The 55,818-nt window shown below is 73.2% G+C and carries 53 protein-coding genes and 1 pseudogene (2 of these 54 running past the window's edge); 31 read left to right on the top strand and 23 right to left on the bottom strand.

What is annotated here, in order from left to right; translation table 11 throughout:
• From AB0950_RS26575 to AB0950_RS26585, 3 genes are all read left to right on the top strand, one after another.
• A protein-coding gene (locus AB0950_RS26575) for an SAM-dependent methyltransferase (RefSeq protein ID WP_360159713.1) crosses the window boundary here: on the top strand, positions 1-372 show its final stretch. It extends 441 nt beyond the left edge of the window; 372 of the gene's 813 nt are visible here — the last part of the coding sequence; its start codon lies off the left edge, out of view; the stop codon is at positions 370-372.
• Entirely contained in the window at positions 369-2,513 is a 2,145-nt protein-coding gene (locus AB0950_RS26580; RefSeq protein ID WP_366779557.1) for an EAL domain-containing protein, read from the top strand. Before AB0950_RS26575 ends, AB0950_RS26580 begins: the two co-directional genes overlap by 4 nt.
• A gap of 171 nt (positions 2,514-2,684) precedes the next feature.
• Positions 2,685-3,575, top strand: coding sequence for an NAD(P)H-binding protein (locus AB0950_RS26585; protein WP_360159717.1), 891 nt, complete (start codon positions 2,685-2,687; stop codon positions 3,573-3,575).
• 11 nt (positions 3,576-3,586) lie between these two features.
• Here the strand turns inward: AB0950_RS26585 and AB0950_RS26590 are convergent, their stop codons facing one another.
• Positions 3,587-4,471 (bottom strand): LysR substrate-binding domain-containing protein, encoded by an 885-nt coding sequence (locus AB0950_RS26590; RefSeq protein WP_360159719.1) that lies wholly within the window; start codon positions 4,469-4,471, stop codon positions 3,587-3,589.
• Between the two features lie 120 nt (positions 4,472-4,591).
• Between AB0950_RS26590 and AB0950_RS26595 the strand changes: the two genes are divergently transcribed.
• The 7 genes from AB0950_RS26595 (at position 4,592) to AB0950_RS26625 (ending at position 10,976) form a co-directional block, all read left to right on the top strand.
• On the top strand, positions 4,592-5,263 hold the full coding sequence (locus tag AB0950_RS26595) for a succinate dehydrogenase (RefSeq protein WP_360574569.1): 672 nt from the start codon (positions 4,592-4,594) through the stop codon (positions 5,261-5,263).
• Position 5,264: 1 nt separating this feature from the next.
• On the top strand, positions 5,265-7,214 hold the full coding sequence (locus AB0950_RS26600) for a fumarate reductase/succinate dehydrogenase flavoprotein subunit (RefSeq protein WP_366779558.1): 1,950 nt from the start codon (positions 5,265-5,267) through the stop codon (positions 7,212-7,214).
• Positions 7,211-7,960 (top strand): succinate dehydrogenase/fumarate reductase iron-sulfur subunit, encoded by a 750-nt coding sequence (locus AB0950_RS26605; protein ID WP_360159723.1) that lies wholly within the window; start codon positions 7,211-7,213, stop codon positions 7,958-7,960. Before AB0950_RS26600 ends, AB0950_RS26605 begins: the two co-directional genes overlap by 4 nt.
• 234 nt (positions 7,961-8,194) lie before the next feature.
• Complete coding sequence (locus AB0950_RS26610; RefSeq protein ID WP_366779559.1) at positions 8,195-8,965, top strand: GNAT family N-acyltransferase; 771 nt, start codon at positions 8,195-8,197, stop codon at positions 8,963-8,965.
• Positions 8,965-9,774, top strand: a complete 810-nt coding sequence (locus AB0950_RS26615) for a lysophospholipid acyltransferase family protein (RefSeq protein ID WP_360159727.1) — start codon at positions 8,965-8,967, stop codon at positions 9,772-9,774. The genes AB0950_RS26610 and AB0950_RS26615 overlap by 1 nt, the downstream gene beginning before the upstream one ends.
• Positions 9,775-9,857: 83 nt before the next feature.
• A complete protein-coding gene (locus tag AB0950_RS26620; protein WP_360159729.1) occupies positions 9,858-10,418 on the top strand; it encodes a hypothetical protein in 561 nt (186 codons plus the stop codon).
• Between the two features lie 27 nt (positions 10,419-10,445).
• Positions 10,446-10,976, top strand: coding sequence for a hypothetical protein (locus AB0950_RS26625; protein ID WP_366779560.1), 531 nt, complete (start codon positions 10,446-10,448; stop codon positions 10,974-10,976).
• Positions 10,977-11,014: 38 nt separating this feature from the next.
• Here the strand turns inward: AB0950_RS26625 and AB0950_RS26630 are convergent, their stop codons facing one another.
• The 3 genes and pseudogenes from AB0950_RS26630 to AB0950_RS26640 all read right to left on the bottom strand — a co-directional run bounded on the left by AB0950_RS26630 (position 11,015) and on the right by AB0950_RS26640 (position 14,652).
• Positions 11,015-13,345, bottom strand: a complete 2,331-nt coding sequence (locus AB0950_RS26630) for an excinuclease ABC subunit UvrA (RefSeq protein WP_360159733.1) — start codon at positions 13,343-13,345, stop codon at positions 11,015-11,017.
• Between the two features lie 29 nt (positions 13,346-13,374).
• A complete protein-coding gene (locus AB0950_RS26635; RefSeq protein ID WP_360159735.1) occupies positions 13,375-13,569 on the bottom strand; it encodes an antitoxin in 195 nt (64 codons plus the stop codon).
• Positions 13,570-13,645: 76 nt separating this feature from the next.
• Positions 13,646-14,652: pseudogene (locus AB0950_RS26640) on the bottom strand (LLM class flavin-dependent oxidoreductase).
• Positions 14,653-14,720: 68 nt separating this feature from the next.
• On the opposite strand from AB0950_RS26640, the gene AB0950_RS26645 reads away from it, so the two are divergent.
• Positions 14,721-15,212: a hypothetical protein gene (locus AB0950_RS26645; RefSeq protein WP_360159739.1), complete on the top strand. Its 492-nt coding sequence runs from the start codon at positions 14,721-14,723 to the stop codon at positions 15,210-15,212.
• 9 nt (positions 15,213-15,221) lie between these two features.
• Here AB0950_RS26645 and AB0950_RS26650 read toward each other — a convergent pair whose 3' ends face one another.
• Positions 15,222-15,437 (bottom strand): dodecin, encoded by a 216-nt coding sequence (locus AB0950_RS26650; RefSeq protein ID WP_360159741.1) that lies wholly within the window; start codon positions 15,435-15,437, stop codon positions 15,222-15,224.
• Positions 15,438-15,635: 198 nt separating this feature from the next.
• Between AB0950_RS26650 and AB0950_RS26655 the strand changes: the two genes are divergently transcribed.
• Complete coding sequence (locus AB0950_RS26655) at positions 15,636-16,889, top strand: extracellular solute-binding protein (RefSeq protein WP_360159743.1); 1,254 nt, start codon at positions 15,636-15,638, stop codon at positions 16,887-16,889.
• A gap of 1 nt (position 16,890) precedes the next feature.
• On the opposite strand, the gene egtD is transcribed toward AB0950_RS26655, so the two are convergent.
• Genes egtD through egtA form a run of 4 tightly spaced genes read right to left on the bottom strand, consistent with a single transcriptional unit; the run spans position 16,891 to position 21,330 of the window.
• Positions 16,891-17,850, bottom strand: coding sequence for an L-histidine N(alpha)-methyltransferase (egtD, locus tag AB0950_RS26660; RefSeq protein WP_360159745.1), 960 nt, complete (start codon positions 17,848-17,850; stop codon positions 16,891-16,893).
• Entirely contained in the window at positions 17,847-18,662 is an 816-nt protein-coding gene (gene egtC, locus AB0950_RS26665; protein ID WP_360159747.1) for an ergothioneine biosynthesis protein EgtC, read from the bottom strand. The genes egtD and egtC overlap by 4 nt, the downstream gene beginning before the upstream one ends.
• On the bottom strand, positions 18,662-19,999 hold the full coding sequence (egtB, locus tag AB0950_RS26670) for an ergothioneine biosynthesis protein EgtB (RefSeq protein ID WP_366779561.1): 1,338 nt from the start codon (positions 19,997-19,999) through the stop codon (positions 18,662-18,664). Before egtB ends, egtC begins: the two co-directional genes overlap by 1 nt.
• Complete coding sequence (egtA, locus tag AB0950_RS26675) at positions 19,996-21,330, bottom strand: ergothioneine biosynthesis glutamate--cysteine ligase EgtA (RefSeq protein WP_360574396.1); 1,335 nt, start codon at positions 21,328-21,330, stop codon at positions 19,996-19,998. Before egtA ends, egtB begins: the two co-directional genes overlap by 4 nt.
• Positions 21,331-21,608: 278 nt before the next feature.
• On the opposite strand from egtA, the gene AB0950_RS26680 reads away from it, so the two are divergent.
• On the top strand, positions 21,609-22,472 hold the full coding sequence (locus AB0950_RS26680) for a TIGR02452 family protein (protein WP_360159753.1): 864 nt from the start codon (positions 21,609-21,611) through the stop codon (positions 22,470-22,472).
• Here AB0950_RS26680 and AB0950_RS26685 read toward each other — a convergent pair.
• Complete coding sequence (locus AB0950_RS26685; RefSeq protein WP_360159755.1) at positions 22,457-22,903, bottom strand: type II toxin-antitoxin system PemK/MazF family toxin; 447 nt, start codon at positions 22,901-22,903, stop codon at positions 22,457-22,459. The two genes, AB0950_RS26680 and AB0950_RS26685, sit on opposite strands and share 16 nt — an antisense overlap.
• Before the next feature lie 115 nt (positions 22,904-23,018).
• The gene (locus AB0950_RS26690) at positions 23,019-23,429 is read right to left on the bottom strand and encodes a hypothetical protein (protein ID WP_360159757.1); all 411 of its coding nucleotides are present in this window, start codon (positions 23,427-23,429) and stop codon (positions 23,019-23,021) included.
• 132 nt (positions 23,430-23,561) lie between these two features.
• On the opposite strand from AB0950_RS26690, the gene AB0950_RS26695 reads away from it, so the two are divergent.
• On the top strand, positions 23,562-24,230 hold the full coding sequence (locus AB0950_RS26695; protein WP_360159759.1) for a helix-turn-helix domain-containing protein: 669 nt from the start codon (positions 23,562-23,564) through the stop codon (positions 24,228-24,230).
• Positions 24,231-24,352: 122 nt separating this feature from the next.
• On the top strand, positions 24,353-24,781 hold the full coding sequence (locus tag AB0950_RS26700; protein WP_360159761.1) for a hypothetical protein: 429 nt from the start codon (positions 24,353-24,355) through the stop codon (positions 24,779-24,781).
• A gap of 42 nt (positions 24,782-24,823) precedes the next feature.
• On the opposite strand, the gene AB0950_RS26705 is transcribed toward AB0950_RS26700, so the two are convergent.
• Together AB0950_RS26705 and AB0950_RS26710 are read right to left on the bottom strand one after the other, a co-directional pair.
• Positions 24,824-26,245: an amidase gene (locus AB0950_RS26705; RefSeq protein ID WP_366779562.1), complete on the bottom strand. Its 1,422-nt coding sequence runs from the start codon at positions 26,243-26,245 to the stop codon at positions 24,824-24,826.
• A gap of 34 nt (positions 26,246-26,279) precedes the next feature.
• The gene (locus tag AB0950_RS26710) at positions 26,280-27,605 is read right to left on the bottom strand and encodes an MFS transporter (protein ID WP_366779563.1); all 1,326 of its coding nucleotides are present in this window, start codon (positions 27,603-27,605) and stop codon (positions 26,280-26,282) included.
• A 56-nt stretch (positions 27,606-27,661) separates the two neighbouring features.
• Here AB0950_RS26710 and AB0950_RS26715 point away from each other — a divergent pair, with 56 nt between their 5' ends.
• Positions 27,662-28,657: a DUF5937 family protein gene (locus tag AB0950_RS26715; RefSeq protein ID WP_366779564.1), complete on the top strand. Its 996-nt coding sequence runs from the start codon at positions 27,662-27,664 to the stop codon at positions 28,655-28,657.
• A gap of 76 nt (positions 28,658-28,733) precedes the next feature.
• Here the strand turns inward: AB0950_RS26715 and AB0950_RS26720 are convergent, their stop codons facing one another.
• Complete coding sequence (locus AB0950_RS26720; protein ID WP_360159769.1) at positions 28,734-29,297, bottom strand: NAD(P)H-dependent oxidoreductase; 564 nt, start codon at positions 29,295-29,297, stop codon at positions 28,734-28,736.
• A gap of 99 nt (positions 29,298-29,396) precedes the next feature.
• Between AB0950_RS26720 and AB0950_RS26725 the strand changes: the two genes are divergently transcribed.
• Positions 29,397-30,077 (top strand): helix-turn-helix domain-containing protein, encoded by a 681-nt coding sequence (locus AB0950_RS26725; protein ID WP_360159771.1) that lies wholly within the window; start codon positions 29,397-29,399, stop codon positions 30,075-30,077.
• Between the two features lie 85 nt (positions 30,078-30,162).
• Here the strand turns inward: AB0950_RS26725 and AB0950_RS26730 are convergent, their stop codons facing one another.
• Both AB0950_RS26730 and AB0950_RS26735 read right to left on the bottom strand, forming a co-directional pair.
• Positions 30,163-31,308 carry an NAD(P)/FAD-dependent oxidoreductase gene (locus tag AB0950_RS26730; protein ID WP_366779566.1) on the bottom strand — a complete coding sequence of 382 codons (1,146 nt, stop codon included), beginning with the start codon at positions 31,306-31,308 and terminating at the stop codon, positions 30,163-30,165.
• The gene (locus AB0950_RS26735; protein ID WP_366779567.1) at positions 31,305-31,988 is read right to left on the bottom strand and encodes a TetR/AcrR family transcriptional regulator; all 684 of its coding nucleotides are present in this window, start codon (positions 31,986-31,988) and stop codon (positions 31,305-31,307) included. Before AB0950_RS26735 ends, AB0950_RS26730 begins: the two co-directional genes overlap by 4 nt.
• A 152-nt stretch (positions 31,989-32,140) precedes the next feature.
• Here AB0950_RS26735 and AB0950_RS26740 point away from each other — a divergent pair, with 152 nt between their 5' ends.
• Both AB0950_RS26740 and AB0950_RS26745 read left to right on the top strand, forming a co-directional pair.
• Positions 32,141-33,142, top strand: a complete 1,002-nt coding sequence (locus tag AB0950_RS26740; RefSeq protein WP_366779568.1) for a LacI family DNA-binding transcriptional regulator — start codon at positions 32,141-32,143, stop codon at positions 33,140-33,142.
• Between the two features lie 148 nt (positions 33,143-33,290).
• A complete protein-coding gene (locus AB0950_RS26745) occupies positions 33,291-34,727 on the top strand; it encodes an aldehyde dehydrogenase family protein (RefSeq protein ID WP_366779569.1) in 1,437 nt (478 codons plus the stop codon).
• 43 nt (positions 34,728-34,770) lie between these two features.
• Here AB0950_RS26745 and trxA read toward each other — a convergent pair whose 3' ends face one another.
• Positions 34,771-35,175 (bottom strand): thioredoxin, encoded by a 405-nt coding sequence (gene trxA, locus AB0950_RS26750; RefSeq protein ID WP_360159781.1) that lies wholly within the window; start codon positions 35,173-35,175, stop codon positions 34,771-34,773.
• A 140-nt stretch (positions 35,176-35,315) separates the two neighbouring features.
• Here trxA and AB0950_RS26755 point away from each other — a divergent pair, with 140 nt between their 5' ends.
• Positions 35,316-36,746 carry an NAD(P)/FAD-dependent oxidoreductase gene (locus AB0950_RS26755; protein ID WP_360159783.1) on the top strand — a complete coding sequence of 477 codons (1,431 nt, stop codon included), beginning with the start codon at positions 35,316-35,318 and terminating at the stop codon, positions 36,744-36,746.
• 79 nt (positions 36,747-36,825) lie between these two features.
• Here the strand turns inward: AB0950_RS26755 and AB0950_RS26760 are convergent, their stop codons facing one another.
• The 4 genes from AB0950_RS26760 to AB0950_RS26775 all read right to left on the bottom strand — a co-directional run bounded on the left by AB0950_RS26760 (position 36,826) and on the right by AB0950_RS26775 (position 39,515).
• On the bottom strand, positions 36,826-37,470 hold the full coding sequence (locus AB0950_RS26760) for a peptide deformylase (RefSeq protein WP_366779570.1): 645 nt from the start codon (positions 37,468-37,470) through the stop codon (positions 36,826-36,828).
• Between the two features lie 115 nt (positions 37,471-37,585).
• Positions 37,586-37,945, bottom strand: coding sequence for a tetratricopeptide repeat protein (locus AB0950_RS26765; RefSeq protein WP_360574418.1), 360 nt, complete (start codon positions 37,943-37,945; stop codon positions 37,586-37,588).
• A 99-nt stretch (positions 37,946-38,044) separates the two neighbouring features.
• The gene (locus AB0950_RS26770) at positions 38,045-38,458 is read right to left on the bottom strand and encodes a hypothetical protein (RefSeq protein ID WP_360574420.1); all 414 of its coding nucleotides are present in this window, start codon (positions 38,456-38,458) and stop codon (positions 38,045-38,047) included.
• 232 nt (positions 38,459-38,690) lie between these two features.
• Entirely contained in the window at positions 38,691-39,515 is an 825-nt protein-coding gene (locus AB0950_RS26775) for an alpha/beta fold hydrolase (RefSeq protein ID WP_360159791.1), read from the bottom strand.
• Between the two features lie 295 nt (positions 39,516-39,810).
• On the opposite strand from AB0950_RS26775, the gene AB0950_RS26780 reads away from it, so the two are divergent.
• From AB0950_RS26780 to AB0950_RS26805, 6 genes are all read left to right on the top strand, one after another.
• Positions 39,811-42,393: a Pls/PosA family non-ribosomal peptide synthetase gene (locus AB0950_RS26780; protein ID WP_366779571.1), complete on the top strand. Its 2,583-nt coding sequence runs from the start codon at positions 39,811-39,813 to the stop codon at positions 42,391-42,393.
• Between the two features lie 13 nt (positions 42,394-42,406).
• Positions 42,407-45,655 carry an amino acid adenylation domain-containing protein gene (locus tag AB0950_RS26785; RefSeq protein WP_366779572.1) on the top strand — a complete coding sequence of 1,083 codons (3,249 nt, stop codon included), beginning with the start codon at positions 42,407-42,409 and terminating at the stop codon, positions 45,653-45,655.
• Between the two features lie 41 nt (positions 45,656-45,696).
• The gene (locus AB0950_RS26790) at positions 45,697-46,701 is read left to right on the top strand and encodes a TauD/TfdA family dioxygenase (protein ID WP_366779573.1); all 1,005 of its coding nucleotides are present in this window, start codon (positions 45,697-45,699) and stop codon (positions 46,699-46,701) included.
• Complete coding sequence (sbnB, locus tag AB0950_RS26795; RefSeq protein WP_360574431.1) at positions 46,698-47,765, top strand: 2,3-diaminopropionate biosynthesis protein SbnB; 1,068 nt, start codon at positions 46,698-46,700, stop codon at positions 47,763-47,765. Before AB0950_RS26790 ends, sbnB begins: the two co-directional genes overlap by 4 nt.
• A gap of 35 nt (positions 47,766-47,800) precedes the next feature.
• Positions 47,801-48,772 (top strand): 2,3-diaminopropionate biosynthesis protein SbnA, encoded by a 972-nt coding sequence (gene sbnA, locus AB0950_RS26800; protein ID WP_360159801.1) that lies wholly within the window; start codon positions 47,801-47,803, stop codon positions 48,770-48,772.
• 125 nt (positions 48,773-48,897) lie between these two features.
• Positions 48,898-49,506: a DJ-1/PfpI family protein gene (locus tag AB0950_RS26805; RefSeq protein ID WP_360159803.1), complete on the top strand. Its 609-nt coding sequence runs from the start codon at positions 48,898-48,900 to the stop codon at positions 49,504-49,506.
• Positions 49,507-49,907: 401 nt separating this feature from the next.
• Here AB0950_RS26805 and AB0950_RS26810 read toward each other — a convergent pair whose 3' ends face one another.
• Both AB0950_RS26810 and AB0950_RS26815 read right to left on the bottom strand, forming a co-directional pair.
• The gene (locus tag AB0950_RS26810; protein WP_366779627.1) at positions 49,908-51,242 is read right to left on the bottom strand and encodes an MFS transporter; all 1,335 of its coding nucleotides are present in this window, start codon (positions 51,240-51,242) and stop codon (positions 49,908-49,910) included.
• Between the two features lie 233 nt (positions 51,243-51,475).
• The gene (locus AB0950_RS26815) at positions 51,476-52,297 is read right to left on the bottom strand and encodes a DeoR/GlpR family DNA-binding transcription regulator (protein ID WP_366779628.1); all 822 of its coding nucleotides are present in this window, start codon (positions 52,295-52,297) and stop codon (positions 51,476-51,478) included.
• 310 nt (positions 52,298-52,607) lie between these two features.
• On the opposite strand from AB0950_RS26815, the gene AB0950_RS26820 reads away from it, so the two are divergent.
• The 5 genes in view from AB0950_RS26820 to AB0950_RS26840 are tightly spaced (at most 26 nt apart) and all read left to right on the top strand, a layout consistent with a single transcriptional unit that may run on beyond the window.
• A complete protein-coding gene (locus tag AB0950_RS26820) occupies positions 52,608-53,324 on the top strand; it encodes an FGGY family carbohydrate kinase (protein WP_366779574.1) in 717 nt (238 codons plus the stop codon).
• A gap of 26 nt (positions 53,325-53,350) precedes the next feature.
• Positions 53,351-53,542, top strand: coding sequence for a hypothetical protein (locus AB0950_RS26825; RefSeq protein WP_366779575.1), 192 nt, complete (start codon positions 53,351-53,353; stop codon positions 53,540-53,542).
• On the top strand, positions 53,535-55,049 hold the full coding sequence (locus AB0950_RS26830; protein ID WP_366779576.1) for an FGGY family carbohydrate kinase: 1,515 nt from the start codon (positions 53,535-53,537) through the stop codon (positions 55,047-55,049). The genes AB0950_RS26825 and AB0950_RS26830 overlap by 8 nt, the downstream gene beginning before the upstream one ends.
• Positions 55,046-55,651, top strand: coding sequence for a histidine phosphatase family protein (locus AB0950_RS26835; RefSeq protein ID WP_360159808.1), 606 nt, complete (start codon positions 55,046-55,048; stop codon positions 55,649-55,651). Before AB0950_RS26830 ends, AB0950_RS26835 begins: the two co-directional genes overlap by 4 nt.
• A 25-nt stretch (positions 55,652-55,676) precedes the next feature.
• A protein-coding gene (locus tag AB0950_RS26840; RefSeq protein ID WP_360574437.1) for a 2-hydroxyacid dehydrogenase crosses the window boundary here: on the top strand, positions 55,677-55,818 show its 5' end (the start). 902 nt of this gene lie beyond the right edge of the window; only the first 142 of its 1,044 coding nucleotides appear in the window; the start codon lies at positions 55,677-55,679; its stop codon lies off the right edge, out of view.

Here is a 55,818-nt window from a genome sequence, read left to right on the forward strand (position 1 = left end):
GACCTGAACCGTCCGGTCGCCCTCCTCCTCGTTGCCATACTGCACTTCGTGGAAGACGCGGACGACCCCTACGGTGCGGTGGCCGGGCTGCGCGACGCGCTCGCGCCCGGCAGCCTGCTGATCCTCACCCATGCCTCGTACGAGGGAATCCCGCTGCCCGCCGAGCGGGCCGAGGGCGCGGTGGACGTATACAGGGGCATTCGCAATCCGCTCATCATGCGCTCGCGCGAGGAGATCGCGCGGTTCTTCGAGGGGTACGACATGGTGGAACCCGGACTGGTGCCGATGCCGCTCTGGCGGCCGGAGTCGGCGCCGGAGGACGAGGACCCGTTCGCCTTCTCCGGATTCGCCGGCGTGGGGCGTACGGCGTGAGCGCCGAGCCGGACGGGCCGGAGGACAGACTGCGCCGGTTCACGACGATCTGGAGCCGGGCGGTCTACCCGGTGACCTCGACGTCGCTGACCCGTGTGGAGTTCGAGGAGCAACTGCTTCCGCTCGCACGCCGGTTGAGCGAGCTGCTGCGGGCCCGCGTCTTCGACGGGGACGGCGCCAAGGCGATCGGCGCCGCCCTGGTCACCGCGCACTGCACCGACCCCGAGGCGCTCACCCGCACCCTGGACTGCGTCGACGCCTATCTGGTCCTGTACTGCGCGGGCGACGGCCCCCAGGACGAACCGCGCCTGCGCTGCTCGCGGTTGCAGCACGCGATGGCCGCCGGTTACGCCGAGGCGCTGCGCGCGCGCACGCTCGCCGAGCAGGAGTCCATCGCCCAGGCCGCGCTCAGGGCCCAGGGGGTGGTCGCACAGGCCCTGCACGCCAGCGAGGCCCGCTTCCGCGCGGTGTTCGAGGGCGCGGCCATAGGGATCGGCATCGCCGACCTCGACGGCAACGTGCTGCAGGTCAACAAGGCGCTGCTGCGCATGTTCGGGCTCTCCGACCAGACCCTGCGCGGCCGCCGCGTGCAGGACTGGGTGCACCCCGAGGACGCGCCGCAGACCTGGAAGCTCTACGACGAACTCGTCCGCGGCGAGCGCGAGCACTACCACCTCGAAAAGGCCTTCAACCGCCCCGACGGAACGGTCCTGTGGACCAACCTGACGGTCTCCCTGCTGCGCGACGCCGACGGCGATCCGCAGTACCAGCTCGCGCTCATGGAGGACACCACCGAGCGCCGGCTGCTCAACCTGCGGCTGCGCTACGAGGCCACCCATGACGCGCTCACCGGCCTGCCCAACCGCACCCTGTTCTTCGAGCGGCTGGAGAAGGCGCTGAACGCGGGCGACGGCCAGCGCTTCGGCCTGTGCTACCTCGACCTGGACGGCTTCAAGACCATCAACGACAGCCTCGGGCACGCGGCCGGCGACCGGCTGCTGGTGGAGGTCGCCGACCGGCTGCAGTCCTGCGCGACCGCGCCCGGCGAGATGGTCGCGCGGCTCGGCGGCGACGAGTTCGTGGCGCTGACCACCGGGCCGGGCACCGAGCGCAAGGTCGACGAACTCGCCGACCGCATCATGAACGCCCTCGTCACACCCGTCAGCATCGACGGCCGCGACCTGCTGGTGCGCGGCAGCCTCGGCATCGTCGAGGGCCCGGCGGGCGAGCGTACGGCCGCGGAGGTCCTGCGCAGCGCCGACATCACCATGTACCGGGCCAAATCGGCGGGCGGCAACCGCTCCGAACTCGCCGACCCCGAGGCAGACGCCCGCGCGATCACCCGGCACGGCCTGACCACGGCGCTGCCGACGGCCCTGGAGCGCGGCGAGTTCTTCATCGAGTACCAGCCGCTGGTCCACCTCGGCGACGGCAGTGTCCGGGGGGCGGAGGCCCTGGTCCGCTGGCTGCACCCGCAGCACGGCGTCCTCGGCCCCGACCGCTTCATCCCGCTCGCCGAGCACACCGGTCTGATCGTCCCGCTCGGCCGCTGGGTGCTGGAGGAGTCCATCCGGCAGGCCCGCGCCTGGCGAGAGCGGTACGGCGCGCAGAAGGCCGCGGGGCCCCTGCGCATCAACGTCAACCTGTCGCCGTGCCAGCTCAGCCATCCGGGCCTCGTGCAGGACACGGTCGACATCCTGGAGCGCGCGGGCGTCACCCCCGACGCCCTGTGCCTGGAGGTCACCGAGTCCGCGCTCATCGGCGCCGACGACGACCTGCTCAAACCGCTGCACCGGCTCGCCGAGATGGGCGTCGACATCGCCCTGGACGACTTCGGCACGGGCTACTCCAACCTGGCCAACCTGCGCCGCCTGCCGGTGCGGGTCCTCAAGCTGGACCGCTCCTTCACCCAGGGCATGCAGCGGTTCCCCGCCGACCCCGTCGACCTGAAGATCGTCGAGGGCATCGTGTCTCTCGCCCACAGCCTCGACCTCGCGGTCACCGTCGAGGGCGTGGAGACCGGCGCCCAGGCCGAACAGCTCCGCATACTGGGCTGCGACACGGCCCAGGGCTGGTACTACGCGAGACCGGGCCCACCGGAGCGGCTCCACGACCTGGCCCTGGCGGACGCGACGGGCTGACCCTCACTTCCCCGCGCGGACCGGTCACGCTCGCGTCTCTCGCCGCCTTCGGTATTGCCCTGAGGGTAAGAAGCGTGAGCCGGCCGGTCCTTCAGTTCCTCCGCGGCCCCGGGCAGGCTCGGGCACGCAGATCGCTGCGTGCCCAGACCGCCTGTTTCCCGTGGAGAGTCCATGATCCTCGTCACCACTCCGACCGGCCAGATCGGCGGCCGCGTGCTCGACCGCCTCCTCGACGCGCCGGACGCGGCCGGCCCGGTCCGTGTGATCGTCCGCGATCCCGGGCGTCTGTCCCCGGCGGTGCGCGCCCGCGTCGAGGCCGTTCCCGGCTCGCACGCGGACCCCGACGTCGTCGCCAAGGCCTGCGCCGGCGTCGACCGGGTGTTCTGGCTGGTGCCCCCGTCGCTCACCCTGAGCAGTCTCGAAGGCCACTTCGAGGACTTCACCCGGCCCCTCCTGGACGCCATCGCGACCCAGGGCGTCGAACGGGTCGTCGGCGTCTCCACCCTCGGCCGCGGGATCGCCGAGAACGCCGGGCAGATCTCCGCGACGCTGGCGATGGACGAGGCGATCCGGGCCACCGGCGTCCACCACCGGGCGCTGTGCCCGCCGTACCTCATGGAGAACCTGCTCCGGCAGGTCGCCGCGATCCGGGACAGCGGCACGCTCGCCATGGCGGCGCGCGGCGACCGGGTGCTGCGCACCTGCACCACCCGGGACATCGGCGACCAGGCGGCGCGGCTGCTGCTGGACGGCTCCTGGACCGGCCAGGCCGATGTGCCGATGGCCGGCCCGGACGACCTGACCCCCGAGACCATGGCACAGGTCGTCTCCGAGGTGCTGGACCGGCCCGTCCGCTTCCAGGAGGTCACCGCCGAGGAGCAGAAGGCGGCGCTGCTCGCGCACGGCGCCGGCGAGGCCGCGGCACAGGGCCTGACCGACATGGTGCGCGCCCTCGCCGCCCAGGGCTTCTACGGCGCCTCCGCCCCGCGCACCCCCGACACGGCGCCCACCGGGTTCCGTCAGTGGTGCGAGGAGGTGCTGAGGCCGGCCGTCCTCGGCTGACGGCGGGCCGCTCAGCGCTCCAGCAGCATCCGCTGGAGTTCCCGCGCGGCCCGGGGCGGAGCCACATCGCTGCGGTGGGCCAGGGCGATGGTCCGCTGCAGCCCCGGCCGGGCGAGCGGGGTGACCCTGAGACCCTGCCCGGACCGGGTGGCCACCATCCGGGGGACGACGGCCAGCCCCAGCCCCGCCCGCACGAACCCCAGCACCGCGTCCATCTCCCCGCCCTCCACGGCGAACTCCGGCTCGAACCCGGCGGAGCGGCACGCGGCGACGGTGAGTTCCCTGAGGTCGTAGCCGTGCCGGAACATCACCAGCCGCTCGCCCTCCAGGTCGGCGATGCGCACCGCCCGCTCGCCCCGGCCCGGCGCCGGCGCCTCGGGGGAGGAGACCACGACCAGTTCCTCCCGCAGCAGCTCCACCGTCGACAGCGCGGGCGCCGGGGTCGGCAGCGGCAGCACGATCAGCGCCAAATCCAGCGCACCCCGGGCCAGTTCCCGCACCAGGTCGTGCGAGCCGCCCTCCTCCACCAGCAGCCGGATGCCGGGATAGCGGTCGTGGAAGGCGCGCAGCACATCGGGCAGCAGGCCCGTGCACAGGCTCGGCGTCGCCCCCAGCCGCACCCGGCCCCGGCGCAGCTGCACCAGCTCCTGCACCTCCTGCCGCGCGGTGTCCGCGTCGGCCAGGATGCGCCGGGCCAGCGGCAGCAGCGCCTCGCCCGCGTCGGTGAGCGTGATGTTGCCCCGGGCACGCAGGAACAGATCCGCGCCCAGTTCCCGCTCCAGCGCCTTGATCTGCTGGGACAGCGACGGCTGGGCGACATGGACCACCTCGGCGGCCCGGGTGAAGTGCCGGGTCTCGGCCACGGCGACGAAGTACTGGAGCTGCTGGAACTGCATCCAGCGAGCATAGCCTGCGCCTATGGAAACGAGCCGGACCATGTCTTGGACCGATCGGTACCTTCGGCCCTAGCGTGCTGTTCCATGGCTCTGGCAACGCGGACGGACCGACGGCCGTCCATGGCGCGCACGATGTGGGACTCCTCCGTCGGCAAGAAGACGGTGATGGCCGTCAGCGGCGTGATCATGCTGCTGTACCTGGTCGCCCATGTGATCGGCAACCTGAAGATCTTCTTCGGCGCGGGCGAGTTCAACCACTACGCCCACTGGCTGCGCACCGTCGGCGAACCCTTCATGCACTACGAGTGGACGCTCTGGCTCATCCGGATCGTGCTGGTCGTCGCCGTGGCCGCCCACGCCACCTCCGCCTACCAGCTCAGCCGCCGCGACATCAGGGCCCGGCCCAGCAAGTACGTGCACACAAGGCCCCGGGCGAGCTACGCCACCCGCACCATGCGCTGGGGCGGGATCATCCTCGGCCTGTTCATCGTCTGGCACGTGCTGGACCTGACCACCGGCACCGTGCACCCGGGACACTTCCAGGCCGGGCACCCGTACCAGAACGTCGTCGACGACTTCTCCCACTGGTACAGCAACGTCATCTACATCGTCGCGATGCTCGCGCTCGGCCTGCACATCCGGCACGGCTTCTGGAGCGCCGCCCAGACCCTCGGCGTCGGCAGCCGCGCCCGCGACCGCGCCCTGAAGACCCTCGCGAACGTCCTCGCGCTGCTGCTCACGGCCGGCTTCATCGCCATACCCGTGGGCGTCATGACCGGAGTGGTGAGCTGACATGACCGAATACCTGAACTACGCGACGGGCGAGCCGGTCACCGACACCAAGGCGCCGTCGGGACCGATCCACGAGCGCTGGGACAAGCGCCGCTTCGAGGCCAAGCTGGTCAACCCCGCCAACCGGCGCAAGCACACCGTCATCGTCGTCGGCACCGGCCTCGCCGGCGGCTCCGCGGGCGCCACCCTGGCGGAACAGGGCTACCACGTCGTCCAGTTCTGCTACCAGGACTCCCCGCGCCGCGCCCACTCCATCGCCGCGCAAGGCGGCATCAACGCGGCGAAGAACTACCGCAACGACGGCGACTCGATCCACCGCCTCTTCTACGACACGGTCAAGGGCGGCGACTTCCGCGCCCGCGAGTCCAACGTCCACCGGCTCGCGCAGATCTCGGTGGAGATCATCGACCAGTGCGTGGCGCAGGGCGTGCCCTTCGCCCGCGAGTACGGCGGCCTGCTCGACACCCGCTCCTTCGGCGGCGTCCAGGTCTCCCGCACCTTCTACGCCCGCGGCCAGACGGGCCAGCAGCTTCTGCTCGGCGCCTACCAGGCGCTCAGCCGGCAGATCGCGGCGGGCAACGTGGAGATGCATCCGCGCACCGAGATGCTGGACCTGATCGTCGTCGACGGGCGGGCGCGCGGCATCGTGGCCCGCGACCTGATCACCGGGAAGATCGACACGTACTTCGCGGACGCCGTCGTCCTCGCCTCCGGCGGTTACGGCAACGTGTTCTACCTGTCGACCAACGCCATGAACTCCAACGCGACCGCGATCTGGCGGGCGCACCGGCGCGGCGCGTACTTCGCCAATCCCTGCTTCACGCAGATCCACCCGACCTGCATCCCGCGCACCGGCGACCACCAGTCCAAGCTGACGCTGATGAGCGAGTCGCTGCGCAACGACGGCCGGATCTGGGTGCCCAGGGCGAAGGGCGACACCCGCCCGCCGAACGAGATCCCCGAGGACGAGCGCGACTACTACCTGGAGCGCATCTACCCCTCCTTCGGCAACCTCGTGCCGCGCGACATCGCCTCCCGCGCCGCGAAGAACGTCTGCGACGAGGGCCGGGGAGTCGGCCCCGGCGGCCAGGGCGTCTACCTGGACTTCGCCGACGCGATCAAGCGCATGGGCCGGGGGGCGGTCGAGGCCAAGTACGGCAACCTCTTCGACATGTACCAGCGGATCACCGACGAGGATCCGTACGAGGTGCCGATGCGGATCTACCCGGCCGTGCACTACACGATGGGCGGCCTGTGGGTCGACTACGACCTGCAGACCACCGTCCCGGGCCTGTTCGCGATCGGCGAGGCCAACTTCTCCGACCACGGCGCCAACCGGCTCGGCGCCTCCGCGCTGATGCAGGGCCTCGCCGACGGCTACTTCGTGCTGCCGGCCACCATCAACGACTACCTGGCCCGCAACCCGCACCAGGACCCGGTCGGCGACGAACACCCGGTGGTGCAGGAGGTGCTGGCCGAGACCGAGGACCGGCTCAACCTGCTGCTGTCCGTCGACGGCGACCGCACCCCCGACTCCTTCCACCGCGAACTCGGCGAGCTGATGTGGGAGTTCTGCGGCATGGCCCGCACCGACTCCGGGCTGCGCAAGGCCCTGGAGCGCATCCCGCAGATCCGCGAGGAGTTCTGGCGCCGCATCAAGGTCCCCGGCACCGGCGAGGAGCTGAACCAGTCGCTGGAGAAGGCCAACCGGATCGTCGACTACCTGGAACTCGCCGAGCTGATGTGCCTGGACGCGCTGCACCGCACCGAGTCCTGCGGCGGCCACTTCCGCGAGGAGTCCCAGACCCCGGACGGCGAGGCCGCCCGCAGGGACGACGAGTTCGCCTACGCCGCGGCCTGGGAGTTCACCGGCACCGGCGAGGCCCCCGTCCTGCACAAGGAAGACCTGGTCTTCGAGTACGTCCACCCCACCCAGCGGAGCTACGCATGAAGCTCACCCTGCGCGTCTGGCGCCAGAAGAACGCCGACGCCGAAGGCGCCATGTCCACGTACGAGGTGGACGGCATCTCGTCCGACATGTCCTTCCTGGAGATGCTGGACGTCCTCAACGAGCAGCTCATCCTCGCCGGCGACGAACCGGTCGCCTTCGACCACGACTGCCGCGAGGGCATCTGCGGCGCCTGCTCCCTCGTGATCAACGGCGAGGCGCACGGACCGGAGCGCACCACCACCTGCCAGCTGCACATGCGGTCCTTCAAGGACGGCGACACGATCGACATCGAGCCCTGGCGGGCCGCCGCGTTCCCGGTGATCAAGGACCTGGTCGTCGACCGGTCCGCGTTCGACCGGATCATCCAGGCCGGCGGCTACATCACCGCGCCCACCGGGTCCGCCCCCGAGGCGCACGCCACACCGGTGCCGAAGGCCGACGCCGACTACGCCTTCGAGCACGCCGAGTGCATCGGCTGCGGGGCGTGCGTGGCCGCCTGCCCCAACGGCGCGGCGATGCTGTTCACCTCCGCCAAGGTCAACCACCTCAACGTGCTGCCGCAGGGCGCGCCCGAGCGGGAGACGCGGGTGCTGGACATGGTCGCGCAGATGGACGCGGAGGGCTTCGGCGGCTGCACCCTCACGGGGGAGTGCGCCACCGCGTGTCCCAAGGGCATCCCGCTGATGTCCATCACGAACATGAACAAGGAGTGGCTGCGGGCCACCCGCAAGGTGGGCAAGCGGTAGCCCCACCGCACAGCAGACGTTCGTCGCACAGACGGACGGGCGGGGCCGGGGATGGTGCTCACCGGCCCCGTCTCGTTTCCCGGTGAGCGCCGGGCCCCCGGCGTTCAGCATCCCCACATCCGCTCTCCCGGCACACGTCACGCGCACGCCAACCGGCGTCGGAAGAACAGGAGCGGCGGGCCGTACACGGCGCCCGCCGCAGTCGCCGAACCGGCCCGTGACCAGGAGAGAGCCATGACCGGCGTTTCCACCCTCGACCGCCCCCCGCAGCCCGCGGCACCGACCCGCTACACCGTCACCCTCGCCCGCGACGAGGACGACGTGCGGGCCGCGCAGCGGCTGCGGCACGACGTCTTCGCCGGTGAGATGGGTGCCCTGCTGGCCACGCCGCAGCCGGGACACGACATCGACGCCTTCGACGCCTACTGCGACCACCTGCTCGTGCGCGACACCGGCACCGGACAGGTCGTCGGCACCTACCGGCTGCTGCCGCCGGAGCGGGCCGCCGTCGCCGGCCGGCTCTACTCGGAGGGCGAGTTCGAGCTGGGGGCGCTGGACGCGATCCGGCCCCAACTGGTCGAGGTCGGCCGCTCCTGCGTCCACCCCGACCACCGCGACGGCGCCGTCATCAGCCTGATCTGGGCCGGCATAGCCCGCTACATGGCCGACCGCGGGCACGAGTGGCTCGCGGGCTGCTGCTCGGTGCCGCTCGCCGACGGCGGCGCCCTCGCGACGGCCACCTGGGAACGGGTACGGCACAAGCACCTGGCCCCCGAGGAGTTCCGGGTACGGCCGCTGCTGCCCTGGATCCCGAACGCCGAGGTCCCCTCGGGCCGCGGCGAGCTGCCCGCCCTGCTGCGCGGCTACCTGCGGCTCGGCGCGTGGGTGTGCGGCGAGCCCGCGCACGACCCCGATTTCGGGGTCGCCGATCTGTACGTGCTGCTGTCGATGCGCCGGGTCAACCCGCGCTATCTGCGGCACTTCCTCTCCCTCGTGCCGGCCTGATGAGCGTCTGGCTGCCCAGCGCGCCCTGCACCCCGGGCGGCTGTGTGGAGCCGGTCCCGGCCGCGGCGGCCGTACCCCGTGCCGTGCTGCGGCTGACGGCCCTCGCGGTCCTGGTCCTGGCCGGGATCGCGCTGTCCCCGCTCGGCGGGAGGATCCCCGCCGCGTGGGTCAGGCGGTGGTGCCGCGCGATCGTGCGGGCCGTCGGGGTCCGCCTCCGCGTCACCGGCGCCGCCGCACCGGATGGCGGACTGCTCCTGGTCGCCAACCACGTCTCCTGGCTGGACATCCCGCTGCTGACCGCCGTACGCCCCGCCCGGATGCTCGCCAAGAGCGAGATCCGGCGGTGGCCGGTGGCGGGCGCGCTGGCCGCCCGGGGCGGCGCCCTGTTCATCGAGCGCGACCGGATCCGGGCCCTGCCCGAGACGGTCGCCCGGATCGCCGGGGCGCTGCGCGAGGGCGCGGCCGTGGCCGCGTTCCCCGAGGGCAGCACCTGGTGCGGGCGCGCCCACGGCCGCTTCCGCCGGGCCGTCTTCCAGGCCGCGCTGGACGCGGGCGTGCCCGTGCAGCCGGTCCGCCTGCGCTACCGGCAGGCGGGCGGCGGACCGGGCACGGCGGCGGCGTTCGTCGGCGAGGACACCCTGCTCGCCTCCCTGTGGCGGGTGGCCCGCACCCGGGGCCTGGTCGCGGAGGTGGAGGTACGGCCGCTCATCCGGCCGGGCACCCACCCCGACCGCCGGAGCCTCGCCCGCGCGGCCCAGCCGGCCGCTCCGGAGCCGGCCTGGACTCATGAGGCCCTCGTCACCACGTGAGGCGAAATGACCGGAATGTGTAGATCTGGCCCGAGGGGGAAGTTGGAGGGTGCACATCACTACTCCCTGAGGAGCGTGCACCCATGTCCACGGGAACGCTTCTGGCGATCATCATCCCGATCGTGGTGGTGATCGCTCTGGCCGCTGTGGCGGTCTCACTGCTGATGCGACGCCGTCGGCTCCGTGAGCGCTTCGGCCCGGAGTACGAACGGACGGTCGAGGGATCCGACAGCCGGCTCGCCGCCGAGCGTGAGCTCCGGGAACGCGAGAGGCGACACGATTCACTGGAGATCAAACCGCTGCCCTCCGTGTCGCGGGACCGCTACACGAGGGAGTGGAGCGGCGTCCAGGAGGAGTTCGTCGACCGGCCGGAGGACGCGGTGCACGACGCGGACCGGCTCGTGACCTCCCTGATGCACGAGCGCGGGTATCCGACCGAGGGGTTCGAGCAGCAGATGAAGGACCTCTCGGTGGAGCACGGTGCCACGCTGGAGCACTACCGGGCCGCGCACGAGGTGGAGACCCTCTCCACCCGCAAGCAGGCGACGACCGAGCAGTTGCGGGGCGCCATGGTGCACTACCGCGCCCTGTTCGACGAGTTGCTCTCCGACGGCGGCGGCCGGGCGCGACCCGCCCGGACCTGACCGCGATACCACCCGCAGAGGAACGCCATGCGCAGAAACGAGGACGCGGACCGCCCCACCGGCGGTCTGTCAACCGAGGACCTCGCCCAGCCGACCGATACCGGCGCGGGCACCGAGCCGGAGGACACCTCCTCGGGAGCCCCCGTCTATCCCGGCGAGAGCACCGAGGCGCCGAGCACCGAGGCGCCGAGCGAGAGCGGCGCGTCCGCCACCGGCGGAGCCGGTGCCGAAGCCGGGGCTTCCGCCACCTCGGAGGCGCCGGCTGCCACGGGGGCCGCGGACGACGAGATGCCGCAGCTGCTGACGGACGACGACGAGCGGTCCTTCCGCGACCGCTGGCAGACGATCCAGAACAGGTTCGTGGACGACCCCCGTGAGGCCGTGCACGACGCCGACGCCCTGGTCGCGGACGTCATGCAGACCCTGGCCTCCACCTTCGCCCAGCACAAGAAGGACCTGGAAGGCCAGTGGGGCGAGGGCGAGAAGGTGGACACGGAGGAACTCCGCGGAGCGCTGCGACGCTACCGTTCCTTCTTCAACCGCCTGCTCAGCACCTGAGACGCCGTCCGCCCCGTGCCCACGGCACCCTGCCACGCTCAGGGCATGACCCGCGCGAGGTAGGGTGCCGTCGCACTGCCCGACGCCGAGGCGACCCGCTCCGGCGGCCCGGCCGCCACGATCCGTCCGCCCCGGTCGCCCCCGCCGGGGCCCAGGTCGATCACCCAGTCCGCGCCGGCCACCACCGTCATGTCGTGCTCGACCACCACCACCGTGTGCCCGGCGTCGACCAGCCCGTGCAGCCGGTCCATCAGCACCTCGACGTCGGCCGGGTGCAGCCCGGTGGTGGGCTCGTCCAGCAGGTAGAGGGTGTGGCCGCGCCGGCCGCGCTGCAACTCGCCCGCCAGCTTGATCCGCTGTGCCTCGCCGCCGGACAGCTCGGTCGCCGGCTGACCGAGCCGCAGATAGCCGAGTCCCACGTCGAGCAGGGTGCCGAGGCTGCGGGCGGCGGCCGGGATGTCGCCGAAGAACTCCGCCGCGGCCTCCACCGTCAGGTCCAGCACCTCGGCGATGCTCCGGCCCCGGTACGTCACCTGGAGCGTCCCGGGGTTGTAGCGGGCGCCGCCGCAGTCCGGGCAGGGCGCGTACGTGCTGGGCAGGAAGAGCAGCTCCACGCTGACGAACCCCTCGCCCTGGCAGGTCTCGCAGCGCCCCCCGGCGACATTGAAGGAGAACCGCCCGACGCCGAAGCCGCGCGCCCGGGCCTCCTCGGTGCCGGCGAACACCTTGCGCACCACGTCGAACAGGCCGGTGTAGGTGGCCAGGTTGGAGCGCGGGGTGCGGCCGATCGGCCGCTGGTCGACCCGGACCAGCCGGTCCACGCCCGCCGGTTCCTGCGCCAACTCGCCGATCAGCGTGGACTTTCCTGAACCGGAGACCCCGGTCACGGCGGTGAAGGCGCCGAGCGGGAACTCGGCGGTCACCGCGCGCAGGTTGTGCCGGGTCACCGGGCCGACCTTCAACCAGCCCCGCGGCGCACGCACTTCACGCGCCGGCCCGGGTGACTCGTCGAAGAGGTACACGGCGGTCGCCGACTCCTCCACCGACGCCAGCTCGGCCGGCGGCCCGCTGTACAGCACGCGTCCGCCGTGCTCTCCCGCGCCCGGGCCCACGTCCACCAGCCAGTCGGCGCCGCGCACCACGTCCAGATGGTGCTCCACCACGAACACCGAGTTGCCCGCGGACTTCAGCCGGTCCAGCACGGTCAGCAGCGCCTCGGTGTCCGCCGGGTGCAGTCCGGCGGACGGCTCGTCCAGCACGTACACCACACCGAACAGCCCGGACCGCAACTGCGTGGCGAGCCGCAGCCGTTGCAGCTCGCCCGCCGACAGGGTGGGGGTGGAGCGGTCGAGGCTGAGATAGCCGAGGCCCAGCTCGACCACCGGCGCGATGCGGGACCTCAGGTCCTCGGTGAGGACCCGCGCGGTCTCCTCCCGGCCGTGCAGCAGGCCGGCCAGGTCGGTCAGCGGCAGCGCGGCCAGTTCGGCGATGGTCCGGCCGCCGAAGGTCACCGCCAGCGCCTCCGGCCGCAGCCGGCTGCCCCCGCACACGCGGCAGGGCGCGCTGGTCAGAAATCGCTCCGCCTTCGCCCGCAGGGACGCCGACTTGGTGTCCGCGAACGTCTTCAGCACATACCGTCGCGCGCTCATGTACGTGCCCTGGTACGGCCGCTGGATCCGGCCGGCGTCGCGGACGGGGTGCACGGTGACGACCGGCTGCTCGTCCGTGAACAGGATCCACTCCCGCTGATCGGCGGGCAGCTCGCGCCAGGGCCGGTCCACGTCGTAACCGAGCGCGTCGAGGATGTCGCGCAGGTTCTTGCCCTGCCAGGCGCCGGGCCAGGCGGCGATGGCGCCCTCGCGGATGGACAGCGAGGGGTCCGGGACCAGCGACTCCTCGGTGGTGTCGTGCACCTGACCCAGGCCGTGGCACTCCGGGCAGGCGCCGGCCGCGGTGTTCGGCGAGAACGCGTCCGAGTCGAGCCGCTCGGCGCCCGGCGGATACTCCCCGGCGCGGGAGAACAGCATGCGCAGGGAGTTGGAGAGATTGGTGACCGTGCCCACCGAGGAGCGCGAGGTGGGGGCCGCGCGCCGCTGCTGCAGCGATACCGCGGGCGGCAGCCCGGTGATCTCGCCGACCTTGGGCGCCCCGACCTGGTGGATCAGCCTGCGCGCGTAGGGCGCGACCGACTCGAAGTACCGCCGCTGCGCCTCGGCGTAGATCGTGCCGAACGCCAGGGACGACTTCCCCGAGCCGGACACACCGGTGAACACGGCCAGTGCGTCCCGTGGGATGTCCACGTCGACGCCCTTGAGGTTGTGCTCGCGGGCGCCGCGGACACGGACGCAGGGATCGTGCGGGCTGTGCATAGGGGGGAGACTCTATCCGCCCCCGTGCACTAGGACTGCGGCGGGTTGTCCCGGTTCGGCCGGGTGCCGAACTCGTCCCTCATCCGGTCCTGCGCGGTGTCGACCTGCGACTGGTACTTGTTCCCGGTGCGCTGGTCGACGTAGTCGCCGCCCTTGTCGATGCCCTTGTCGGCCATGCCCTCATGGCCCTTGAGCATGCCCTTGATCTTGTCCATGAAGGACATGGCAGCCCTCCTCGTCGCTTGAGGCTTCCCCTCCCAGGTTCCCCGTGCGCGGCCGGGTTCGCATCTCGGGACCTCGTCAGCGGCCGGGCGTGAAGAGCGCGGCGAGCCGCCGGAAGGAGTCCAGCAGGGCCGTACGGTCGTAGGAGCTGGTGGTGACGAGGACCTCGTCGGCGCCGGTCTCCTTCAGCACCGTCTCCAGCTCGTGCGCCACCTGCTCCCCGGTGCCCGCGATGTGCCCGGCGAGTCCCGAGGCGTAGTGGTCGCGCTCCTTCGCGGTCATCGCTCGGGCTCGGTCTCCTCGGCCGGCGCGAGGGGCGGGAAGGCGCCGTGGGTGCGGGAGTACGCCATCGACCAGGCCTCCGGGACCAGCAGCCGCCGCGCCTCCTCCTCGGTGCCGGCGACCGCGACCGTGCCGGAGACCACGACGTACGGCTCGGACGCCCACGGGGAGGGGCGGAACAGCGAGCGGTACTGGTCGATGCCGCGCAGCATCCGCTCGCGGGCGCGCAGATCGCCGATCACCATCGGCAGCCCGGCGCGCGCCGCGATCCGCGCGCCCTCGCCCATGGCCAGCACGAACGGCGGCACCCGCAGACCTTCGGAGGGGCGGGCGTGCACCCCGGCCGGCGAGCCGCCCTCGAACCAGGCCAGCAGCTCGCCCAGCTGCGTCGCGAAGTCCCCGGCGGCCTCCTTGTCCCGGCCGAGGGCCTTGCGCACCCCGTCGGTGAAGCCGACGGACCGCCCGAGCCCCATGTCGATCCGGCCGGGGAACAGCGACTCCAGGACGCCGAACTGCTCGGCGACGACGAGCGGTTGGTGGTTGGGCAGCATGACCCCGCCGGTGCCGACCCGGATCGTCCGGGTGGCCGAGGCGACGGCGGCGGCCAGCACGGTCGGCGCGGAACCGGCGACACCGGGCACCCCGTGGTGCTCCGAGACCCAGAACCGGTGGTAGCCGAGCGCCTCCGCCTCCCGCGCCAGCGCGACGGTGTCCCGCAGGGCCTCGCCGGGCGGACGCCCCTCGCGGGTGCGGGAGCGGTCGAGGACGGAGAACCGGGTCCGGGCGATCAGTGTGCTGCTCACACAGGGTTCAACGCCCCGGCGGGCCGGGGATTCCCCGGGTGTGTGCCGTGCCTGGCTAGGGTGGGCCCGTGACCGACAGCAGCCAGCGTCCGCTCGCCGTGTTCGACCTCGACAACACCCTGGCCGACACCGCGCACCGGCAGCACTTCCTGGAGACGCGGCCGAAGAACTGGGCCGCCTTCTTCGCGGCGGCGCCCGCCGACCCGCCCCTCGCCGAGGGCGTCGCGCTGGCCGTGGACAGCGCCCGGGAGTGCGAGGTGGTGTATCTCACCGGCCGCCCCGAACGGTGCCGGCGCGACACGCTGGACTGGCTCGCGGCTCACGGGCTGCCCGAGGGGCCGGTGCACATGCGCGGCGACGCCGACCGCAGGCCCGCCCGGTTCACCAAGCTGGAGATCCTGCGCCGGCTGGCCCGGAGCCGCGAGGTCCGCGTCCTGGTGGACGACGACGAACTGGTCTGCGACGACGCCGAGCGCGCCGGGTTCACCGTCGTACGGGCCCGCTGGGCGGCGAAGTCCGAGGCGCTTCAGGACGCCCAGGAGCGGGAGGGCCGCACCTGAGCGGCCAGGTCAGGTCTGGTCCTCGATGCGGAAGCCCACCTTCAGTCCCACCTGGTAGTGCTCGATCCGTCCGTTCTCGATCTGCCCGCGGACCTCCGTCACCTGGAACCAGTCGAGGTTGCGCAGGGTCTGGTCGGCGCGCGCGATGCCGTTGCGGATGGCCTGGTCGATGCCCTCGTGCGACGTGCCGACGATCTCGGTGACCCGGTAGGTGTGGTTCGTCATGAGGGTGCTCCTCTCGTGTCACGCCGTACTCCACCGTGCCCCATCCCCGCTCCGCCCGCACGGTGTCCCCCTTGACCCCTCGCATTGGTCCATACCAAAATCCAGCACACCCGTACGAGCGGCGCCGCTCGTCCCCCCACGTCGGGCCCCCACGCCTGTCCGCACTCGCCTGCCAGACAGAACAAGGACGGACCCCTCGTGAGACGTCGTCTGATCGCCCTGGTGTGTGTCGCCTGTTCCCTCCTGAGCGCCTGCGGGATGCTCCCCGGCGGGCACGAGCGCAAGACCGTGACCGTGTGGCTCATGAAGGACAGCGCCTCCGCGGACTTCCTTCGGCGCTTCACGGCCGACTTCGAACGCACCCACAAGGACCTGCGCCTGGACATCCGCATCCAGCAGTGGACCGGCATCGTCGACAAGGTCCGCGCGGTGCTCAAGGGCCGCTCCGGCCACGGACCCGACGTCATCGAGGTCGGCAACACCCAGGTGCCGCTGTACGCCGACGGCCACGGACTCGCCGACCTCACCCTGGAGTCGATGCGCGACTGGGGCAAGGACCAGTGGCTGCCCGCCCTCGCCGACCCCGGCAGGGACGCCGACGGACAGTACGGCATCCCCTGGTACGCGGCCAACCGCGTCGTCATCTACCGCACGGACCTGTTCGCCCGGGCCGGCATCGCCCGCCCGCCGCGGACCCGCGAGGAATGGCTCGCCGACACCCAGAAGCTCGACTCCGGCGGCGACCAGGGCATCTACCTCGCCGGCCAGGACTGGTACACGCTCTCGGGGTTCATCTGGGACGAGGGCGGCGACCTCGCGCTGCGGAAGGACTACCGGTGGCAGGGCGCCCTCGACAGCCCGGCCGCGCTGCGCGGCATGGACTTCTACCGGCGGCTGCAGGCGCTGGGCCGGGGCCCGGTCGGTGCCGACGAGGAACACCCGCCCCAGGCCGGGGTGTTCGCGGCCGGCAAGGTGGCCCAGATCATAGCCGTACCCGGGCTCGCCCAGACGATCGTGCGGCAGAACCCGGACCTGAAGGGCAGGCTCGGCTTCTTCCCGGTGCCGGGGAAGACCGCCGCACGGCCCGGCACCGTGTTCACCGGCGGCTCCGACCTCGTCGTCCCGGCCGCCACCAAGGACCAGTTCGCCGCGACCGCCGTCGTCGGAGCCCTCGTCGGCGCCAAGTGGGACACCGAACTCGCCCGCACCATGAACTGCGTGCCCAACAAGACGACGCTGGCGGGCGCGGTCGCGGGCGAGCCGGGGGTCGCCGCCATGGCCGCGGGCGCGGCCCACGGCCGGGCGACCCCCAGCACCCCTCAGTGGGCGGACGTCGAGGCCGACAACCCGATCAAGGAGTACATGACCCGGGTACTGAGCGGGGCGGACCCCGCCACCGAGGCCCGCCGGGCCTCGGCGGAGATCACCCGGGACCTGGCACCGGACGTCTGAGTCACCGCACCACGCTCAGCGACAGCGCGAAGCGCCCCTGCGCGTCCGTCCACCAGTGGGTCAACTCGAGCCCGGCGGCGGCCAGTTCCGCGGACACGCCCTCCTTGCGGAACTTCGCCGACACCTCGGTGCGCAGCTCCTCACCGGCCGCGAAGTCCACGGCCAGGTCCAGCGCGGGCACCTTCACGGTCTGCGCGGTACGGGAGCGCAGCCGCATCTCGATCCACTCGCGCTCGGCGTCCCAGAGGGCCACATGGTCGAAGGCGTCCGGATCGAAGTCGGCGCCCAGCTCCCGGTCGACGACGGCCAGCACGTTCTTGTTGAACGCGGCCGTCACCCCGGCCGCGTCGTCGTACGCCCTGACCAGCACCCGCTCGTCCTTGACCAGGTCCGTGCCGAGCAGCAGCCCGTCGCCCGGCGCGAGCAGCGAGCGTACGGAGGCGAGGAACCCGGCGCGTTCGGCGGGCAGCAGGTTGCCGATCGTGCCGCCGAGGAAGGCCAGCAGCCGGGGTCCCGGCGTGGCGGGCAGGGTCAGCGGGGCGGTGAAGTCGGCGATCAGCGCGTGCACGTCGAGGTCCGGGTGGTCCTCGACGAGCGCCTGCCCGGCCTGGACCAGCGCGCTCTCGCTGACGTCGACCGGGACGTAGGCCGCGGGGGCGAGCGCGTCGAGGAGGAAGCGGGTCTTCTCCGAGGAGCCCGAGCCGAGTTCGATCAGCGTGCGGGCGCCGCTCGCCGCGGCGATCTCGCCGGACCGGCCGGCGAGGATCTCCCGCTCGGCGCGGGTGGGGTAGTACTCGGGCAGTTCGGTGATCTGCTCGAACAGTTCGCTGCCGCGGGCGTCGTAGAACCACTTGGGCGGCAGCCACTTGGGCTGGTCGGTGAGGCCGGCGAGGACGTCGGCGCGCAGCGCGGCGTCCGTCGCGTCCTCGGGGAGTGTGCGGGTGACGTGCAAGGGGCTCACGAACAGGGCTCCTTCGGTGATGGGGGCGCCCCCGCTCGGGCGGAGTCGAGCGTGGGGGAGGACGCCGGATCCTCCAGCGGTGCGAGCAGCACGCCGGCGCGGCTCGCGGTGAGCACGGTGCGGTCGGGGACCTCCTGCCAGAGCGGGTCGTCGTCGTATGGCTCGGAGGCGACCACCGTGCCGCGGCCGGGCTCCGTGCGGTACCAGAGGGTGTCGCCCCAGGCGGTGGCGGTGATCGTCGCGCCGTCCGTCAGCAGCAGGTTGAGGCGCGAGGCGGGGGTGACGTCGGCCAGCCGGCGAACCGTTTCGCCGAGCGCCTGCCCGGGTTCGTCACCGCAGCGCAGCCGGTGCAGGACCAGCGCCCAGACGAACGCCGAGTCGGTGCGGGCCTGCAGCGACAGCAGGTCGACCGGGGGCAGCAGGGACACGAGCGGGGCCACCGAGTCCGGCCAGCCCGCGAGGGCGCCGTTGTGGCTGAACAGCCACCGGCCCGAGGCGAAGGGCGCCGCGGCGGCCTCGGCGTCCGCGCCCGCGAGCGTCGCGTCCCGTACGGCGGCCAGTACGGCGCCGGAACGCACCACCCGGGCCAGGTCGGCGAAGGACAGGTCGGCCCAGATCGGCCCGGCCCGCCGGTAGCGGGCCGGCACCGGGTCGCCGGGGGCGTACCAGCCGACCCCGAACCCGTCGGCGTTGACGGTGCCGTAGCGCTGCCGCCGGGGCGCCCACGACTGGCGCAGCAGGCTGTGCTCGGGCTCGGCCAGGATCCGGCCGAGCGGCACCTGCGGCCCCACATAGGCCAGGTGACGGCACATCAGACGGCCTCCGAGCGGGCGGTGCGGAACCCGGAGAAGATCTGCCGCCGGATCGGGTAGTCCCAGTTGCGGAACGTGCCCCGGCAGGCCACCGGGTCCACGGCGAACGAACCGCCGCGCAGCACCTTGTGCTCGGGACCGAAGAACACCTCCGAGTACTCCTTGTACGGGAACGCCCGGAAGCCCGGGTACGGCAGGAAGTCACTCGCCGTCCACTCCCACACGTCCCCGATCAACTGCCGTACGCCGAGCGGGGACTCACCGGCGGGATAGCTGCCGGCGGGTGCGGGCCTGAGGTGCCGCTGGCCCAGGTTGGCGTGCTCCGGCGACGGGTCGGCGTCGCCCCACGGGAAGCGCAGGGAGCGGCCGGTGGCCGGGTCGTGCCGGGCGGCCTTCTCCCACTCCGCCTCGGTGGGCAGCCGGCGCCCGGCCCAGCGGGCGTAGGCGTCGGCCTCGTACCAGCACACGTGCAGCACCGGCTCGTCGGGCGGGACCGCCTCCGTGATCCCGAAGCGGCGCCGCAGCCAGCGGTCGCCGTCCCGGCGCCAGAACAGCGGCGCGGTGATCGCGTGCTGCTTGATGTGCGCCCAGCCCTCCGGCGTCCACCAGCGCTCGGTGTCGTAACCGCCGTCCTCGATGAACGCCTGGTACGCCGCGTTCGTCACCGGGGTGGTGTCGATCCAGAACGGGGCCACCTCCCGGACGTGTGCCGGGCGTTCGTTGTCCAGGGCCCACGGCTCGGTGGCGGTGCCCATGGTGAACGGGCCGCCGGGGACGAGGACTTCGGCCGGACCGGTGAACAGCGGGGCCGGTGCCGGGTCCGGGGCGGTCAGGGTCTGCGGGCCCCTCCTGAGCTGATGGGTGATCAGCATGGTCTCGTCGTGCTGCTGTTCGTGCTGGGCGATCATCCCGAACGCGAATCCGGACTCGGTCAGCCGGGTGCCGTGGAAGTCCGCGCCCGCCAGCAGGTCCATGACCCGGCCGCGCACCTCGGCGGCGTAGTGCCGGGCCTCGGCGGGCGGCAGCAGCGGCAGCGAGGGCCGCTCGGCGCGCGGGTGCTCGAAGGCGTCGTACAGGCCGTCTATCTCGGGCCGCATGGGGTCACGGCCGCCGACCGTCCGCAGCAGCCACAGCTCCTCCTGGTTGCCGATGTGCGCGAGGTCCCACACCAGCGGGGACATCAGCGGCGAGTGCTGGGCGGTCAGGTCGGGTTCCTCGACGCAGGTGGTCAGCAGCGTGGTGCGGTCACGGGCGGCGGTCAGGGAGGCCAGCACCCGCTCGCGCAGCGTCTCGCTGTCCACCTCGGTCGTCGCGGTGTCGGTCTCGGGGCCGGTCATGTGCGGATGTCCTTCCTCCCGTGGGCGGTACGGCCGGGCCGGTTCGCGGGCGTCCTCAGGCCGGCCGTCCCGTCGAGCAGATCGTCGGCCGGGCAGCGGCCCCGGGCGACATAGCGGTCCCGGTACGCGGCCACCGCGCCGATCACCTCGGCGGTGGCGCCGAGCCGGGGCAGGGCGTCCAGCGCCGCCGCGAAACACACGGCGGCCGCCTCGCGCAGCTCCGGGTCGGCCGGACCGAGCCGGGCCGCGTCGGTCCACAGCGGGTTGTGCGGGGCGGGCAGGTTCAGCGCCCGCTCCGCGAGGCGTTTCACGCTCCGGTACGCCGTCTCGGCGGCCGCCGGGTCGTCGAACAGCGCCGCCGTCACCGCGAGCGGCACGATCCAGCCGTCGTCTCCGGGCTGCGCGTCGATCATCCGCAGCTCCAGGTGGCCGCGCGGCCGGACCGGTGGGAACAGGGTGGTCAGGTGGTACTCCAGGTCCGCCCGGGTGGGCGGCCGGGGCGAGCGGGAGCGGGTCCACTCCCGGAAGGTGAGCCCCTCGGGCACCTCCCACGGCCCGCTGTCGTGCCGTACGCACATCACCGGCGAGTCCAGCACGTGCCGCGCCCAGGCGGCCCGCGGGTCGCCGTCCAGCGGGGGAGCGCCCGCGCGCCCGGCGCCGATCTCCATCCACATCAGCTGCCGGGTGGACATCCAGCCCGTGGGCTCGTGGCCGAGCAGCGGGGAGTTGGCGAACGCGGCCACCAGCACCGCCCCCAGCTGATGGGCCAGCCACCAGCGGCGCCGGTGCCCGAGCGGGCCCGGCTCCTCGTGGCCGGCGTCCACGCACACCTGCACGGAGGCCGAGGCGCACATCATGTGCCGGCCCGCGGGACCGGTGCGGTCCAGGCAGGTCTCCATGGCGTCGTAGCGGGGCTCGCGCAGGAACCTGCGGGGGGTGTGCCAGGGGTCGTGGCCGATGCCGACCAGACCGAGCCCCTGCTCCGCGAGGACGGCGCGTACGGCGTCCAGGTCGGCGGAGACGGTGGTGACGCACTCCATCAGGGAGGCGGCGGGCGGCGAGCTGAGCTCCAGCTGGCCACCGGGTTCCACGGTGAGCGGCGAGCGCAGGGGCACCGCCCGCAGCGCCGCGTACGCCGCTGCGAGTCGTTCGGGTGTCACGGGGAGCTGCGGCATCCGCAGCTCGTGGACCAGCCACTCCAGTTCCACACCGAGCGCGCGCGGCGGTCCCGTCTTGAAGCAGATGCCCCTGACCAGGGCCTCCACCTCGGCCTCGGTGACGGCGCTGCGGTGGTTCGTACAGTCGCCACCGTCACTTACTGAATCGGACATGTAGGGATCCTCCTGAGATTCCACCATGTCACCGGCCCGGTTCGGACAGGGGGCCGGGCAGGCACGCGTTCCACCCAAGACCCTCGAGCCGCTCGGCACAAGGGTGCCCGTCCGGACGTTCCGGTTCGGTCATCTCCCTTTCCGTACGCGTTCTCCGGTTCGTTCCGGGGGCGGGAAACTCCGTTGCACCGCACCACCAGCATCACTCAGGATGCGTGCATGAGCACGACGGGGGAGATCGCGCGGGCCGCGCTCATGGCGCCCACGGGGGTGGCGCCATGAGCGCGCGCCTGCGTTCCGTCGCGGCCGAGACGGAACGGATCGTGGCGGCGGGCGGCTATCGCGCGCCGGACGGCCGGGAGGTGTCCCTGGCCGCGTGGATCGAGGCCGCGCGGGCCGGCACCCGGATGTTCGGTCCGGACCCGGTGCCGCTACGGCAAACGGGTGGAACCGCCGGGACCGTCTTCGAGGTCACCGGGGAGAGCAGCCTGGAGGCCGCCCGCCGGCTGTCCGGCAAGCCGGTCGCCGTGCTGAACTTCGCCTCGGCCCGCAATCCCGGCGGCGGTTACCTCAACGGCGCCCAGGCCCAGGAGGAAGCCCTGTGCCGCGCCTCCGCGCTGCACACCTGCCTGCTGACGGTCCCCGCCTTCTACGACCACCACCGCGCCCACCGCGACCCGTTCTACACCGACCGGGTGATCCACTCACCGGCCGTCCCGGTCTTCCGCGACGACCGGGGCCGGCTGCTGGCCGAGCCGTACCGCGCGGGCTTCGTCACCGCCGCCGCCCCGAACGCGGGCGTCGTACGGCGCACCGCACCGGAGCGCGCCGCCGACCTGCCCGGCGCCCTCGCGGCGCGGGCCGAGCGGGTGCTGGAGACGGCCGCCGCCCACGGCTACGGCCGGCTGGTGCTCGGCGCCTGGGGCTGCGGGGTGTTCCAGAACGACCCGGTGCAGGTGGCGGGCGCGTTCCGGGCGCTGCTCGGCCCCGGCGGCCGGTTCGCCGGGACCTTCGAGCACGTGGTGTTCGGGGTGCTGGACCGGACACCGGGGGCGGTGGTGCGGGAGGCGTTCGCGCGGGCGTTCCCGGAGTCGCGCGGCCTCCCGGCGGGTGCGCCGTCCGCGGGTCAGGTCCAGCCGTAGCGCTCGTGCAGCCGCTGCCGGACGAGGTTGAAGCGCATCCGGTCCAGCGCGCACGCCTCCCGGCGCATGCCCTCCTCGTGCAGCCGCAGGACGCGGTCCACGTTCACCCATGAGTCCCGGCCCGACCGGTCCCACGGCCCGCTGCCGATGGCCACCCACTCCCGGTCACCGTCGTGCCGCTTGCTGGACAGCTGCACGGCGAGGAACGTGCCGGCCGCCTCCCGGGCGACGACCAGCACCGGACGGTCCTTGCCCCGGCCGTCGTTCTCCTCGAACGGCACCCAGGTCCACACGATCTCGCCGGGGTCCGGGTCACCGTCGTGGGCCGGGGAGTACTCGGTGCGCACCCGGCCGACCCGGCGCGGATCTGCTTCGGTGGTCGCGTGGGGGCCGTACCGGCCGGGGATGTTCTCATCGGTAAACGTGGTCACGGGGGCACCCTAATGGGCGACGCGTGACCGGCAAGGCCCGCCTGCCGGGCGTGGGTTGTCCGGCGTGGGCTTGACGGGGCGGCCGTCAGGGGACGATGCCTACCGGCGCCGTCCGTCAGGCGCCGGGGTGGGCGCCGATCTGCAGGCCCGGGCGGCGCTGATGGACGGTCACATAGGTCAGGCCCGCAGCGCCCGCGCTGATGCTGCGCGACGCGCCGTGCGGCAGCCAGACCAGGGCCCCCTCGGTGAGCGGCTGGGACTCACCGGCCGGGCCCGTGCCGAGCGCGCCGTCCCCGGAGACCACCAGGACCAGCACATCCAGCTGGGTCTCGGTGTGCGCGGTGATCCGGTCGCCCGGGGCGAGCCGGACCACGTTGGCGTCGAGCTGCCGTCCGCTCTCGGCCAGCTTCCACAGCACTCCGCCGGGCAGCGGCGGAGACTCGGCCAGCGCCCGGGCGTCGCACAGCACACGGGCGTCGGCCGCGCCGCCGGCCGGCCCGGTGTCCCTCGCGGACCGCGACGTCATCTGCTGTTCCCCTCGGCTCTTCCGTCTCCTCGCGGACACGTACCCACTGCTGGTCCTCGCGGCTCACCCTACAATTAATACAAGTAGCATTCGTGAAAAAATGCGGCCCGGATGGGAGAGGGGCTTTCGAAGGTGACCAGGCGGGAGAGCCCGCGCCGCCGAGCGGTGCTGGACGTGCTGCACGCCGCACCCTCGCCGCTCGGCGTCGCGGAGACGGCCGAGCGGATGGGCCTCCACCCGAACACGGTGCGGTTCCATCTGGACGCCCTGGTCGCCGAGGGCCTGGTCGAGCGCCGGGCCGAGCCGTCGCCGGGACCCGGCCGGCCCCGCGGCGTCTACTCCGTGCGCCCCGGGATGGACCGCGGCGGCATGCGTGACTACCGGCTCCTGGCCCGCATGCTGCTCAGCCGGTGGGCGTCCGCCGACCCCGCTGTGGCCCGCGAGGAGGCGAGGGAGACCGGCCGGGCCTGGGGCCGTCTGCTGGTGCAGCCGCCGCCCCCGCAGGAGCGGGCGGCCGACCGGTCGGTGGCCGCGCTCGTCGCCCTGCTCGACGAGTTGGGCTTCGCCCCGCAGGCCGAGGGAGCGGACGGGCCCGGCGGACCGCCCCGGCGGATCCGGCTGCGGCACTGCCCCTTCCTCGAACTCGCCGAGGAACACGGGAAGCTGGTGTGCCCGCTCCATCTGGGCCTGATGCAGGGCGCGTTGGCCCGGCTGGGCGCCCCGCTGACGGCCACCGGCCTGGAGCCCTTCGCCGAACCGGACTCCTGCGTGGCCCACTTGACCGAGGCGGGCGCCGCCTGACCGACGAACACCGCGAACCCGGGCACCGCGTACCCCCCGCGCACCCCGTGCATCGACTCCACCCGCTCCACCCCGCTCACCCCGCTCCACCGCCGGCCCTCGGCGGAGAAAGGCCCCCACCGATGAACGTCACGTCCGCCGCCACCGCGAGCGCGGTCACCTTCGTCTGGCTCGGCATGGTGCTGGCGATCTCCTTCCTGGAGGCCCCGCTGAAGTTCCGTGCCCCGGGTGTGACCGTGCCGATCGGCCTGGGCATAGGCCGGCTGGTCTTCCGCGCGCTGAACGCCGTGGAGGCGGTGCTGGCCGTCGTCGTGATCGTCGCGGTCGCCGTGGGCGGTGCGCCGGCCGGCATCACGGCGCTGACCGTCCTCGTCGCGGTGCTGCTCCTCGGTCAGCTGGCCGTCGTCCGGCCCCACCTCAACCGCCGCTCCGACCGGGTCCTCGCGGGCGAGGAACTGCCCCGCTCCCGGAGCCACTTCTGGTACGTGGGGCTGGAACTGCTCAAGGTCGCGGCCCTGATCGCCCTGGGCATCGGCCTGCTCACGGTGTGACGACGCGACACGAACCCACCCCGCGAACCTGGCGCTGACCGGTCAGGCGGCCCGCGTCGTGCGCGCGGGCTCCGGCGGCCACCGCTCGTGCCAGCGCAGCTCCGCCTCCAGTTGGGCGGCGACGGACACCAGCAGCGGCTCGCTGTGGGCGGGCCCGAGGAGCTGGGCGCCCACGGGCAGACCGTCGCCGACGAACCCGGCCGGCACGTTCACGCCCGGCCAGCCCAGCACGTTCCACGGCCAGGCGTACGGGCAGGCGGCGATCATCGCCCGGTCCGTGGCCAGCCCGCCCAGCCGGTACAGGGCGCCGATCCGGGGCGGGGGCGCGGCCGTCGTGGGCGCGAGGACGAGGTCGTACGAGGCGAAGAAGCGGCCGATCCGCCGGTGCAGCACCGCCTCCGCGCGCCGGGCCGCCCGCAGCGGGGCCCCGTCGAGCAGCCGGCCGAGCCGGGCCGCGTCCCGGGTGCGCCGGTCGAGCAGCGCCGGGTCGGGGGCGTCCCGCACCCACTCGGCGATCCCCACGGTGGCCCGCGGCACGAACGTCAGCCCGATCTGCCCGTACGGCGGATCGGCCTCCTCCACGTCGTGCCCCAACCGCGCCAGCTCCTCGGCCAGTTCGGTGACCCGGGCGCGGATCTCCGGGTGCGGCCGGGTCCGCACGGTGGTGAACGGCGGCTTCAGGGACAGGGCGATCCGCAGCCGGCCCGGATCGCGGCCGACCGCGTCCGCCACCGTCAGGGCGGGCGGCCGGTGCGGGTCGCGTGCGTGGTTGCCGCTCGCCGCGTCCAGCAGCAGCGCCGCGTCGGCGACCGTGCGGGCGAGGGTGCCGTTGACCGTGATGCCCTGGAAGGACTCGCCGCGCGGCCAGGTGGAGATCCGGCCGCGCTGGGGCTTGATGCCGATCAGGCCGGTCCACGCGGCCGGGATGCGCACCGATCCGGCGCCGTCCGAGCCGAGCGCGGCGGGCACGAGTCCGGCCGCGACGGCCGCGGCCGAGCCCCCGGACGAACCGCCGGGCGTGTGCCCGGTGTGCCAGGGATTGCGGGTGTCCCCGAACGCCGGTCCCTCGGTGAACGGCCACTGCCCCAGCTCGCAGGTGTTCGTCTTGCCGACGATCACGGCACCGGCCGCGCGCAGCCGCCGTACCGCCTCCCCGTCCTCGGCGGCCGCGCGGAAGGCGCCCGCGCAGCCGAACGCGGTCGGTTCCCCGGCCACGTCCATGTCGTCCTTCACCGCGACCGGCACCCCGAGCAGCGGGCGCCGCGTCCCGGCGGCCGGCTCCCGGTCGGCGGCGTCCGCTTCGGCGAGCGCGGCCTCCGCCCGTACGATCCGGAAGGCGTTCAGCGTCGCTTGCGTCGCCTCGATCCGGGCCAACGCCCGTTCCACCAGCGCACGGGAGGTGACCTCCCCGGCGGCGAGCGCGCGGCGGGTCTCCACCAGACCGGCGGAACGGTCGTACGTCATGGCGCGGCCTCCGGAAGCCTGCGGGAGCGATGTCCTACTGAACGGTAACGTCGGATTCGGGCGCGCGTGCGGGTTTCGGCCGGATTGCCGTGGACGAGGGCGTGCCGGCGGCGCGCCCTCCCGACCTGCCGCGCCCCCTCGTCCCGTCGCGACCTGCGGTCCGCGTACCGGCCAGCGCACCCAGGTGCCGCACCAGCCCCAGCCCGGTCAGCAGCGCGACCAGGGCGCACACCCCCGGCCAGCCGCACCACCCGTAGGCGCGGGCGCCGAGCCAGGAACCGAGGCTGCCGCCCAGGTAGGCGCAGGTCATGTAGGCCGTGTTCAGGCGGCTGCGGGCGTCCGCGGCGAGGGCGTAGACGCGCACCTGGTTGGCTACCATGCCGGACTGCATGCCGACGTCCAGCAGCAGCGTGCCCGCCACCAGCGACAGCAGGCCGGGCGTGTGGCCGAGGGCGCCGGGGAGGAGGACGGCGGCGGAGGCGAGGACCGTCAGGAAGCAGACCAGGTTCACCGCGTCGGCGCCGTGCCGGTCCACCAGCCGGCCCGCGACCGGTGTGACGAGCATGGTCACCGCGTTGACCAGCGCGAGCAGCCCGACCGCGTCCGCGCCGAACCCGTACACCGGGCCCGTCAGCAGCAGCGCCACCCCGGTCCACACGGCGGAGAACCCGGCGAACACCGTCGCCTGGTACAGCGAGGAGCGGCGCAGGGCCGGTTCGGCGCACAGCAGGCGGACGGGCTCGGCCAGCAGACGCGGGTAGCGCTGCCGGGACGGCGGCGCGCTCGCCGGCAGCGCCCGCGCCAGGAGCACCGCCACCGCCAGGGTGAGCAGGGCCGCCAGCGCGTACGGCGCCCGCCAGCCCAGCCGGTCGCCGAGGGCGCCGCCGGCCGTGCGGGAGAGCAGCATGCCCGCGAGGGCCCCGCTCAGCAGCGTGCCGCCGACCGCGCCGCGCCGCTGCGCCGGGACCAGTCCGGCCGCCAGCGGGCCGGCCAGCGGGGCGATCACCGTGCTCGCCCCGGCCAGCACGCTCGCCGCGAGCAGCGGCGGCAGCGCGGGCGCGGCGGCAGCCGCGCACAGGGCGGCGCCGGTCACGGTGAGCAGGGTGACCAGCAGGCGGCGCGGCGGCAGCCGGTCGCCGAGCGGGACGAGCAGGAAGACGCCCGCCGCGTAACCGAACTGGGTCGCCGTCACCACGGCGGCCGCCGCGCCGGAGGAGACGCCGAGCCCCGAGGCCACGAGCGGGGCCACGGCCTGCGGGAAGTACACATTGCCGACCGCGACCCCGCAGGCCAGGGACAGCAGCGCGACGAGCCGCGGAGTACGCTGCCCGGTGTGGTGATCCGTGTGCCGATCCGTCATGTGCCCAAGTCCACGCCCCGCGCGGGCGGTTGGCGAACGATGTAGGCGGGGGCTGAATGATCAGCTTCCGGCTCGGGGCCGACGACCTCGCCGACACCCGGTTCGCGATCTCCCCGCTGAGCCAGCTGATGGAGAGCCTGCGCGTCCTGCGGGCCCCGGCACTGCACCCCTTGCACCGCGGCTGGCGCCGTACGGTGCTCGCCGCCCTCGACCCGGCCGACCTGCCCCTGCTGTCCGCCCTGGTCGGCCCCACGCTCGCCCTGCCCGACTTCCTGACGCCCCGGCCCACCGCGTACACCGCGACGCTTCAGGAGGAGCTGGCCGTCGTACGGGCCACGCCCCCGCAGGCCGTACGGCTCGACCTGCGCGCCGCGCACGCCCCGCGCCCGCTCCCCGCCGCGCTCCGGCAGGCCGGCGCGCCCGGTGACGGCCCCGTCCTCGAACTTCTCGACGCCCTCTGCTCGTTGCTGCGCCGCTACTGGCGCACGGCCCTGCTGCCGTACTGGCCGCGGATCCGGCTCGTGCTGGAGGCGGACATCACCCACCGCGCGGGACAGCTGGCGACCGGCGGCGCGCGGTCGCTGTTCGCCGGACTGCACCCCAATCTCGGCTGGCGCGACGGCGTCCTGACCATCGACAAGATGATCGGCCGGCACGCGGTCGACGGCGCCGGGCGGGGACTGCGGCTGGTCCCCTCGGTGTTCGCGCACAAGCCGGCGCCCCCGGTCAGCGCCGACGCGCCGCCCATGCTCGCCTATCCTGGCCGGGGCACCGCGACCCTGTGGGAACCGGAACCCGCCCCCGACGCCTCCGCGCTCACCGACCTGCTCGGCGCGCCACGGACCACCCTGCTGCGGCTGCTCGCGGAACCCCTGCCCACGGTGGAACTGGCCCGCCGGCTGGGCGTGACCCCGAGCGCCGTCTCCCAGCACCTGCGGGTCCTGTACGGCACGGGGCTGGTGACCCGCGCCCGGGACGGCCGCAGGGTACTGTACCGGCGCAGCGCGCTGGCCGAGACGCTGGTGTCGGGCGGGCCGCCCGTGCGCCCTTGACACCGGGGACGCGTCGTTGGTGCCGGACATGCGAAAAGGGGCCGGACGGATCCGGCCCCTTCGCGGCGGGTACGGCTCAGGCGGCCGCGGCCTCGCCCACGTTGCCGTGCAGACGCGCGACGACCTCGGTCAGCTGGGCGGCGACCTCGGCGTCGTCGGCCGGGTGGGTCTCGGCGAAGCGGGTCACCGAGCCGGGGATGGACAGCTTGATGTCCTCGATCACCTTGCCGCCGGCGATGCCCACGGCCTTGCGGGTCTCGTCCTGCGCCCACACGCCGCCGTACTGGCCGAACGCGGTGCCGATCACGGCGACGGGCTTGCCGCCGAAGGCGCTGGCGCCGTAGGGGCGGGACAGCCAGTCGATGGCGTTCTTCAGGACGGCCGGGATGGTGCCGTTGTACTCGGGGGAGAACAGCAGGAAGGCGTCGGCGCCCTGGGCGGCCTCACGCAGCTTGGTGGCGGCGGCCGGGACACTGCCCTCGACGTCGATGTCCTCGTTGTAGAAGGGGATGTCGGCCAGGCCCTCGAACAGCACGACGTCGGCGCCCTCGGGAGCGAGCTTGACGGCCGCCTCGGCGAGCTGGCGGTTGTGCGAGCCGGCGCGGAGGCTGCCGACGAGCGCGAGGATGCGAACAGACATGGGGTCTCCAGGGTGCTGAAACGTCGTCGTTACGATCCGGACCGGGGTCCGGTTAAGTTTGTATCACTCTAACCGGACCGCGGTCCAGTTTTGTTCCGGATGCTTTACGCTGTGTTCATGCCCAGCGCCCTGCCGCCCTTCCCGCCACCTCAAGAGTCCCTCGACGCCCCTCAGTTGCTTCAGGTGGGCGAGGGGCCCGAGGAGCCGTGCCTGCGTGCCGACGCGGCGCGCAACCGGGCCCGGCTGCTGGAGGCCGCCGCGCGGCTGATCGCCGAGCACGGCGTGGCCGGGGTCACCATGGAGGCGGTGGCGGCGGCGGCCCAGGTGGGCAAGGGGACGGTGTTCCGCCGGTTCGGCGACCGCACGGGACTGCTGATGGCCCTGCTGGACCACTCGGACCGCACGCTGCAGGCCGACTTCCTGTCCGGTCCGCCGCCGCTGGGGCCCGGGGCGCCCCCGCTGGACCGGCTCAGGGCGTTCGGCGTGGCGGTGCTGTACCGCTCGGTAGAGCGGCTCGACCTGCAGCTGGCCGCGCAGACGGAGCCGACCCGCCGGTTCTCCCACCCCGCGGTCACCGCGCTGCGCACGCACGTCACGATGCTGCTGCGGCAGATCGTGCCGGACGCCGACTGCGAACTGCTCGCCCAGACCCTGCTGAACTCCCTCGACCCGGCGCTGATCCACCACCAGACCAGGCAGTGCGGCATGCCCCTGCGGCGGCTGGAGGCCGGCTGGATCGACCTGGTCGCCCGCGTGACCCGCACCGACCCGCCCCGCTGAGCACCGGTCGGGCCACGGCGCTTCGGCGCGTGCGGCGCCGGGACCGCCGCAGGAGGAGACCCGTGCGGGCGCCCCACGGGGCCCGTCAGCCGTCGTGGCCCGTGAACATGTCGAGCAGTCCCTGCGGGGCGTCCGCGCGGAACAGCAGCCCGGCGCTGTGCGCCGACTGAGCCGCGGCGGTCTGCGCGCGCCGGAACATCCGCTCCTCGTAGGCGGTCAGCGCGGCCTCGGTGTCGCCGGGGTGGGCGGCCAGGGCGAGCCCCAGCTCGGCGCCGTCGAGCAGGGCCAGATTGGCGCCCTCGCCCGCGAACGGCGACATCAGATGGGCCGCGTCCCCGAGCAGCGTGACGCCCGGCGCCCGGTCCCAGCGGTGGCCGACCGGCAGGGCGTGGATCCGCCGGGGCACCAGCGCCCCGTCGGCGTCGGCGACCAGGGCCCGCAGGCTCTCGTCCCAGCCGTCGAACTCCTTCAGCACGGCCGCCTTCGCCGCCTCGGTGTCGCCGAAGTCGATGCCGTCCATCCAGTCCTCCGGCGCCTCGACGGCCGCGTACACATGCAGGCTGCCGTCCGTCTCGCGGTGCGCGAGAAAGCCCCGGCCCGCGCCCAGCGCGAAGAGCATCCCGCCGCCGACGACGGCCGCGCTCGCCGGATGGCGCCGGTCCGCCTCCAGCAGGTCGGCCTCGACGAAGGACACGCCCGTGTACGCGGGCCGGGCGGGGGAGAGCAGCGGGCGGATCCGGGACCAGGCGCCGTCCGCGCCGACCAGCAGGCCGGTGGTGAACGCCGTGCCGTCCGCGAGCGTCACCTCGTGCCGGCCGCCGCCCAGCGGCCGCGCGCCGGTGACCTTGGCGCCCCAGCGGACCGCGCCCTCGGGCAGCGAGCCGAGCAGCAGCTCGCGCAGGTCGCCGCGGTCGATCTCGGGCCGGCCGCCGGAGCCGTCGTCCTCCTCGGCGAGCCGCACGGTGGCGTGCCGGTCCAGGACCCGGACGGCCTGGCCGCCGGAGTGGACGCGCTCGAGGAACTGCTCGCGGAGTCCGGCGGCGCGCAGGGCCTCCTGGCCGGAGTCGTCGTGGATGTCCAGCATGCCGCCCTGGATCCGGGCGGCCGGTGAGGGGTCCAGGTCGAACAGGGCGGCCTCGATGCCGTGCACGCGCAGGACACGGGCGAGCGCGAGCCCGCCGAGCCCGGCGCCGACGACGGCTATCGGGTGGTGGGGGTGGCTGGTGGTCATGGGTTCTCCCCGTCGGGTCGGTCCGGTACGGCGGTGCGCTCGATGCCGTTGATCAAGGTCTGGAAGGTCCACGACAGGCGGGCCTCGGGGGTGCCCGAGAGCAGCGCGTCGGCGCTCGCGGCGATGTGCGGATGGGTGTCGGACGGGGCCTCGTGCAGGGCGCGGGACAGCGCCTGCCAGTCGCCCGCGGACTCCTCCCCGGCGTGTTCGGCGGCGGTCGCGGTGGCGTGCTGCAGCAGCAGGTCCACGCCCCAGGCGGCCTGGGCGCGCGGCACTCCGCCCGCGTGGAGCAGGTCCAGCAGGGTCTCAATGAGGCGCAGGTAGTTCGGCCCGCTGGGCCGTGCGGCCAGCGCGGAGCGGGCGAGGCTCGGATGCTCCAGCAGCATCGCCGTGCAGGCGACGAGCACCTTCTCCAGCCGCTCCCGCCAGTCGCCCTCGGCCGGGGCGGGGCCGACGGTGCCGAGCAGCTCGTCGAGGACGGCCGCGTGCAGCTCGTCGGTGCTGCGGACGTAGACGTACAGCGAGGCCGGACCGGTGTCCAGTTCCTGCGCCAGCCGTCGCATGGTCACCTTGCGCAGCCCTTCCGCGCGCAGGATCGCCACGGCGGCCGCGACGATGCCCTCACGGGTCAGGGCGGGCTTGGCGGGACGCTCGCGCCGGGAGCGGGGAGAAGCGGTCATGACCTGACCGTACCGAACATGTTCGTCGCGAACAAGTTCGTATCGAACATGTTCGCCAATGGGTCGACTCGCGGCGCCGATTTCGTCGAACGGTGAACCACGCCGCCCCGCCGCCGCCCGCGCCCCGCCGCTCTGCCAAGATGCCGTCTGTCATGGTGCAGATACCGAACCCGCCCACGAGTGCCGATGTGGCCCGCCTGGCGGGCGTCTCGCGCGCGACCGTGTCCTACGTCCTGAACAACACCAGCGCCGTACGGATCAGCGAACCGACGCGCCGGCGCGTGCGCGAGGCCGCGCGGGAGCTGGGGTACGTCCCGCACGCCGCCGCCCGCAGCCTGCGCGCCGGACACAGCCGTATGGTCCTCATGCCCGCCCCGGCGGTCCCGGCCGGCCCGCTCTACAGCGCCTTCCTCAACGAACTGCAGTGGGCGCTCGGCCGGCTCGACTACACCGTCGTGCAGTACGGCAGCGTCGGCCTGCGGGGCGACGAAGCCGCCCGCGCCTGGGCGGAGTTGCGCCCGGTCGCCGTCCTGGTGCCCGGCGCGGACCTCGGGCCGCAGGGCGTCGGCGTGCTCAAGCGCTCCGGCGCCCGGGCCGTGGTCACCCTCGGTCCCGGCCGGGTCGACGGCGCGCACGCCCTGCTGATGGACCACGACGCCGTCGGCCAGTGCGCGGGCGCCCATCTGTACGCGCGCGGCCGCCGCCGTATCGGTGTCGTGGTGCCCGAGGAGCCGGGTCTGGAGGCCTACTCGCGGCCCCGGCTCGCCGGTGTGCGCCAGGCGTTGCGCGGCACGGACGCCTCGGTGACCGGGCTGCCGCTCGCGTACACGGAGGAATCCGCGGCGCAACTCGCCGGAAGCTGGCGGAGGTTCGGGCTGGACGCGGTGTTCGCCTACAACGACGAGTACGCGATGCTCCTGATGCGCGCCCTGCAGGACGAGGGCCTGGCCATCCCCGAGGACGTGGCCGTGATCGGCGCGGACGACCTGATGCTCGGCCGGCTGCTGCGGCCCCGCCTGAGCACGGTGCACATCGAACTGCCCTCGGGCCGCGACCTCGCCGAACTGGTCGACCGGGCGGTCCGCGACCCCGGCGGCGAACCGGAGACGCACACGGTCCTGGGCGCCTCGGTGGTGCCGCGCGAGTCCACCTGAGGGTCTGGTGTGCGCCGGGGGAGTGTCCGGCGTGAGCGGGGTACACCTCCCGGTGAAAGCGGGTTCGGCACCGCTATTGGTTTCGCGCTCAACCAAATAGGGTCGGGGGAACCGTTCCGTACCGCCCGGCGACCGATCGGAGAGCCGTATGCCGCTGCTCGACCCGGAGGCCTGGCAGGCCCGCAGCCTGACCGGACCCGCCCACACCGTCACCGAGCCCGCCACCGGAGAGGCGCTCGGCACCGTCGCCCTCGCCGCTCCCGAGGACGTCGCCGGCGCCGCGCGAGCCGCCCGCGCCGCCCAGGCCGGCTGGGCCCGCGCCCCGCACTTCCAGCGCGCGCAGGTGCTGCGCCGGGCGGGGGACCTGTTCACCGAGCACGCCGGCGAGCTGCGCGAGTGGCTCGTGCGCGAGTCCGGATCCGTCCCCGGCAAGGCGGACTTCGAACTGCACGTGGCCGCCCAGGAGTGCTACGAGGCCGCCGCCCTCGCCTCCCGCCCCACCGGCCAGGTGCTGCCGAGCGAGGCGCCCCGGCTGTCGTACACCCGCCGGGTCCCGGTCGGGGTGGTGGGCGTGATCTCCCCGTTCAACGCGCCGCTGATCCTGTCCATCCGGTCCGTCGCGCCGGCCCTCGCGCTCGGCAACGCGGTCGTCCTCAAGCCCGATCCGCGCACCGCCGTCTGCGGCGGCCTCGCCCTCGCCGCCGTCTTCGCGGCGGCCGGCCTGCCCGAGGACCTGCTGCACGTGCTGCCCGGCGGCGCCGAGACGGGTGCGGCGCTGGTCGAGGACCCGCTCGTGCCCGTCATCTCCTTCACCGGGTCCACGGCGGCGGGCCGCGCCGTCGGCGAGGCGGCCGGCCGCCACCTCAAGCGCGCCCACCTGGAACTGGGCGGGAACTCGGCCCTGATCGTGCTGGAGGACGCCGACCTCGACGCCGTGATCTCCACGGCGGCCTGGGGGTCCTTCTTCCACCAGGGCCAGATCTGCATGACGACCGGCCGCCACCTCGTCCATGCCTCGCTGTACGACGAGTACGTCGAACGGCTCGCCGCCAAGGCGGACTCGCTGGCCGTCGGCGACCCGCACCGCGAGCAGGTCCACCTCGGCCCGGTCATCGACGCCGGACAGCTCGCCAAGATCGACGGCCTGGTCCGGGAGAGCACCGCCCGGGGTGCGAAACTCGCCGCGGGCGGCACCCACGAACGGCTCTTCTACCGGCCGACCGTGCTCGCCGGCACCGGCGAGCACACCCCGGCCTACACCGAGGAGGTCTTCGGCCCGGTCGCACCGGTCCGTTCCTTCACCACCGCCGACGAGGCGGCGGCGCTCGCCGCGGACAGCCCCTACGGCCTCTCCCTCGGCATCGTCAGCCGGGACACCGCGCGCGCCCTCGACCTCGCCGAACGGATCCCGACCGGCATCGTCCACGTCAACGACCAGACGGTGAACGACGAGGCGGTCGCCCCGTTCGGCGGCGTCGCCGCGTCCGGCACCGGCGCCCGCTTCGGCGGCGACGCCAACCTGGACGCCTTCACGGAGCTGCGCTGGACGACCGTACGCGGCGACGTGGCGCCGTACCCGTTCTAGGGACCGCCGGGACCCAGGAGACCGCCGGGCGGTCGCAGGGGACCTACTGGGCGGTGCCCGCCTGGCCCCCCTGTGCCTGCTGGGCCTCCTGGGTCGCGATGCTCTTGCGGACCTCGTCCATGTCCAGGTTCCGGGCCTGCCCGATGAGGTCCGTCAGCGCGGTCTCGGGCAGGGCGCCGGGCTGGGCGTAGACGGCGACCTTGTCGCGGACGATCATCAGCGTCGGGATCGACTGGATGCCGAAGGCCTGCGCCAGCTCCGGCTGGGCCTCGGTGTCCACCTTGGCGAAGACCAGGTCGGGGTTGTCCTCGGCGGCCTTCTCGTACACGGGTGCGAACTGGCGGCACGGCCCGCACCATTCGGCCCAGAAGTCGATCAGCACGAAGTCGTTGTCGGTGACCGTCTGGTCGAAGTTGTCCTTGGTCAGCTCCACGGTGCTGCTGCTCATGGCCGGGTCCCTCTTCCTGGTGTGGGGTGTGCCGACGGCGGAAACACGGCCGCCGGGCCGCCTATTCCACACGCGCACGTCTGTCGTTGGGCGCGCGTACCCATGTGGCCGTCGCGCACACCACCCACCAGACTGACCCCATGACGGAAACGGAATCCATCGCGTACGACGTCGTGGTGCTCGGGGCCGGGCCCGTGGGGGAGAACGTCGCCGACCGCACCCGCGCGGCCGGTCTCACCACCGCGGTCGTGGAGAGCGAACTGGTCGGCGGCGAGTGCTCCTACTGGGCGTGCATGCCCAGCAAGGCGCTGCTCCGGCCGGTGATCGCCCAGGCGGACGCCCGCCGCCTGCCCGGTCTCGCCCCCTCGGTCCAGGACCCGCTCGACGCCTCGGCCGTGCTCGCCCGCCGGGACGAGTACACCTCCCACTGGAAGGACGACGGCCAGGTCTCCTGGGTGAACGGCATCGGCGCCGAGCTGTACCGCGGCCACGGCCGGCTCGCCGGTCCCCGCACGGTCACCGTGACCGCGCCCGACGGCACCGTGACCACCCTCACCGCTCGGCACGCCGTCGCCGTGGCCACCGGCACCCGCGCCCAGCTGCCCGACCTGCCCGGCCTCGCGGAGGTCGAGCCGTGGACCAGCCGGGAGGCGACCAGCGCCAAGGCCGCCCCGGACCGGCTCATCGTCGTCGGCGGCGGTGTCGTCGCCACCGAGATGGCCACCGCCTGGCAGGCCCTCGGCTCCCGGGTGACCCTGCTGGTGCGCGGCAAGGGGCTGCTGAACCGCATGGAGCCGTTCGCCGGGGAACTGGTCGCCGAGGCGCTCAGCGAGGCGGGCGTGGACATCCGCACCGGGACCTCCGTGGAGTCCGTCACCCGTGAGAACGGCACGGTCGTCGCCGTCACCTCCGCGGGCGACCGGCTGGAGGCCGACGAGATCCTCTTCGCCACCGGCCGCGTCCCGCACACCGACGACATCGGCCTCGACACCGTCGGCCTGGAACCCGGCTCCTGGCTGGACGTGGACGACACCCTCCGGGTCACCGGCACCGACTGGCTGTACGCGGTCGGCGACGTCAACCACCGCGCCCTGCTCACCCATCAGGGCAAGTACCAGGCCCGTATCGCCGGCGCCGCCATCGCCGCCCGCGCGGCCGGCGACCCGGTGCCGGACGAGCCGTGGGGCGCGCACATGGCCACCGCCGACCACCACGCCGTACCGCAGGTGGTCTTCACCGACCCCGAGGCCGCCGCGGTCGGCCTGTCCCTCGCCGAGGCGGAGCAGGCCGGCCACCGGGTCCGCGCCGTCGACGTCGAGTTCTCCGCCGTCGCGGGCGCCGGACTGTACGGCGACGGCTACAAGGGCCGCGCCCGCATGGTGGTCGACCTGGAGGACGAGATCCTGCGCGGCGTGACCTTCGTCGGTCCCGGCGTCGGCGAACTCATCCACTCGGCCACCGTCGCCGTAGCCGGCCGTGTCCCCGTCAGCCGCCTGTGGCACGCGGTCCCGTCGTACCCGACGCTGAGCGAGGTGTGGCTGCGGCTGCTGGAGGCGTACCGCGACAACTGACCGCGAGGCCGGGGTGCGTCCGACGCGCTCCGGCATCCCGGTGCGGTTCGCCCGCGAGGGCCGAGGCGAGGCGGCGGAGCTAGGGCAGCGGGAAGCCGAGCGCCTCGGCCGCCGTATCCGGTGTCGGCCGGTTCCACAGGGCGGCGACCGCCTCGTTCGTGGACAGGGAGCGCAGTTCGGCGCGGTCCAGGTAGAGCGTGCCGTCCAGGTGGTCCGTCTCGTGCTGGACGATCCGCGCGGGCCACCCGCCAAGCACCTCGTCCAGCGCGCGGCCGTGCTCGTCCTCGCCGCGCAGCCGGACCTCGGCGTGCCGGGCCACCACCGCCTGCCAGCCCGGCACGCTCAGGCACCCCTCGAAGAACGCGGCACGCGCGGCGCCGACCGGCTCGTACACCGGGTTGACCAGGACCCGGAACGGCTGCGGGACCCGGCCCCGGGCCGCCGCGACCTCCTCGGGCACCGGCGCCGGATCCTCGATGACCGCAATCCTCAGCGGCACGCCGACCTGCGGCGCGGCGAGGCCCACACCGGGCGCGGCGTGCATGGTGACGCGCAGGGCCTCGACGAAGCGGGCGAGCAGGGCGGGGCCGAGCTGGCCGTCGTACGGCTCGGCCCCGCGCCGCAGCACCGGCTGCCCGGCGGCGACGATGGGCAAGGGCCCGCCGGCGGCGAGGAGTTCCTCGACCCGCTCGGCGAGCGGTGCGTGATCACGGGGAGCTGGCATCGCCTCAGCATGCCATGCGCCACCGGCATCGCCCTCGGCGCACGGCCGCCGGACCCGCGAGAGCGCGCCCGGCGTGAAGGCGGGGCCGGGCATGCGGCCCGTCACGCGTCTGAGCTCACCGCTGCGGGAAGTCGCCCGCGAGTGCGGAGGCGATGCGCAGATGCCGCTCGGCCTCCTCGTGCCGGGCCTGCCGCTGGAGCGTGCGGCCCAGCATCAGCCGGGCGTAGTGCTCCACCGGGTCACGCTCGACGATGACCCGCAACTCGGTTTCCGCCCGGCGCAGTTGAGCCGAGTGGTAGTAGGCGCGGGCCAGCAGCAGCCGGGGCCCGGTCTGCTCCGGCATCTCCTCGACCAGCCCGGTCAGCACCCGCGCCGCCCCCGCGTAGTCCTTGGCGTCGAAGAACTGCCGCGCGCGCTCCCAGCGCTCGGCCGGCGTGCCGTGGTCGTAGTACGCGGTCTCCCGTTGCGTCTCCACTCGTGACCTCCTTCGACGGCCACAACGGAACGCGATTGTTGAATATTCCACCAACCCGGCGTCGGGGCGCCGCCCGGCCCGGGCGGCGCCCCGGTACGGCTACTTGAGCTCGATCACCAGGCCGAAGTCGTTGCCCCGGTGCCAGCCGGTGATGATCTCCGGGCTGTGGTGGGTGTCGTCGGCCCAGCTGTAGAAGTGCTGCCAGGTCACGTCATCGCCGTACCAGTGGTTGTAGTCCGTCTCCGCGTATGCCTGGACGGCCTTGCCGTCGTGCTTGGTGTCCCACAGGTAGAACGCGCCGGAGGCGTACGACGTGCCGTTGACCTTCTTGGTGCACTCCTTGTACTTGGCGGAGCCGCCGTTGATGTGGATCTCCTTCCACCCGGAGCACTTGTTGGCCGCGGCCTGCGCCTCGTGGGCGACCGGCGCGGCGGTCGCGGCCGGGGCGGCGGCGAGCCCGCCCGCCAGGGCGAGTCCGGCGGCTGCGAGGGCGATGCGCTTGCGGGACAGCATGGTGGTTCCTTTCCGTCGGCCGGCGGGCGGTCCCCCGGGTGGGTCCCTCCGGCCCGTCGGCACGCCACCACCGTGCCCGGCCGCCCCGGTCCGCCCCAACGGCCTGCGGCTGAATGAGGCTCAGACGGGATCCCGCGCCGCTGACCTGCACAGACGCCGGCCATGCTGGGCACGCGGCGGGACGGCTGTCCGCCCCGCTCCGGCCGTGCGCGAGGGGCGGGCCGGCCGGTGCTCAGTCGCCGGCGGCCACCTGTGCGGCGAGGAAGTCCAGCAGGGCGGTGTTGAAGGACTCGGGCTGCTCGGCGCCCGGCAGGTGTCCCGCCTTCTCCACGACGGTCAGGGTGGCGTGGGGGACGAGCCGGTGGATCGCCTCGGCGTCCGCGACCGGCGTGAAGACGTCGTCCGCTCCGACGACGATGAGAACCGGCGCCGTGACGGCGGCCAACGTGTCCTGGTAGTCGGGGCGTTCGGCCCGTCCCCGCAGGGCCGCCGCCGCCCCGCGCGGATCGGCGGCGCGCATCATGCCCAGCACGCGCGCGGCGACATCGGGCATCGCGGCGACGTTGTACGAGGCCAGCATCTTGTCGATCACCTCGTCCGCGTAGCCGTCCATCCCCTCGGCGAGGAGCCGGTCGGCCAGCCGGTTGCGGAACTCCTTGCCCTCGTCGGTCTCGGCGGGGGCGGAGGTGTCCGACAGGACCAGGGCCCGCACCCGCCGCGGGTGCCGGAGCTGGAACTCCATGGTGATCTGACCGCCCATCGAGACACCGCCGACCACCGCCCGCTCGATGCCCAGATGGTCGAGGAGCGCGGCGAGGTCGTCGGCGAAGTCGGCGAGGAGGACCTTGCCGGGGGTGACGCTGCTGCGGCCGTATCCGCGCAGATCGGGGGTGATGGCCCGGTATCCGGCCTCGGCCAGCGCCGCGGCCTGGGGCGCCCACAGGGTGCGGTCGAAGGGATGCCCGTGGATCAGGAGGACCGGCAGCCCGCCCGACGGTCCGAGATCGTCGTAGTGGAGGGTGGCGCCCCGCAGGGTCGCGGTCTTGGACTTGGACACACTGGCTCCATGATCGGCTGGTCGGCTCCTCGGCAGGCCGTGTCAGCCTAGACCTTGCCCCCGGGGGCAAGGTCAACTCCGCGGCCCGCGGCCCCGCCCGCCGAGCGTCCGAGGGACGGCCGTTCAGGTGATTCGCGCCGTCTCCCTCTCCGTGCCGGTGCAGGGGAAACGTGACTCAACCGACCTGTCCGCACACGCGATTGCATCACAAGGTAAGTGGCATATTCACCCGTATCCGGACAAACTGAATCCGCCGGTTCGTGATCAGGAACATCCCCGTTCTAGAGGAGAGCGCATGGCGGAGCAGTCCTCCGAGGTCCTGTCGGAGCCGGACGAAGCTGCCGCCGCCTCAAGCCGGGCGGAGACCGAGACGAAGCTCGCCCAGGCGCTGGCCGGCCTGCTGGGCGCCGAAACCGTCCCGGTCGACGGCCACTTCTTCACCGATCTGGGCGCCAACTCCCTGGTCATGGCCCAGTTCTGCGCCCGGATACGGAAGAGGGCGGATCTGCCGTCCCCGTCCATGCGGGACATCTACCGGCACCCCACGATCCAGAGCCTGGCGGCGGCTCTCGAACACACCGCCCCCGCCGCCCCGGCCCCCGCCCCTTCGGCGCCGGCACGCCTGCCGTCGTCGGAGCCGGAGACCGTGCCGGTGCCGGAGCCGACCAGGAACCGGTGGACCCACCTCCTGTGCGGGACCTTCCAGTTGGTGGCCTTCCTGGGCTACTCCCTCGTCTCCGGATTCGTCACCGCCACCGGGTACGAGTGGATCGCCAGCGGTTCGGGCGTGGCCGACGTCTATCTGCGGTCGGTCGTGTTCGGAGGCGTCGGGTTCGTCGCCGTGTGCGCGTTCCCGGTCGTCGCCAAGTGGCTGCTCATCGGCCGTTGGCGGCCGGGGGAGTTCCCCGTGTGGGGCCTGACGTATGTGCGCTTCTGGCTCGTCAAGGCGCTGCTGCACGCCAATCCGATGGTCTTCCTCACCGGCACTCCGCTGTACGCGCTGTATCTGCGGGCCCTCGGCGCGCGCGTCGGCAAGGGCGTCACGATCCTGTCCCGCACCGTCCCGGTCTGCACCGACCTGCTGACGATCGGCGCGGGCACGGTGATCCGCAAGGATTCGTTCTTCCTCGGCTACCGGGCCCACGCGGGCCGCATCCAGACCGGCCGGGTCATGCTCGGCCGCGATGTCTTCGTCGGCGAGAAGACCGTCCTGGACATCGACACGTCGATGGGTGACGGCGCCCAGCTCGGCCACGCGTCCTCCCTGCACCGCGGCCAGGCGGTCCCGGACGGCGAGCGCTGGCACGGATCACCGGCGGAGCCCACGCGGACCGACTACGCCAGGGTCCCGCCGGCCCGGTGCGGCACCGCGCGCCGGGCCTGGTTCGGCCTCGGCACCCTGCTGCAACTCTTCCTGCTGTACGTCCCGTTGGTCGTCGGCGGGGCGTACATGCTGTTCACCGAGGTACCGGCGATCGGCAACCGGCTCGACCCGCAGACGGCCGCGCTGTCCCGGTCGCAGTTGCTCTCCGACGCGCTGGTGCTCTCCCTCGTGCTGTTCTTCGGGTGCGCCGCCCTGGGACTGCTGGCCCTGTGCACCGTCCCGCGTCTGCTGGGTCTGGTCGTCAGGCCCGGCAAGGTCTATCCGCTCTACGGACTCCACTACGCGCTGCACCGGGCCACGGCCCGCATGACCAACGTCAAGTTCTTCGCCTGGCTCTTCGGAGACAGCTCCTACATCGTGCCCTACCTGCGCGGCATCGGATACGACCTCTCGCGGGTGGAGCAGACCGGGTCGAACTTCGGCACCGAAGTGCAGCACGAGACGCCGCTGCTGGTCTCCGTCGGCAGCGGGACGATGGTCGCGGACGGCCTCTCGATCGTCAACGCGGACTACTCCAGCACGTCGTTCCGGCTGTCCCGGGTGTCGATCGGCCCGCGCAACTTCCTGGGCAACAACATCGCCTATCCGGCGGGCGGCCGGACGGGCGACAACTGCCTGCTCGCGACGAAGGTGATGATCCCGCTCGACGGCGAAGTCCGCGAAGGCGTCGGGCTGCTCGGCTCACCGTGCTTCGAGATCCCCCGCTCGGTGGACCGCGACGCACGGTTCGACCACCTCCGCCAGGGCGACGCCTTCCGCCGCCGGCTCGCCGCGAAGAACCGCTACAACCTCCGCTCCATGCTGCTGATGCTGCTCGTGCGCTGGCTGCACACCTTCGCGCTCACCCTGCTGGGCCTCGCCTCCGTGGACCTGTACGGCCTGGCCGGACACGTGGTGATCGCCGGGTACCTGGCGATCACGCTCGCCTTCTCCACCGCGTACTTCGTCCTGGTGGAGCGCTGCATCACCGCGTTCCGTCCGCTGCGCCCCCGGCTGTGCTCCATCTACGACCCGTACTTCTGGTGGCACGAGCGGCTGTGGAAGGTGCCGACCCAGTTCCTCAACGTCTACAACGGAACCCCCTTCAAGAGCCTGGTCTGGCGGCTGCTGGGGGTGCGCATCGGCCGCGGGGTGTTCGACGACGGCTGCTATCTGACCGAGCGGACCCTCACCGCCATCGGCGACGGGTGCACCCTCAACGCCGGCAGCAAGATCCAGTGCCACTCGCAGGAGGACGGCACCTTCAAGTCCGACCGGACCACGCTCGGCGCCGGCTGCACGCTCGGCGTCGGCGCCCATGTGCACTACGGCGTGGCCATGGGCGACGGCGCGGTGCTGGCCCCCGACTCCTTCCTCATGAAGGGCGAGGAAGTCCCCCCTAACGCGACGTGGGGCGGCAATCCCGCGGTGGACATGCCGCAGGGCGGCGGCCGGCCCCGCGGAACCGGCCGGGCAACGCCGACCGCCGACGCCGCCACGGCGACCGTGAGCTGAGGAAGGCCATTCGATGGAGACGTGCGTGGAAGCGGACCGGGAGTTCTGGAGCCGGGTACTGACCGCCGGCGGTGTCACCACGGTGCCCCGCTGGGTCCGGGAGCCGGCCGCGGGAACCGCCGAGCACGAGATGCCCGTGCCGGCCGAGGTGACGCAGGCGGTGCGGGAACTGGTCCGGCACCGGGGGACGCCGGTCAGCGCCCTGATGCTGGCCGCACACCTGAAGGTGCTGGCCGTGCTGTCCGGCGAGCCGGACGTGGTCACCGGCTACACCACCGGCGTGCGCGGCGAGCCGCTGCCGTGCCGGGCGACCGTCCCATCGGGGTCCTGGCACGCCCTGCTGGCCGCCGCCGCGCACGCCGAGGCGGAGGTACTGGCGCACCGGGAGTTCCCGGTGGAGAAGCTGCGCCGGGAACTCGGCCTGACCCGGCCGCCGTACGAGGTCGTGTTCGGTCCCCTCGGAGCCGACGAGAGCCACGCCGACGACGGCGCCCTGCAGGTGCGCTGGTCCGACCGGGGCGGCCGGCTGACGCTGCGCCTGCGCCACCGCACCGACGTACTCGACGCCACGGCCGCCGCGCGCATCGGCGGCTACCACCTCACGGCGCTCAGGCTGATGACGGCCGATCCGGCCGCCGACCACACCCGGCAGAGCCTGCTGCCGGCCGAGGAGGTGCGGGAGCAGCTGGAAGGCCTGGCCGGGCCCCGCCGGCCGCTGCCGGACACCCGGGTGCACGAACTGTTCGAGCAGCGCGTACGGGCGCATCCGCAGGCCGTCGCGGCCGCGCACCGCGAGCGGGAATGGACGTACGACGAGCTGAACCGGCGCGCGAACCGGCTGGCGCGAGCGCTGCTGGCACGCGGCCTGGGCCGGGAGGACGTGGTCGCCGTCGTCACCGAACGCGACCTCGACTGGCTCGCCGCGGTGCTGGCCGTGTTCAAGGCGGGCGGCACCTACCTGCCGATCGAGCCGCACTTCCCGGCCGGGCGCATCGCGGCGACGCTGTCCCGCGCGGGCTGCCGGCTGGTCCTGACCGAGTCCGGCAGCACCGGCGCCCTCGACCAGGCGCTGGCCACGCTCCCGGACGTCGGGACACTGCGCGTCGACACCGCCTACGGCGAAGGGCACGCCGACCACGACCTCGGCGTCCAGGTGAACTCCGGTGACCTCGCCTATGTCTACTTCACGTCCGGCTCCACCGGCGAGCCCAAGGGAGCGATGTGCGAGCACGCGGGCATGCTCAACCACCTCCACGCCAAGATCGACGACCTGGCGCTCGGCGAGGGATGCGTGGTGGCGCAGACGGCGCCGCAGTGCTTCGACATCTCCCTGTGGCAGCTCCTGGCCCCGCTGCTGGCCGGCGGGCGCACCCTGCTGGTCGAGCAGGACGCGATCACGGACGTGGAGCGGTTCGTCGACACACTGGAGCGCGGCCGGGTCACCGTGGCGCAGCTCGTGCCCTCCTACCTGGAGGTCGTGGTCTCGTATCTGGAGCGGCACCCGCGCACCCTGCCGGACCTGCGGTGCGTGTCGGTGACCGGCGAGGCGCTGAAACGGGAGCTGGTCCAGCGCTGGTTCGCCGTCCGGCCGGACATCGGGCTGCTCAACGCCTACGGGCTGACCGAGACGTCGGACGACACCAACCACGAACTCCTCACCGAGGTGCCCGAGCGGGTGCTGCTCGGACGGCCCGTCAACAACGTCCGCGTCTACGTCGTGGACGAGCACCTGTCCCTGGTCCCGCTCGGCGCCCCCGGACTGATCGCGTTCTCCGGTGTCTGCGTCGGCCGCGGATACGTCAACGACCCCGAGCGCACCCGCGAGGCCTACCGCACGGACCCGTACCGGCCGGGTGAACGGCTCTACCTCGGCGGGGACTGGGGACGCTGGCATCCCGGCGGCAAGCTGGAGTTCCTGGGCCGCCGGGACAGCCAGGTCAAGATCCGCGGATTCCGGATCGAGATCGGCGAGATCGAGAACGCGCTGCTGCGCGTGGACGGCGTGCGCGACGGCGCGGTGGTCGTCGCCGAGCGGCCCGGCGGCGGCAAGCAGCTGATCGCCTATTGCACCGGGCGACGGCAGCCGCCTCAGACCCTGCGCGAGGCGCTCGCCGCGACACTGCCCGACTACATGGTCCCGTCGGCCTTCCACTGGCAGGAGAGCCTTCCGCTGACCGCCAACGGCAAAATCGACCGCAAGGCCCTGACCACCCGGGCCGAAGCAGCCGCACCGGAAGCGGAGGCGGGGGACGACAGCGGCCGGCTCACCCCGACCGAGCGGCGGCTGGCCGCGGCCTGGGCCGAACTGCTGGGAGTGCCCGAGCAGCAGATCGGCCGCACGGCCCACTTCTTCGACTGCGGCGGCACCTCCCTGACCGCGGTCAGGCTCACCCTCGCCCTCGACCGCGCGGTGTCCCTCAAGGACATCACCCGGCATCCCGTGCTCGCGGACCTGGCCGCCCTCATCGACGGTACGGCCCGGCGCCGCCCGGACCTGCTGGTGCCCCTGTCCGGCGCGAGCGGCGCGCCGCAGTCCGTGCTGGTGTGCTTCCCGTACGCGGGCGGCAACGCGGTCAACTACCAGCCGATGGCGAGCGCGCTGGCGGCCGTCGGCGTGGCGGTCCTCGCCGTCGACCTCCCCGGTCACCACCTGGCCGAGCACCCGGAGCCGTTCGCGCCGATCGAGGAGGTGGCCGAGCAGGTCGCCGCCGAGATCACCGCCCGTGGCCTGAACCGGGTCATGCTGTGGGGCCATTCCTCGGGCGCCGCACCGGCGATGGAGACAGCCAGGAGACTCGGGCGGCGAGGCGTGCGCGTGACGCGCCTGTTCCTCGCCGCGCACCTGCTCGGCACGGCCGACGGCCGGCACGCCGCCGCCGAGGAACTGGCGCACCTCAGCGACGCCGAGATCGCGCAGCGGCTGACCCGGGACGCCGGATACGCCGAACTGGCCGAGCTGAACGAGCGGCACGCCGCACACATCGGCGCGTCCTACCGGCACGACTGCCTGTGCGCACACCGCTACTTCCAGCAGGCCCTGCAGACGCCACCGGAAAAACTGTCCGCACCGGTCACGGTGGTCGTCGCCGCCGACGACCCGCACACCGCCGGCCACGCCGACCGGCACCGGGACTGGCTGCTGCTGGCCGAACACGTCGACCTGCACGAACTCGCCGACGGCGGCCACTACTTCCTGCGCACCCGTCCGGCCGACGCGGCCCGGGCCGTGCTGAAGACCGTCGTACCCCTCGCCTCCTCCTGAGCCCGTCGCACCACCGGGCGGCCCACCGAAAGGAATCCCAGATGCCGTTCTCCTCGCCGGCAGCCGCGCTCGATGTGGAGCTGCGACCGGACAGCCCGGCGCTGCTGCACGTCGACCCTCTCGACGACGCCCTCAGCTGGGCGGCGGAGTACCGCGAGGCGCTGCGCGCGCAGGTCACCGAGCACGGGGCGGTGGTCGTCCGCGGCCTCGGGCTGCGGGACGCCGACCAGGTCGCAGCCGTCTTCGCGCGGCTGTCCGGCGGCCTGATGACGGAGCGGGAGGCCTTCGCCCCCCGCCAGGCCCATCTGCCCGGCGTCTACGCGTCCACCACCTGGCCCGCCAACCAGCCGATGTGCATGCACCACGAGCTGAGCTACCTGCTCGACGTGCCCGGCCTGATGCTGTTCGCCTGCCTCACCGCGCCCGCGCAGGGCGGGGCGACGGCGGTCGCCGACGCCGAAGAAGTCCTGCGGGCGCTGCCGACCAGGCTCACCGAGCGGTTCGAGCGGGAGGGCTGGATCCTGACCCGCACCTACAACGACGAGATCGGGGCGAGCCTCACCGAGTCGTTCGGCACCGCCGACCGCGCCGAGATCGAGCGCTACTGCCGGGCCCACGCCATCGAGGCCACCTGGCAGCCCGACTGCACCCTGCGCACCCAGCAGCGGCGCAGCGCCGTCGTACGGCACCCGCACACGGGCCGGCGCTGCTGGTTCAACCAGATCGCCTTCCTCAACGAGTGGACGCTCGCCCCGGAGGTGCGCGAGTACCTGGTGGACGTCTACGGCGAGGACGGACTTCCCTTCAACACCCGCTACGGCGACGGCACTCCGATCGGCGAGGACGTCGTCCAGCTGATCAACTCCATCTACGAGGCGCACACCAGGCGCGAGCCCTGGCAGGCCGGTGACCTGCTGCTCGTGGACAACATCCGCACCGCCCACAGCCGGGAGGCCTTCACCGGGGAGCGGCAGGTCCTGGTGGGCATGGCCGAGCCCGTGCGCCCGGCCGAGCACACGTCGAACCCGGAGGCGAGCGAGCGATGACCGACGTACTGCCGGCCGCCACCCCGGCCACGACCGGACCGGCCACCGTGCCGACGTTCGCGGTGATCAGCGGCGAGCAGGTGCAGCGCGCCCTGAGCGGACGCGAGCAGCAGATCGTGGAACTGGTCGAGGCCGCCTACCGGTTGCACGACGCCGGAGACACCGTCAACCCGCCGTCGTACTTCCTGCGCTTCCCCGACCGCCCCACAGCCCGGATCATCGCCCTGCCGGCCTCCCTCGGCGGACCGGACCGCGTGGACGGCCTGAAGTGGATCTCCAGTTTCCCGCAGAACGTGAGCGCCGGGCTGCCGCGCGCGTCCGCGGTGCTCATCCTCAACGACCACGACACGGGCTACCCGTTCGCCTGCCTGGAGAGCTCGATCATCAGCGCCACCAGGACCGCCGCGTCCGCGGCGCTCGCCGCCGACCGGCTCAGCCGCGGCCGGCCCCGCCCCACCCGCGTCGGATTCTTCGGCACGGGCCTGATCGCCCGCTACATCCACACCTTCCTCGTCGGCACCGGCTGGGCCTTCGAGGCGGTCGGCGTGCACGACGTGTCCGCCGACAGCGCCGCCGGCTTCCGCGGCTACCTCAGCCAGGCCGGCACCACCGCACCGGTCACCGTCCACGACAGCGCGGAGGACCTGGTCCGCTCCTGCGACCTCGTCGTCTTCGCCACCGTCGCCGGCCGGCCCCACGTCACCGACCCGGCCTGGTTCCGCCACAACCCCCTCGTCCTGCACGTGTCCCTGCGCGACCTCGCCCCCGAGATCCTGCTCGGCTCGGCCAACTTCGTCGACGACGTCGAGCACTGCCTGAAGGCCGACACCTCACCCCACCTCGCCGAACAGCTCACCGGCAACCGCGACTTCCTGACCGGAACGCTCAGCGACGTCATGGCCGGACGCGTCACACCACCGGCCGACCGGCCGGTGGTCTTCTCACCGTTCGGGCTCGGCGTCCTCGACCTGGCCGTCGGCAGGTACGTCTACGACGAGGTGTGCCGAGCGGGCGGCCTGCGTGTCATCGATGACTTCTTCCACGAACTTCGCCGCTACGGCTGAGGCCGTCGTCCTCGGCCGGGTACCAGGAGGTCCCCGTGCCTGTCGTCTCGGCTCCGTACGACTTCAACCAGGGCGATCTCTTCGTCGATCTGGAGTCGATCTGCGGATACCCGCTCTATCTGAAGTGCGAGGCCTTCAACTTCGCCGGCTCCATCAAGCTGAAGGCCGCCAAGGAGATGGTGGAGAGCGCCGAACGGGACGGAGTCCTGGCACCGGATTCCGTCCTCGTCGAGTCGTCCTCCGGGAACCTCGGCGTCGCGCTCGGCATGATCGCCGCGAGCAAGGGCTACCGGTTCCTGTGTGTGACGGACTCCCGCTGCAACCTGTCCACCCGACTGCTGATCGAGGCGCTCGGCAACGAGGTGCACATCGTCGCCGACCAGGACTCCAACGGCGGCTTCCTCGGCACGCGCATCGAGTACGTCCGCGCCCTGTGCGCCTCCGACGAGCGGTACGTCTGGCTCAGCCAGTACACCAACGAGGGCAACTGGAGGGCGCACTACCGCACCACGGGCCCGGAGATCGCGCGCCAGTTCCCGGAACTGGACGTCCTCTTCGTCGGCGCGGGCACCACCGGGACCCTGATGGGCTGCGCACGCTACTTCCGGCAGTGGCACCGGCCGGTGCGGATCGTCGCCGTGGACAGCGTGGGGTCGGTGGCCTTCGGCGGCGAGCCGGGCCGCCGGATGATCCCGGGCCTCGGCATGAGCATGCGCCCGCCGCTGCTCGACGAGTCCTGCGTGGACGAGGTGATCCGGGTGGAGGAGACGGACACCATCCGCATGTGCCACCGCCTGGCCCGGCGCGGCTTCCTGTTCGGCGGCTCCACCGGAACGGTGGTCAGCGCGGCGACGGACTGGCTCGCGCGCCATGACGGCAGCGCCGTCACCGCGGTGGCCATCGCCCCGGACCTCGGCGAGCGCTACCTCGACACCGTCTACCAGACCAACTGGCTGCAGGACCTGTACGGCGATCAGGCGCTGGACTCCGTGGACACCGGCCGCTGACGGCCGCCCCGCACGGCCCCCGGCCCGGCGAGCCTCCTCGGCCCGCAATCTCCGACAGCGGCTCTCGCCTTCGAACGGTGTGCCGGGAGAGACTGGCGTCCCGGTGCCGTTCTGAAGGAGTTGCGATGCAGGTAGCCGTGGTGACCTTCGACGGGTTCAACGAACTCGACAGTTTCATCGCCTCCGCGCTGATCAACCGGTGCCGCGAGGACGGCATGGAAGCCTTCATCACGACCCCGACGCCGGTGGTGACGTCGATGAACGGCGTCGAGGTGACCCGGCAGCGCCCGATGGAGTTCGTGACCGAGGCCGAGGCGGTGCTGATCGGCAGCGGCGTGCGGACACGGGACGTGGTCGCCGACGACCGGCTGCTCTCCGAGCTGCGGCTCGACCCCGCGCGGCAGCTCATCGGCGCCCAGTGCTCCGGCGCGCTGGTGCTTGCCCGGCTGGGGCTGCTGGACGCCATGCCGGCCTGCACGGACATCAAGAGCCGGCCCTTCGTCGAGGCCTGCGGCGTCACCGTGCTGGACGCGCCGTTCCACGCCGAGGGGAACATCGCCACGGCGGGCGGTTGCCTGGCCTCCCAGTACCTCGCCACCTGGGTGATCACCCGGCTGCTCGGCGAGGACGCCGCCCGCGACGTGTTGGCCTACGTCGCTCCGGTCGGCGAGAACCAGCAGACCGTCGAACGCGCCCTGGGCGCCGTCCACGCGGGCGAGGCGGCCCTGCGCTGACGTCCGCGGTCGGAGCGCGCCCGCCAGCGCCTCGGCGAGACCGTCACCGACAGCTCGGTCTTCCCGTCGCCTTCGGCCGGGGGCTGCGCGTCCAGCGGACCTTCGCCGCTGCGCCGGCGATCGCACGGGCGGTCCTGGCCGTGCTGCCCGCCACGGTCCTCGGCCGGCTGCTGGACGACCGGTGGCCGGGGCCATGACGAGCGTCGGAGCGTTCATCTGCGGCATCGGAGCCCACCACACGACGTGGCTGTTCCTGCTGCTGCTCGCGGTGGCCGCGTTCGCCGCCGGGATGTGGCCACCGCGACGAGCCGGGCCGTCGCGCTGAGCGCCGCGACCATCGACGCCGTCGAGGCCCTCACCACCACGGTGGCCGGCCGGCGCCTGGGGCGGCACGCGGCGGCCTAGAACGCGCCCGTCACGGCATCCTTTCGGCCATCCTGGCCGTCGCCGGCCGTGGAGGTCTGTTCCGGCAGCGTGAGGTACACGGTCAGGCCGGCGCTCGCCAGGTACAGTCCGGCGAAGATCCACATCACGCCCTCGACGCCGAGCGGGCCGAGGAAGAGGGCGACCACGGCCGGGCCCACGAACGTGCTGGCGCCCGCCCCGAGGTTGAGGGCCGACATCGCCTGTCCCTTGTGTTCCGGCGCCAGCGAGGGCATGAGCGCGGACAGCGGTACGTAACCGGCGAGCGTCGCGCCGAAGAGGCTCACCAGCACCATGGCCAGCGGGAAGTTGTCGCCGGAAGCCGTGGTGCCGTAGTAGAGCAGGAGCGTGGTGACCGCGCAGCCCACCCCGCCGAACCAGGCGACGGTGCGCTGCCAGCCGAGCCGGTCGCCGACGAGGCCGAAGAGCAGGTTGAAGAAGATGTTGGTGGCGAACATCGCCGACAGCAGCCGCAGCCACTCGGTCAGGGAGAACCCCAGCGTGTCGGTGAAGAAGACGGGCAGGAAGACCAGGAAGCCGAACTGTGCCGCGGTGTTGACGGTGCGTACCACCGCGCCGGCCCCGATGCGCGGGTTGCGCCAGACGATGGAGAGCGAGCCGAGCAGCGTGGCGACCGGCCGCTCACCGGTGGGCGCCAGCCGCATCCTGCCCGTCGGCTCGCGCACGAGGAACAGCGCGATCAGGCCGCCCGCTGCCACCAGGGCCAGCGCGAACCACAGGGTGCGGTACGTGCCCAGCCACGGCACCGTGAAGCTGGCGACCAGTGAGCCGAGGGTGGGCAGCCCACCGGTGAAGGCGAACCAGAACCAGCCCACGGCGGAGCCGAGCCGCTGCCTGGGCGTCACCGCCGTCACCCAGACCAGGAAGCCGTAGGCGAAGAGCGGATAACCGAATCCGCGCAGACCATAGCTGGTCAGCAGCAGCCAGTAGTGGTGCGTGGGGACCGCGAGGCCCAGAAAGGCCACCTGCAGCGTGGCCCAGACGCCGAGGCCCAGCATCATCACGCGGCGCGGGCCCCACAGGTCGGAGAGCGCCCCGGAGAACCAGGCGGAGATGCTCGCCGTGACGCCGTACACGGTGAACAGCAGCGCCACGCGTTCCTTGGACAGGCCCTCGTGCAGCAGGTAGGGGGAAAGGAATCCTGATTCGACACCGTCACCGATCATGAAGACCAGCACACCGAGAAATCCCCAGGAAAGGGCCTTCGGAATGCCGATATGGTCCAGGAAAGCGGGGTGTCCGGTTTTCGCGGGTGCGGATTGCAGATTCAGGGGGACGGTCACGGCGGCCACCTTCTTGGGGAATGGGGAGAGCGGAGTGCCGTACGGCGTGGGACCGATGAAAAGACCGCTCCGGGGTGGGGTCAATCCGTCATCGGAAAGACCTCGCCGGCCGTGTGACCCGTCGTGTTAAGTCGTCGTTCCGTCGCTGCGCGAGCAGCCCGAGCCGCGGGCCTCCGCCGCAGATCAGGGCGGTGTGCGGGCGGCTGCGGGATGAGGAGCGCCGAGTGAGAACCGTGTGACCTTCACGTGGTGCCGTGCGACCGGGGCGCTCTGGAGGCTCCGGGCGCCGCTGCGACGGTGCGGACCTGGACTCCGTTGTCGCGCAGGCGCCGTACCTCTCCCGCCGGGGCGTCGTCGTCGACGAGAACCAGGTCGAAGTCGGTGAGCGGGGCGAGCGCGTACAGGCCCTGGTTGGCGAACTTGGTGTGGTCGATGATCAGCACCCGGCGCGAGGCGGCGGCCATCATGGCCCGCTTGACCTGCACCGTCTCGGGTGACATGTGATAGCAGCGGCCGCCCGTCACCGCCGTCGTGGACATGAACAGCACATCGGCGCGGAACGCCTCCACGCTGTGCGCGGTGTGCGCGCCCATGAAGGCGTCGTAGGCGGGGAAGTAGGTGCCGCCCAGGGCGACCAGCGCCACGCCGGGCTCGCGGGCCAGGGCCGAGATGGCCGGCAGCGAGTTGGTGATGGTCGTGATGGGGGTGTGGTCCGGCAGGTGGCGGACCAGGTGCAGACAGGTCGTGGAGTCGTCGGTCATCACGACCTGGCCGGGCGCGAGTTCCTCGGCGGCGGCCCGCGCCAGCAGCTGCTTGGTCTGCACCATCGTCGACAGGCGTTCGCCGGCGCTGCCGTGGAACTGGGTCGAGGGCAGACAGCTCGCCCCGCCGCGCACCTTGCGCAGCCACCCCTGTGCCTGCAGAGCGTCCAGGTCGCGGTGGATGGTCATGACGCTCACGCCGAACTCGGTCGCAAGCTCGCTGGTGCGGACGAACCCCTTGCTCGTGACGAGTTCGCGCAGCCGGTTCCGACGCTCCTCCTGCGCGTCCGTACGGGCGTCCAGACCGGCCACGGCAGCCGCTCCTTCCTGAGAACAGTCTCATGAGAATCCCACATGAACGTAACACGGCGCAGACGGGCCGTGACCTGGCCGGTGTCCGCGCGAGCGGCGCACGTGCAGGCAGCCGTGCCGGGCTCGGCACGGAATGTCACAGGGTGCGGGCGCCCGGCCGCGGGATAAGTCGCAGGGCCGATTGACGGCCCTTGCGGAGACGCGTTTCCTGATTTCTGCGAGCCGTCCGTGGCCGGACCGTCCGATACGACGGGGCCGTCCCGTGGGCGCGGGCCTTTGTGAAGGGGCAGGTATTGAAGTCATGTCGGTTCTCACGATCGACGTCGGAACATCGGTCATCAAATCCGTCGTGTTCGACGACCAAGGCCAGGAGCTGGCGGTCTCGCGCATCGGCACCGAGGTGCTGCGGCCCCGTCCCGGATGGGCGGAGCAGGACATGGACGCGGTGTGGAACGGGGTGGTCTCCACCGTGCGCGGTGTCCTGTCCCAGCTCGGCCGGGACCAGGAACCGGTGCGGCTGGTGAGCTTCACGGCCCAGGGCGACGGCTGCTGGCTCGTGGACGGCGACGGCCGTCCCACCGGCCCGGCGATCCTGTGGTCCGACGGGCGCGCCGGCGACCTGCTCACCCGCTGGCAGGCCGACGGGGTCCTGGAACAGGCGTTCCGCCGCAACGGCTCGCTGACGTGCAGCGGCATGCCGAACGCGGTGCTCAGCTGGCTCGCCGAGCACGACCCGGAGCGACTGCGGCACTCCCGTACCGCGCTGACCGCGGCCGGCTGGCTGTTCCTGAGGTTCACCGGCGTCACCGCCATCGACGAGTCCGACGCCTCGGCGCCCTTCCTCGATCACACCACCGGCGCGTACGACCCCGCGATCCTCGACCTCTTCGCGATGAAGTGGGCCGAGCCGCTGCTGCCCCGGATCCTCGGCGAACACGAGCGCATCGCCGAGATCACCGGCCACACCGCCGCCGAACTCGGCCTGCCCGCCGGGCTGCCCGTCGTCATGGCCCCCTAGGCAGGCTCGCCTCCAAGTACGTCCGCATGTCCTCCCGTTGGGAGCCCGACGCCGGACGTGCCGCGTTCTACGACGGGCTCTACGCCGCGTACCTCACCTGGCGCGGCGCCGCCCGTTCCCTCGGCTGGGCGCCCAGGCCCGCCGCAGTGCCCGCCGCGCCGCTCGCCGGGGTACCGGCTGCCTCCCCGCTCCGCACCCCGGAGGCCCCGCATGTCTGACGCCTTGTCACCCGAGGCCGTGCACCTCGGACTCGACCTCGGCACCCAGAGCGCCCGCGCGGTCGCGGTGGACGGCACCGGACGGCTGCTGGCGGCCGCCGCCCGCCCGCTGACCGGTCACCGCGACGGCGTACGCCACGAGCAGGACCCCGAGCAGTGGTGGTCCGCACTCGCCGCCGCCTGCCGCGAGGCCCTGACCGGCATCGACCCGCGCCGGGTGCGCGGCCTGGCCGTCGACGCCACCTCCGGGACCGTGCTCCTGGCCGACGCCCAGGGCCGCCCCCTCACCCCGGGTCTGATGTACGACGACCGCCGGGCCGACGCGTACACCGAGCGCGTCAACACGCACGGGGCGCCGGTGTGGGACAAGCTCGGCTACCGCGCCATGCAGCCGTCCTGGGCGCTGCCCAAACTCCTCTGGCTGCTGGACGACCCGACCCTGCCGGCCGGCCGGGGCCTGCCGGCGGGCGTCCGGCTGCTGCACCAGGCCGATCTGGTCACCTGGCGGCTCGCCGGGCACCAGGTCGCGAGCGACGCCAGCCACGCCCTGAAGACGGGCTACGACCTGATCGCCGAGCGGTGGCCCGAGGCCGAACTCGACGCGCTCGGCGTCCCGGCCGAGCTGCTGCCCGACGTCGTCCGGCCCGGAACGGTCCTCGGCACGGTGTGCGCCGAAGCCGCCGAGTCGACCGGCATCCCCGCCGGCACCCTCATCACCGCGGGCATGACCGACGGCTGCGCCGCGCAGATCGCAGCCGGGGCGCTCACCCCCGGCTCCTGGAACGCGGTGCTGGGCACCACCCTCGTGTTCAAGGGGGCGAGCCCCCACCTCGTCCGCGATCCCGGCGGCGTGGTCTACTGCCACCGCGGCCCCGGCGGCACCTGGCTGCCCGGCGGCGCCTCCAGCAGCGGCGCCGGGATCCTCACCCACCGCTTCCCCTCAGCGGGCCCCGCCGGCCTCGACGCGCTGACCGCACGGGCCGCCGCGACCGGCTCCACCGCCGTCGTCTACCCCTTGGTGGGCTCTGGCGGCGAACGCTTCCCGTTCCGTGCGCCCGAGGCCGAGTCCTTCGTCCTCGGCGAACCCGCGGGCGACGCCGAGGAGTTCCACGCCTGCCTGCTGGGAGTGGCGCTGCTCGAACGGCTCTGCTTCGACTACCTCGACCACCTCGGCGCCCCCGTCGACGGCCCGCTCACCTTCACCGGCGGCGGCGCCCGCAACCGCTACTGGGCGCAGCTGCGCGCCGACGTGCTCGGCCGCCCCGCCCGGCTGCCCGAGCAGGCAGAGAGCGCCCTCGGCATGGCGGTGCTCGCCGCCACCGCCTCGGGTGCCACGCTGGAGGAGGCCGCGGGCGCCATGGTGCGGCTGCGCGAGGAGCTGCGCCCGGACCCCGCCCGCACCGCCCGCCTGCTCCCCGTCTACCTCGATTTCGTCGACGCGCTGGTCCGCCGCGGCTGGATGGCACCGGCCGTGGCCGACCACGCGCGCGGAAAGGCCCGACAGTGACCGACTTCGTCCTCGTACGCCATGGGGAGACCGTGTGGCACGCGGACAACCGCTACGCGGGCCGCACCGACGTGCCGCTCACCGAACTCGGCCGACGGCAGGCCGCGGAGCTGGGGACCTGGGCCGCCGGGCAGCACCTGGACGCCGTGCTCTGCTCACCGCTGTCCCGGGCCCGGCAGACCGCCGAGCCCGCGGCGGCCGCGCTCGGCCTCACGCCCTGGGTCGACGAGCGCCTGTACGAGGTGGACTTCGGCCGCGGCGACGGTCTGACCCGCGCCGAGATGGCCGAGGAGTTCCCCGAGGCGCTCGCCGCCTTCCTCACCGACCCGGTCGCCCACCACCTGCCCGGCGGAGAGCATCCCGCCGCGGCGGCGGACCGCGCGGCCGACTGCCTCCAGGAGATCGCGCACAAGCTCCCCGACGGGCGCGTCCTCGTCGTGGCCCACTCCACCCTGCTGCGCCTGGTGCTGTGCCGGTTCCTCGGCATCCCCCTCGCCCGCTACCGCCAGGTCTTCCCCGCCCTGCACAACGGCGCCCTGACCGAACTGCGGCTGCGCGACGGCCAGGCGTCCCTGCTCCGACTCAACGCACCCGTTCGCTGATCCACCGCCCTTTGGGAGACCCACCGTGCCCACCACCGTCCTCGCCGCCGGCGACCACTTCGTGCTGCCCGGGCTGCTCGAACAGGAACTGCGGGCCGCCGCGCCCGCCGGCACCGACCTGGACGTCCGGCAGCTCCGACTGCCCTGGCCCCACACACCGTTCGGCA

Source organism: Streptomyces sp. NPDC007189 (assembly GCF_040703635.1).
Lineage (GTDB): Bacteria > Actinomycetota > Actinomycetes > Streptomycetales > Streptomycetaceae > Streptomyces.

Excerpts from the sequence above, each read along its gene's own strand:
- AB0950_RS26585 (WP_360159717.1), top strand. The coding sequence starts at position 2,685 with ATGATCCTCGTCACCACTCCGACCGGCCAGATCGGCGGCCGCGTGCTC.
- AB0950_RS26590 (WP_360159719.1), bottom strand. The coding sequence starts at position 4,471 with ATGCAGTTCCAGCAGCTCCAGTACTTCGTCGCCGTGGCCGAGACCCGG.
- AB0950_RS26595 (WP_360574569.1), top strand. The coding sequence starts at position 4,592 with ATGGCGCGCACGATGTGGGACTCCTCCGTCGGCAAGAAGACGGTGATG.
- AB0950_RS26600 (WP_366779558.1), top strand. The coding sequence starts at position 5,265 with ATGACCGAATACCTGAACTACGCGACGGGCGAGCCGGTCACCGACACC.
- AB0950_RS26605 (WP_360159723.1), top strand. The coding sequence starts at position 7,211 with ATGAAGCTCACCCTGCGCGTCTGGCGCCAGAAGAACGCCGACGCCGAA.
- AB0950_RS26610 (WP_366779559.1), top strand. The coding sequence starts at position 8,195 with ATGACCGGCGTTTCCACCCTCGACCGCCCCCCGCAGCCCGCGGCACCG.
- AB0950_RS26615 (WP_360159727.1), top strand. The coding sequence starts at position 8,965 with ATGAGCGTCTGGCTGCCCAGCGCGCCCTGCACCCCGGGCGGCTGTGTG.
- AB0950_RS26620 (WP_360159729.1), top strand. The coding sequence starts at position 9,858 with ATGTCCACGGGAACGCTTCTGGCGATCATCATCCCGATCGTGGTGGTG.
- AB0950_RS26625 (WP_366779560.1), top strand. The coding sequence starts at position 10,446 with ATGCGCAGAAACGAGGACGCGGACCGCCCCACCGGCGGTCTGTCAACC.
- AB0950_RS26630 (WP_360159733.1), bottom strand. The coding sequence starts at position 13,345 with ATGCACAGCCCGCACGATCCCTGCGTCCGTGTCCGCGGCGCCCGCGAG.
- AB0950_RS26635 (WP_360159735.1), bottom strand. The coding sequence starts at position 13,569 with ATGTCCTTCATGGACAAGATCAAGGGCATGCTCAAGGGCCATGAGGGC.
- AB0950_RS26650 (WP_360159741.1), bottom strand. The coding sequence starts at position 15,437 with ATGACGAACCACACCTACCGGGTCACCGAGATCGTCGGCACGTCGCAC.
- egtC (WP_360159747.1), bottom strand. The coding sequence starts at position 18,662 with ATGTGCCGTCACCTGGCCTATGTGGGGCCGCAGGTGCCGCTCGGCCGG.
- egtB (WP_366779561.1), bottom strand. The coding sequence starts at position 19,999 with ATGACCGGCCCCGAGACCGACACCGCGACGACCGAGGTGGACAGCGAG.
- egtA (WP_360574396.1), bottom strand. The coding sequence starts at position 21,330 with ATGTCCGATTCAGTAAGTGACGGTGGCGACTGTACGAACCACCGCAGC.
- AB0950_RS26680 (WP_360159753.1), top strand. The coding sequence starts at position 21,609 with ATGAGCGCGCGCCTGCGTTCCGTCGCGGCCGAGACGGAACGGATCGTG.
- AB0950_RS26690 (WP_360159757.1), bottom strand. The coding sequence starts at position 23,429 with ATGACGTCGCGGTCCGCGAGGGACACCGGGCCGGCCGGCGGCGCGGCC.
- AB0950_RS26700 (WP_360159761.1), top strand. The coding sequence starts at position 24,353 with ATGAACGTCACGTCCGCCGCCACCGCGAGCGCGGTCACCTTCGTCTGG.
- AB0950_RS26705 (WP_366779562.1), bottom strand. The coding sequence starts at position 26,245 with ATGACGTACGACCGTTCCGCCGGTCTGGTGGAGACCCGCCGCGCGCTC.
- AB0950_RS26710 (WP_366779563.1), bottom strand. The coding sequence starts at position 27,605 with ATGACGGATCGGCACACGGATCACCACACCGGGCAGCGTACTCCGCGG.
- AB0950_RS26715 (WP_366779564.1), top strand. The coding sequence starts at position 27,662 with ATGATCAGCTTCCGGCTCGGGGCCGACGACCTCGCCGACACCCGGTTC.
- AB0950_RS26720 (WP_360159769.1), bottom strand. The coding sequence starts at position 29,297 with ATGTCTGTTCGCATCCTCGCGCTCGTCGGCAGCCTCCGCGCCGGCTCG.
- AB0950_RS26725 (WP_360159771.1), top strand. The coding sequence starts at position 29,397 with ATGCTTTACGCTGTGTTCATGCCCAGCGCCCTGCCGCCCTTCCCGCCA.
- AB0950_RS26730 (WP_366779566.1), bottom strand. The coding sequence starts at position 31,308 with ATGACCACCAGCCACCCCCACCACCCGATAGCCGTCGTCGGCGCCGGG.
- AB0950_RS26735 (WP_366779567.1), bottom strand. The coding sequence starts at position 31,988 with ATGACCGCTTCTCCCCGCTCCCGGCGCGAGCGTCCCGCCAAGCCCGCC.
- AB0950_RS26740 (WP_366779568.1), top strand. The coding sequence starts at position 32,141 with ATGGTGCAGATACCGAACCCGCCCACGAGTGCCGATGTGGCCCGCCTG.
- AB0950_RS26745 (WP_366779569.1), top strand. The coding sequence starts at position 33,291 with ATGCCGCTGCTCGACCCGGAGGCCTGGCAGGCCCGCAGCCTGACCGGA.
- trxA (WP_360159781.1), bottom strand. The coding sequence starts at position 35,175 with ATGAGCAGCAGCACCGTGGAGCTGACCAAGGACAACTTCGACCAGACG.
- AB0950_RS26755 (WP_360159783.1), top strand. The coding sequence starts at position 35,316 with ATGACGGAAACGGAATCCATCGCGTACGACGTCGTGGTGCTCGGGGCC.
- AB0950_RS26760 (WP_366779570.1), bottom strand. The coding sequence starts at position 37,470 with ATGCCAGCTCCCCGTGATCACGCACCGCTCGCCGAGCGGGTCGAGGAA.
- AB0950_RS26770 (WP_360574420.1), bottom strand. The coding sequence starts at position 38,458 with ATGCTGTCCCGCAAGCGCATCGCCCTCGCAGCCGCCGGACTCGCCCTG.
- AB0950_RS26780 (WP_366779571.1), top strand. The coding sequence starts at position 39,811 with ATGGCGGAGCAGTCCTCCGAGGTCCTGTCGGAGCCGGACGAAGCTGCC.
- AB0950_RS26785 (WP_366779572.1), top strand. The coding sequence starts at position 42,407 with ATGGAGACGTGCGTGGAAGCGGACCGGGAGTTCTGGAGCCGGGTACTG.
- AB0950_RS26790 (WP_366779573.1), top strand. The coding sequence starts at position 45,697 with ATGCCGTTCTCCTCGCCGGCAGCCGCGCTCGATGTGGAGCTGCGACCG.
- sbnB (WP_360574431.1), top strand. The coding sequence starts at position 46,698 with ATGACCGACGTACTGCCGGCCGCCACCCCGGCCACGACCGGACCGGCC.
- AB0950_RS26805 (WP_360159803.1), top strand. The coding sequence starts at position 48,898 with ATGCAGGTAGCCGTGGTGACCTTCGACGGGTTCAACGAACTCGACAGT.
- AB0950_RS26820 (WP_366779574.1), top strand. The coding sequence starts at position 52,608 with ATGTCGGTTCTCACGATCGACGTCGGAACATCGGTCATCAAATCCGTC.
- AB0950_RS26825 (WP_366779575.1), top strand. The coding sequence starts at position 53,351 with ATGTCCTCCCGTTGGGAGCCCGACGCCGGACGTGCCGCGTTCTACGAC.
- AB0950_RS26830 (WP_366779576.1), top strand. The coding sequence starts at position 53,535 with ATGTCTGACGCCTTGTCACCCGAGGCCGTGCACCTCGGACTCGACCTC.